The sequence below is a fragment of the Stenotrophomonas testudinis genome, assembly GCF_024499815.1.
GTDB lineage: Bacteria > Pseudomonadota > Gammaproteobacteria > Xanthomonadales > Xanthomonadaceae > Stenotrophomonas.
In genome coordinates this window covers 1-56861 of sequence record NZ_JAMOKY010000001.1, presented here as the reverse complement: position 1 = coordinate 56861, position 56861 = coordinate 1, and the positions used below count along the sequence as shown (strand labels likewise).

At 66.8% G+C, this 56861-nt stretch carries 48 protein-coding genes, 1 tRNA gene and 1 pseudogene; 33 read left to right on the top strand and 17 right to left on the bottom strand.

The features are described 5' to 3' along the window. Positions 1-125 precede the first annotated feature (125 nt). The 8 genes from gap (at position 126) to NQ204_RS00215 (ending at position 11690) form a co-directional block, all read left to right on the top strand. Positions 126-1130, top strand: a complete 1005-nt coding sequence (gene gap, locus NQ204_RS00250) for a type I glyceraldehyde-3-phosphate dehydrogenase (protein ID WP_079222994.1) — start codon at positions 126-128, stop codon at positions 1128-1130. A 124-nt stretch (positions 1131-1254) separates the two neighbouring features. After that, positions 1255-3909 (top strand): DUF2339 domain-containing protein, encoded by a 2655-nt coding sequence (locus tag NQ204_RS00245; RefSeq protein ID WP_256642750.1) that lies wholly within the window; start codon positions 1255-1257, stop codon positions 3907-3909. Further along, on the top strand, positions 3906-5282 hold the full coding sequence (locus NQ204_RS00240) for a DUF3999 domain-containing protein (protein ID WP_256642749.1): 1377 nt from the start codon (positions 3906-3908) through the stop codon (positions 5280-5282). The genes NQ204_RS00245 and NQ204_RS00240 overlap by 4 nt, the downstream gene beginning before the upstream one ends. Before the next feature lie 530 nt (positions 5283-5812). After that, positions 5813-6988 (top strand): phosphoglycerate kinase, encoded by a 1176-nt coding sequence (locus NQ204_RS00235; RefSeq protein ID WP_116863708.1) that lies wholly within the window; start codon positions 5813-5815, stop codon positions 6986-6988. Between the two features lie 8 nt (positions 6989-6996). Further along, a complete protein-coding gene (locus NQ204_RS00230; RefSeq protein WP_256642748.1) occupies positions 6997-7653 on the top strand; it encodes an HAD hydrolase-like protein in 657 nt (218 codons plus the stop codon). Positions 7654-7864: 211 nt separating this feature from the next. Then, on the top strand, positions 7865-9331 hold the full coding sequence (gene pyk / locus NQ204_RS00225) for a pyruvate kinase (RefSeq protein WP_116863706.1): 1467 nt from the start codon (positions 7865-7867) through the stop codon (positions 9329-9331). A 184-nt stretch (positions 9332-9515) separates the two neighbouring features. Continuing rightward, the gene (locus NQ204_RS00220) at positions 9516-10520 is read left to right on the top strand and encodes a class I fructose-bisphosphate aldolase (protein WP_116863705.1); all 1005 of its coding nucleotides are present in this window, start codon (positions 9516-9518) and stop codon (positions 10518-10520) included. Between the two features lie 135 nt (positions 10521-10655). After that, on the top strand, positions 10656-11690 hold the full coding sequence (locus NQ204_RS00215; RefSeq protein WP_256642747.1) for an ABC transporter substrate-binding protein: 1035 nt from the start codon (positions 10656-10658) through the stop codon (positions 11688-11690). A gap of 48 nt (positions 11691-11738) precedes the next feature. On the opposite strand, the gene NQ204_RS00210 is transcribed toward NQ204_RS00215, so the two are convergent. Together NQ204_RS00210 and cysK are read right to left on the bottom strand one after the other, a co-directional pair. Then, on the bottom strand, positions 11739-12335 hold the full coding sequence (locus NQ204_RS00210) for an O-acetyl-ADP-ribose deacetylase (RefSeq protein WP_108769820.1): 597 nt from the start codon (positions 12333-12335) through the stop codon (positions 11739-11741). Positions 12336-12565: 230 nt separating this feature from the next. Next, positions 12566-13525 (bottom strand): cysteine synthase A, encoded by a 960-nt coding sequence (cysK, locus tag NQ204_RS00205; RefSeq protein WP_108769819.1) that lies wholly within the window; start codon positions 13523-13525, stop codon positions 12566-12568. 208 nt (positions 13526-13733) lie between these two features. Between cysK and NQ204_RS00200 the strand changes: the two genes are divergently transcribed. From NQ204_RS00200 to NQ204_RS00175, 6 genes are all read left to right on the top strand, one after another. Then, the gene (locus NQ204_RS00200; protein WP_116863703.1) at positions 13734-14717 is read left to right on the top strand and encodes a LysR family transcriptional regulator; all 984 of its coding nucleotides are present in this window, start codon (positions 13734-13736) and stop codon (positions 14715-14717) included. A 799-nt stretch (positions 14718-15516) separates the two neighbouring features. After that, positions 15517-16629 (top strand): efflux RND transporter periplasmic adaptor subunit, encoded by a 1113-nt coding sequence (locus NQ204_RS00195; protein WP_256642746.1) that lies wholly within the window; start codon positions 15517-15519, stop codon positions 16627-16629. After that, positions 16626-19751 carry an efflux RND transporter permease subunit gene (locus tag NQ204_RS00190; protein ID WP_116862709.1) on the top strand — a complete coding sequence of 1042 codons (3126 nt, stop codon included), beginning with the start codon at positions 16626-16628 and terminating at the stop codon, positions 19749-19751. The genes NQ204_RS00195 and NQ204_RS00190 overlap by 4 nt, the downstream gene beginning before the upstream one ends. After that, on the top strand, positions 19744-20328 hold the full coding sequence (locus tag NQ204_RS00185) for a GNAT family N-acetyltransferase (protein WP_256642745.1): 585 nt from the start codon (positions 19744-19746) through the stop codon (positions 20326-20328). Before NQ204_RS00190 ends, NQ204_RS00185 begins: the two co-directional genes overlap by 8 nt. A gap of 181 nt (positions 20329-20509) precedes the next feature. After that, positions 20510-22018, top strand: coding sequence for an alanine/glycine:cation symporter family protein (locus NQ204_RS00180; protein ID WP_256642744.1), 1509 nt, complete (start codon positions 20510-20512; stop codon positions 22016-22018). Further along, positions 22019-22858 (top strand): TrmH family RNA methyltransferase, encoded by an 840-nt coding sequence (locus NQ204_RS00175; RefSeq protein WP_256642743.1) that lies wholly within the window; start codon positions 22019-22021, stop codon positions 22856-22858. It begins immediately after the preceding gene. Positions 22859-22922: 64 nt separating this feature from the next. On the opposite strand, the gene NQ204_RS00170 is transcribed toward NQ204_RS00175, so the two are convergent. From NQ204_RS00170 to NQ204_RS00155, 4 genes are all read right to left on the bottom strand, one after another. After that, the gene (locus tag NQ204_RS00170; RefSeq protein ID WP_256642742.1) at positions 22923-24344 is read right to left on the bottom strand and encodes a M28 family peptidase; all 1422 of its coding nucleotides are present in this window, start codon (positions 24342-24344) and stop codon (positions 22923-22925) included. Between the two features lie 247 nt (positions 24345-24591). Beyond that, positions 24592-24996 carry a large-conductance mechanosensitive channel protein MscL gene (mscL, locus tag NQ204_RS00165; RefSeq protein WP_116863548.1) on the bottom strand — a complete coding sequence of 135 codons (405 nt, stop codon included), beginning with the start codon at positions 24994-24996 and terminating at the stop codon, positions 24592-24594. 53 nt (positions 24997-25049) lie between these two features. Beyond that, positions 25050-25772, bottom strand: coding sequence for a fumarylacetoacetate hydrolase family protein (locus NQ204_RS00160; protein ID WP_116863549.1), 723 nt, complete (start codon positions 25770-25772; stop codon positions 25050-25052). 70 nt (positions 25773-25842) lie between these two features. Further along, entirely contained in the window at positions 25843-26127 is a 285-nt protein-coding gene (locus tag NQ204_RS00155) for a hypothetical protein (RefSeq protein WP_116863550.1), read from the bottom strand. A gap of 179 nt (positions 26128-26306) precedes the next feature. Between NQ204_RS00155 and NQ204_RS00150 the strand changes: the two genes are divergently transcribed. Further along, positions 26307-26642 (top strand): Rieske (2Fe-2S) protein, encoded by a 336-nt coding sequence (locus NQ204_RS00150; protein WP_079222968.1) that lies wholly within the window; start codon positions 26307-26309, stop codon positions 26640-26642. 305 nt (positions 26643-26947) lie between these two features. Here the strand turns inward: NQ204_RS00150 and NQ204_RS00145 are convergent, their stop codons facing one another. The 4 genes from NQ204_RS00145 to thiS all read right to left on the bottom strand — a co-directional run bounded on the left by NQ204_RS00145 (position 26948) and on the right by thiS (position 30643). Continuing rightward, positions 26948-28795: an SLC13 family permease gene (locus NQ204_RS00145; protein WP_116863551.1), complete on the bottom strand. Its 1848-nt coding sequence runs from the start codon at positions 28793-28795 to the stop codon at positions 26948-26950. A gap of 27 nt (positions 28796-28822) precedes the next feature. Further along, positions 28823-29557, bottom strand: coding sequence for a tRNA (guanosine(46)-N7)-methyltransferase TrmB (gene trmB, locus NQ204_RS00140; protein WP_116863552.1), 735 nt, complete (start codon positions 29555-29557; stop codon positions 28823-28825). Further along, entirely contained in the window at positions 29557-30351 is a 795-nt protein-coding gene (locus tag NQ204_RS00135; RefSeq protein WP_116863553.1) for a thiazole synthase, read from the bottom strand. The genes trmB and NQ204_RS00135 overlap by 1 nt, the downstream gene beginning before the upstream one ends. A 91-nt stretch (positions 30352-30442) precedes the next feature. Next, complete coding sequence (thiS, locus tag NQ204_RS00130; RefSeq protein WP_116863554.1) at positions 30443-30643, bottom strand: sulfur carrier protein ThiS; 201 nt, start codon at positions 30641-30643, stop codon at positions 30443-30445. A gap of 206 nt (positions 30644-30849) precedes the next feature. On the opposite strand from thiS, the gene NQ204_RS00125 reads away from it, so the two are divergent. The 9 genes from NQ204_RS00125 (at position 30850) to NQ204_RS00085 (ending at position 38348) form a co-directional block, all read left to right on the top strand. Further along, positions 30850-32682, top strand: coding sequence for an autotransporter outer membrane beta-barrel domain-containing protein (locus tag NQ204_RS00125; protein ID WP_116863555.1), 1833 nt, complete (start codon positions 30850-30852; stop codon positions 32680-32682). 92 nt (positions 32683-32774) lie between these two features. After that, positions 32775-32848: transfer RNA gene (locus NQ204_RS00120), tRNA-Gly, on the top strand. 133 nt (positions 32849-32981) lie between these two features. Then, a complete protein-coding gene (locus tag NQ204_RS00115) occupies positions 32982-33224 on the top strand; it encodes a hypothetical protein (protein WP_116863556.1) in 243 nt (80 codons plus the stop codon). A gap of 88 nt (positions 33225-33312) precedes the next feature. Further along, positions 33313-34191, top strand: a complete 879-nt coding sequence (rimK, locus tag NQ204_RS00110; RefSeq protein WP_116863557.1) for a 30S ribosomal protein S6--L-glutamate ligase — start codon at positions 33313-33315, stop codon at positions 34189-34191. Positions 34192-34459: 268 nt separating this feature from the next. Next, entirely contained in the window at positions 34460-34939 is a 480-nt protein-coding gene (locus tag NQ204_RS00105; RefSeq protein WP_116863558.1) for a hypothetical protein, read from the top strand. Positions 34940-35045: 106 nt separating this feature from the next. After that, a complete protein-coding gene (locus NQ204_RS00100) occupies positions 35046-35528 on the top strand; it encodes a hypothetical protein (protein WP_243402691.1) in 483 nt (160 codons plus the stop codon). Positions 35529-35655: 127 nt separating this feature from the next. Further along, entirely contained in the window at positions 35656-36333 is a 678-nt protein-coding gene (locus tag NQ204_RS00095) for a response regulator transcription factor (RefSeq protein ID WP_005410804.1), read from the top strand. Next, a complete protein-coding gene (locus NQ204_RS00090) occupies positions 36296-37666 on the top strand; it encodes a sensor histidine kinase (RefSeq protein WP_165835702.1) in 1371 nt (456 codons plus the stop codon). The genes NQ204_RS00095 and NQ204_RS00090 overlap by 38 nt, the downstream gene beginning before the upstream one ends. A 265-nt stretch (positions 37667-37931) precedes the next feature. Next, positions 37932-38348, top strand: a complete 417-nt coding sequence (locus NQ204_RS00085) for a hypothetical protein (protein ID WP_116863561.1) — start codon at positions 37932-37934, stop codon at positions 38346-38348. 116 nt (positions 38349-38464) lie between these two features. Here NQ204_RS00085 and NQ204_RS00080 read toward each other — a convergent pair whose 3' ends face one another. From NQ204_RS00080 to NQ204_RS00065, 4 genes are all read right to left on the bottom strand, one after another. Beyond that, positions 38465-39532: an AI-2E family transporter gene (locus NQ204_RS00080; protein ID WP_116863562.1), complete on the bottom strand. Its 1068-nt coding sequence runs from the start codon at positions 39530-39532 to the stop codon at positions 38465-38467. 103 nt (positions 39533-39635) lie between these two features. Next, positions 39636-40247, bottom strand: coding sequence for a dephospho-CoA kinase (gene coaE / locus NQ204_RS00075; RefSeq protein ID WP_116863563.1), 612 nt, complete (start codon positions 40245-40247; stop codon positions 39636-39638). A gap of 10 nt (positions 40248-40257) precedes the next feature. Further along, positions 40258-41121 (bottom strand): prepilin peptidase, encoded by an 864-nt coding sequence (locus tag NQ204_RS00070; RefSeq protein ID WP_116863564.1) that lies wholly within the window; start codon positions 41119-41121, stop codon positions 40258-40260. 8 nt (positions 41122-41129) lie between these two features. Continuing rightward, entirely contained in the window at positions 41130-42389 is a 1260-nt protein-coding gene (locus tag NQ204_RS00065) for a type II secretion system F family protein (RefSeq protein WP_116863565.1), read from the bottom strand. Positions 42390-42745: 356 nt separating this feature from the next. On the opposite strand from NQ204_RS00065, the gene NQ204_RS00060 reads away from it, so the two are divergent. From NQ204_RS00060 to pilB, 3 genes are all read left to right on the top strand, one after another. Continuing rightward, on the top strand, positions 42746-43192 hold the full coding sequence (locus NQ204_RS00060; RefSeq protein ID WP_116863566.1) for a pilin: 447 nt from the start codon (positions 42746-42748) through the stop codon (positions 43190-43192). Positions 43193-43332: 140 nt separating this feature from the next. Next, positions 43333-43740 carry a pilin gene (locus NQ204_RS00055; protein ID WP_116863567.1) on the top strand — a complete coding sequence of 136 codons (408 nt, stop codon included), beginning with the start codon at positions 43333-43335 and terminating at the stop codon, positions 43738-43740. A gap of 353 nt (positions 43741-44093) precedes the next feature. Then, a complete protein-coding gene (gene pilB / locus NQ204_RS00050; RefSeq protein WP_116863568.1) occupies positions 44094-45824 on the top strand; it encodes a type IV-A pilus assembly ATPase PilB in 1731 nt (576 codons plus the stop codon). Positions 45825-46104: 280 nt separating this feature from the next. Here the strand turns inward: pilB and NQ204_RS00045 are convergent, their stop codons facing one another. Beyond that, positions 46105-47478 carry a sigma-54-dependent transcriptional regulator gene (locus tag NQ204_RS00045; protein ID WP_116863569.1) on the bottom strand — a complete coding sequence of 458 codons (1374 nt, stop codon included), beginning with the start codon at positions 47476-47478 and terminating at the stop codon, positions 46105-46107. A gap of 55 nt (positions 47479-47533) precedes the next feature. Further along, positions 47534-49147, bottom strand: a complete 1614-nt coding sequence (locus NQ204_RS00040) for an ATP-binding protein (protein WP_256642741.1) — start codon at positions 49145-49147, stop codon at positions 47534-47536. Positions 49148-49532: 385 nt separating this feature from the next. Between NQ204_RS00040 and sucC the strand changes: the two genes are divergently transcribed. From sucC to NQ204_RS00025, 3 genes are all read left to right on the top strand, one after another. After that, positions 49533-50702, top strand: coding sequence for an ADP-forming succinate--CoA ligase subunit beta (sucC, locus tag NQ204_RS00035; protein ID WP_079222939.1), 1170 nt, complete (start codon positions 49533-49535; stop codon positions 50700-50702). Between the two features lie 21 nt (positions 50703-50723). Then, a complete protein-coding gene (sucD, locus tag NQ204_RS00030; RefSeq protein ID WP_108760494.1) occupies positions 50724-51599 on the top strand; it encodes a succinate--CoA ligase subunit alpha in 876 nt (291 codons plus the stop codon). A 205-nt stretch (positions 51600-51804) separates the two neighbouring features. Then, entirely contained in the window at positions 51805-53439 is a 1635-nt protein-coding gene (locus NQ204_RS00025) for an NAD+ synthase (protein WP_256642740.1), read from the top strand. 127 nt (positions 53440-53566) lie between these two features. On the opposite strand, the gene NQ204_RS00020 is transcribed toward NQ204_RS00025, so the two are convergent. After that, positions 53567-54451 carry an outer membrane protein assembly factor BamD gene (locus NQ204_RS00020; protein ID WP_116863573.1) on the bottom strand — a complete coding sequence of 295 codons (885 nt, stop codon included), beginning with the start codon at positions 54449-54451 and terminating at the stop codon, positions 53567-53569. 113 nt (positions 54452-54564) lie between these two features. On the opposite strand from NQ204_RS00020, the gene rluD reads away from it, so the two are divergent. The 3 genes and pseudogenes from rluD (at position 54565) to NQ204_RS00005 (ending at position 56738) form a co-directional block, all read left to right on the top strand. Continuing rightward, positions 54565-55554, top strand: coding sequence for a 23S rRNA pseudouridine(1911/1915/1917) synthase RluD (gene rluD, locus NQ204_RS00015; RefSeq protein WP_164073597.1), 990 nt, complete (start codon positions 54565-54567; stop codon positions 55552-55554). Further along, positions 55554-56321: a peptidoglycan editing factor PgeF gene (gene pgeF / locus NQ204_RS00010; protein ID WP_256642739.1), complete on the top strand. Its 768-nt coding sequence runs from the start codon at positions 55554-55556 to the stop codon at positions 56319-56321. The genes rluD and pgeF overlap by 1 nt, the downstream gene beginning before the upstream one ends. After that, positions 56318-56738 (top strand): annotated as a pseudogene (locus NQ204_RS00005) (thiol-disulfide oxidoreductase DCC family protein). Before pgeF ends, NQ204_RS00005 begins: the two are co-directional and overlap by 4 nt. Positions 56739-56861: the final 123 nt, after the last annotated feature.

Genomic DNA, 56861 nt, shown 5'->3' with positions numbered 1-56861 from the left:
GATCAAATCCCCGCGCCGGGGCCTGCCAGCCGGGCATCTGGCCCGCGGTGGTCAGCCCCGGTTTGCTAGACTTGTGGGCCCTATCCATCCCGCCGCACCTGTCGCGGCCGCAGGAGCTTCTGAACATGGCAATCAAGGTTGGTATCAACGGTTTCGGTCGCATCGGACGCAACGTCCTGCGCTCGGCGGTGCTGAACTTCGGCGATGACATCGAAATCGTGGCCATCAACGATCTGCTGGAGCCGGACTACCTGGCGTACATGCTGAAGTACGACTCCGTGCATGGCCGCTTCAAGGCCGACGTGGCCGTGCAGGGCAACGACCTGCTGGTCAACGGCAAGAAGATCCGCCTGACCCAGGAACGCGACCCGGCCAACCTGAAGTGGGACGAAGTCGGCGCCGACGTCGTGCTGGAAGCCACCGGCCTGTTCCTGACCAAGGAAACCGCGCAGAAGCACATCGACGCGGGCGCCAAGAAGGTCATCCTGTCGGCCCCGTCGAAGGACGACACGCCGATGTTCGTGTTCGGCGTGAACGACAAGACCTACGCTGGCCAGGCGATCATCTCCAACGCCTCGTGCACCACCAACTGCCTGGCCCCGCTGGCCAAGGTCATCAACGACAAGTGGGGCATCAAGCGCGGCCTGATGACCACCGTGCACGCGGCCACCGCCACCCAGAAGACCGTCGATGGCCCGTCCAACAAGGATTGGCGGGGCGGCCGTGGCATCCTCGAGAACATCATTCCGTCGTCCACCGGCGCAGCCAAGGCTGTCGGCGTGGTCATCCCGGAACTGAACAAGAAGCTGACCGGCATGAGCTTCCGCGTCCCGACCTCGGACGTGTCAGTGGTCGACCTGACCGTCGAACTGGAAAAGGAAGCCACCTACGCCGAGATCTGCGCCGAAGTGAAGGCACAGAGCGAAGGCGCGCTGAAGGGCATCCTGGGCTACACCGAAGACAAGGTCGTGGCCACCGATTTCGTCGGTGAAACCCATACCTCCGTGTTCGATGCCGACGCCGGTATCGCCCTGGACGGCACCTTCGTCAAGCTCGTGTCGTGGTACGACAACGAGTGGGGCTACTCGAACAAGTGCCTGGAAATGGCCAAGGTCGTCGCGGCCAAGTAAGGCCTGCGAAGATCCGCGCACGAACCCCGGCCTGGCCGGGGTTCGTCGTATATGGGCCCGGCTGACGTAGCATGGGCCACGGACCGCTGCCGCTGGGGCGCGGCTGCGTTGGGGTAGACGAAGAATGGAAGCACTGATCGTCCTGTTGGTTCTGGCCCTGCTGGCGATACCGCTGCTGCTGGTGGTGGCGCTGATGATGATTGCCGGCCTGCGCCGGCGCGTGGCCGCGCTGGAAAGCGCGCTGGCAGAGGGCATTACGGCCGTCGCCGCACCGCTGCGTGAAGCCGAGGCTCCCGTGCCACCGGCTCGGCCGGCCGCCGCCGCTGCCGAGACCAGCGAACCGCCGGTCCTGCGCCCGGCCGCTGCAGCCCCACTACCAGAGTTGTCGCCCGAACCTGCCGTTGCGCGGCCTGTACCCGCCGCACCGCCGCCGGTACCGGCATGGCCGCCATTGCCAGCGGAACCGGCGATGCCCAACGTGATCGAACGCGCCGTGGGCGCGGTCAAGCGCTGGTTCACCGAAGGCAACGTGCCGGTGAAGATCGGCATGCTGGTGCTGCTGGCCGGCGTCGCCGCGCTGCTGAAGTACGTCAGCGACCAGGGCTGGCTGGTACTGCCGATCGAGCTGCGCCTGGCCGCTATCACCGTCGGCGCGCTGGGCCTGCTTGGCTTCGGCTGGCGCCAGCGCGAACGCCGCCGGTTGTTCGCGCTGGCCCTGCAGGGCGGCGCCATCGGCGTGCTGCTGCTGACCATCTTCGCCGCGTTCAAGCGCTTTGAACTCATCAACCCCGGTTTCGCCTTCGCCAGCTCGATCCTGCTGGTGGCGAGCCTGTGCGTGCTGGCCGTGGTGCAGAACTCGCGCACGCTGGCGGTGCTCGGCATCCTCGCCGGCTTCATGGCGCCGCTGTGGCTGTCCACCGGCAGCGGCAACCACGTGGGTCTGTTCAGTTACTACGCGGTGCTCAATGCCGGCATCTTCGCCATCGCCTGGTTCCGTCCGTGGCGCGCGCTCAACCTGCTGGGTTTCGCCTTTACCTTCGGCATCGGCACGTTCTGGGGCGTACTGCAGTACCGCGCCGACAAATTCGCCAGCACCGAGCCGTTCCTGCTGCTGTTCTTTGCCTTCTACCTGCTGCTCCCGCTGCTGTACGCACGCCGCCAGCCGGCCGAGCGTCGCGACCTGGTCGACGGCAGCCTGGTATTCGGCACGCCGCTGATCGCGTTCTCGCTGCAGGCCGGCATGCTGCACGAGCAGCCGATGACGCTGGCGCTGTGCGCGCTGGGCCTGGCCGCGATCTATGCGGTGCTGGCACGGGCATTGATCCATCGCACCTCGTACAGCGTGCTGGCGCAGTCGCACGCGGTGCTGGCGGTGGGCTTTGCCACCCTGGCGGTACCGCTGGCGCTGTCGGCACGCGCCACCGGTGCGGTGTTCGCGCTGGAAGGCGCCGGCCTGGCCTGGCTGGGGCTGCGGCAGCAGCGCTGGCTGCCGCAGGTCGCTGCCGCGTTGCTGCAGCTCGGCGCCGCGTTCGCGTTCGTGGTGGGTGCCGATTACTGGCACGGCGACACACGATTCCTGCTCAACCCCACCGCCATCGGCGCGCTGCTGCTGGCCGTGGCCGGTTTCGCCAGTGCGTGGAGCTACCAGCGCCGCACGCGGCATGACGTGGCCGTGGTCTATTACCTGTGGGGCCTGCTGTGGTGGCTGGGCGGGTTCGTCCACGAGATCGGCCGCTTCATCGAGCACGCGGCGCAGGCCGACGCGCTGCTGGTGCTGGCGGCGGTCACCGCCTGGCTGGCAGCCGAGGTGCAGCGTCGCCAGCCGGCACGCGCGCTGGGCATGACCGCGCTGGTGATGCTGGCCGCCGGCTTCCCGCTGGCCCTGCTGCAGAGCGATGCGCACCAGCAGCCGTTTGCCGGTTACGGCGCGCTGGGCTGGGCGGTGTTCGCCGTGCTGGGCGTGCGCACCCTGCTGTGCCTGCGCCAGGGCGGCGACGGCGTGGCCCGTATCGCCCAGTTCCTGTGGTGGCTGCTGTGGCCGTCGCTGCTGTCCCTGCTTGCGCTGTGGGGCGGTGATACCGCACACCTGGCCCAGGGCTGGAGCGCGCTGCTGGTGACCCTGCCGTGGCTGCTGCTGGCGGCGTTGTCGCTGTGGCGCTGGACGTGGTTGCGCTGGCCGCTGGGTAACGCCTTCGATGCTGCGCGCGTTGCGCTGCAGAGCGTGGTGTTCGGCGTGTTGGCCTGCGCCTGGTGGATCGGCATCAGCCTGGCCGGCGATGCCGCACCGCTGCCGTGGCTGCCGGTGCTGAACCCGGCCGAGCTGGCGCAGTGGTTGAGCCTGCTGCTGGCCGCGCGCTGGCTGTTCGGCAGCCAGGCCCCGGCGCTGTTGCAGCGCCTGCGCGTGCCGCTGCTTGCCCTGGCCGGTTTCATCGCCCTGACCAGCACCGTGCTGCATGGCGTGCACCACTGGGGTGGTGTGCCCTGGGCGCCGTCGATGGCTCGCGAGAGCCTGGCCCAGACCAGCCTGACCGTGCTGTGGAGCGTGCTCGGCGTGATCGCCTGGGTCTGGGGCTCGCGCCGGGGCCAGCGTGTGCTGTGGATGGTGGGCGCCGTGCTGATGGCCGTGGTCCTGGCCAAGCTGGTGCTGATCGACCGCCAGCACCTGGGCAACCTGCTGGGTATCGCATCGTTCATCGCCTACGGCCTGCTGTGCACGGTCGTGGGCTATCTGGCGCCGGCGCCCCCGGGCACCGCGCCGACCGTGGAGAACACGCAATGAAGAAGTGGAGCACGGCACTGCTGCCGATGTTACTGGCGCTGGCCGGCGTCGCATCGGCGCAGGCCACCGATTACCGCGCGCACTACGCCGAACAGTGGCCGTTGAGCCTGTCCAGTGCGCAGTCCGGCGCCTACCGCGTGGTGCTGGAGCCGGCCATCTACCGCCGCGCCGGCAGCGCCGATCTCAGCGATCTGCAGGTATTCAACGCGGCGGGCCAGGCGTTGCCCTCCGCGCTGCTGGCCCCGGACCAGCCGCTGGCGCAGCCACCGGTGCAGCGCGAGCTGCCGTGGTTCGCGCTGCCGCCGTTGGCCGTATCGCAGCGCAATGACCTGCAGCTGCTGACCGAGCGCGACACCGATGGCCGCGTGCGGCGGGTCGAAGCGCGCGTGGGCGGCGGTGCCGTGGCGAACGGGCAGGGCGGTTGGCTGATCGATGCCAGCGTGCTGGGCCAGCAGCCGCTGGCGGCACTGGTGCTGGACTGGGCCGACAGCGGGCAACCGCTGCAGGCGCAGGTGCAGCTGGATGCCAGCGACGACCTGCAGCACTGGCGTGCGGTCGCGCGCGATGTGCCGCTGGTGGACCTGCAGCGCGCCGGCAAGCGCCTGCTGCAGCGTCGCCTGCAGGTGGATGGCAACGCACGCTACCTGCGCGTGCTGCCGCAGGGCGAAGCGCGCTTGCCGGCCCTGCGCAGCGTACTGGCCGAACTGCCGCCGGCGCCGGCGACACTGCCGTGGGAGTGGCTGTCGCTGGAACCCACTGCTGCCGGCAAGGGTGAATTCACCTTCGAGCTCGATGGACGCTTCCCGGTCAGCAAGGCCGACGTGGCCAGCACCGACAACAGCCTGGTGCAGTGGACGCTGTACAGCCGCGACGATGCCGAGGCGGAATGGCAGCGCCGCAGCGCAGCGTGGATCGCCTACCAAGTGCTGCAGGGCGCCGCAGGCCAGCGCCAGCAGTCGGCCGCGCAGTCACTGGGCGGCCCTTGGCGTGACCGCTACTGGAAGCTGGTGGCCAGCCCGGTGGAAACGGCCACGGCACCGACCCTGCGCCTGGGCTACCAGCCGGAAGTGATGGTGTTCCTCAGCCAGGGCGCAGCGCCATATGCGCTGGCCGTGGGCAGCGCCACCGCACGCCGCGCCGAAGCACCGATCGCGGTGCTGATCGAGGAACTGCGCCAGCGCAACGACCCGTCGTGGCAGCCGACGCTGGCGCGGCTGGAAGGCGCCCCGGAGACGCTGGCTGGCGACGCGGCATTGAAGCCGCAGCGTGACTGGAAGGCGTGGTTGTTGTGGGCGCTGCTGGGGTTGGGCGTGCTGGTAGTGGGTGGCCTGGCGGTCAGCCTGCTGCGGCAGAAGCCCGCGCCTTCGGCGTAGGTTTCGGCGAACGGCGCAGCCCCTCGTGGGTGGCGGTTGGTCGCGTAGAGCAGAAGCCGCGCTTGGCCGGGCGGGTGGGTTGGGCAGGGGTGTCCACCCACGTAAAAGAAAAAAGAAAAGCAAAAGCTGCTTGGCTGCGCGCTCTTTGTAGAGCCGAGCCCACGCTCGGCTGCTTTCCGCGAAACCTCCAGCCGAGCATGGGCTCGGCTCTACATTCCTTCTCCATCCGACATCAGAAACCGCTCTTGCCTTCGCCTTTGCCATCCGCTTGCCTCATGAACCTGTCGAGGCCGGGGTGGTGTGGGATGGCAGGGGTGTGAGCCGCATGGATGCGGCGACCAAGCCCCCATGGACGGGTTTACGGCGTCCCCTGCCATCCCACAGCACCCCGGCCCACCCACAGCACCACGAAGCGCCAGCGCTTTGGCTGTTGCTGTCGCTGTCCGCCTCTGCCTGCCGCAGGCATCGCCACCCGATACAATGCCCGTCTGCCGTAACCGGCATCCTGTCCCCGAGCCAAAGAGTTGCCCATGTCCATCGTCCGCATGACCGACCTCGACCTCTCCGGCAAGCGCGTGCTGATCCGCCAGGATCTGAACGTGCCGATCGAGAATGGCCGCATCACCTCCGAACAGCGCATCACCGCTTCGCTGCCGACGCTCAAGCGCGCGCTGGAGCAGGGTGCCGCCGTCATGGTCACCTCGCACCTGGGCCGCCCGAAGGAAGGCGTGTGGAGCGAAGCCGACTCGCTGGCGCCGGTCGCCGCGCGCCTGTCCGAGCTGCTGGGCCGCGAGGTTCCGCTGGTGCGTGACTGGGTCGACGGCGTCGACGTGCAGCCGGGCCAGCTGGTGCTGCTGGAAAACTGCCGCATGAACGTTGGCGAGGGCAAGGATGACGAAGCCCTGTCCAAGCAGTACGCCGCGCTCTGCGACGTGTTCGTGATGGATGCCTTCGGTACCGCGCACCGCGCCCAGGCCTCCACCCACGGCGCCATCCGCTTCGCCCCGGTCGCCGCCGGTGGCCCGCTGCTGATGGCCGAGCTGGATGCGCTGGCCAAGGCGCTGGACGCCCCGGCCAAGCCGCTGCTGGCCATCGTCGCCGGCAGCAAGGTCAGCACCAAGCTGGAACTGCTGGCCAACCTGGTCGGCAAGGTCGACCAGTTGATCGTCGGTGGCGGCATTGCCAACACCTTCATCGCCGCCGCCGGCTACAACGTGGGCAAGTCGCTGTACGAACCGGACCTGCTGGATACCGCGAAGAAGATCGTGGCCGATGCGCAGGCACGTGGCGCGGCCATTCCGCTGCCGGTGGACGTGGTCACCGCCAAGCAGTTCCTGCCCGATGCCGCCGCCGAAGTGAAGGCCGTCGACGCCGTGGCCGAGGATGACCTGATCCTGGACATCGGCCCGCAGACCGCCGCGCAGTACGCGCAGCTGATCGAGAAGGCCGGCACCGTGGTCTGGAACGGCCCGGTCGGCGTGTTCGAGTTCGAAGCCTTCAGCAAGGGCACCGAAGCGCTGGCCCGTGCCATCGCCAGCTCCAGGGCATTCTCCATCGCCGGTGGCGGCGACACCCTGGCGGCTGTCGACAAGTTCGATATCGCCGGTGATGTCAGCTACATCTCCACCGGTGGCGGCGCGTTCCTGGAATTCCTGGAAGGCAAGACCCTGCCGGCCGTGGCTGCGCTGGCCGCACGCGGCGCATGAGCGCCGGGATGCGCGCAGGCGGAGAAGAGCGTGCAACGCTCTTCTTCGACATGGATGGCACCCTGATCGATTCGGAAGTAGGCATCACCACCTGCATCGCCTATGCGCTGCAGAAGATGGGCCACCCGGTGCCGCCGCAGGAAACCCTGCTGGGCTGGATCGGGCCGTCGCTGCGCACCACCTTCGGCCCGCTGTTTGGCGACGACGTGCGGGTGGAGGAGGCCGTGGCCTTCTACCGCGAGCGTTTTGACGTGGAAGGCTGGCGCGAGCACACGATCTACCCGGACATCGAAGCGACCGTGCGCGCGCTGCATGGCCGCGGCCACCGCCTGGCGGTGGTCACCGCCAAGAACGAGCCGCACGCGCGGCGCATCGTCGAGCACCTGCCGTTCGGCAACCTGTTCGATGAGGTCATCGGTTCGACGCCGGATGGCTCGCGCAGCAGCAAGCCGCAGCTGGTCGGCGAGGCGCTGCAGCGCCTGCAGCTGCAGCCGGCGCAGTGCTGGATGATCGGCGACCGCCGCATGGACATCGAAGGCGCGCGCCACCACGGCCTGCGCAACGTGGGCGTGCTGTGGGGTTTCGGCGGCGAAGCCGAGCTGACCGAGGCCGGTGCCGGCCACCTGGCCCGCGAACCGGCGCAGTTGCTGGTCCTGGTGGCCTGACCGATGCCGGGGTCGGATCCCTTTCCCCGGAAAGGGCTCTGACCCCGTTGCTGCCCTGCCCGGCGGGCGCCGCACACCCGCCAGTCAGCCTCTGTCCGGAACATGTCCGTTCGATGTCCCGCAGAGTCAGGCGCCCCAAGGCTGTAACCGTATACATGGGGCGTGAAGGATGTGCTAATTTCCCTCCTTTACCGGGAGAGGCCCAGTCACCATGTTCGAGCGTCAGCGTCGCACCAAGATCCTAGCCACCCTCGGTCCGGCGACCGACCCGCCGGGCGTGCTGGAGGATCTGTTCCGCGCAGGCGTGAACGTGGTTCGCCTCAACTTCAGCCACGGTGACCCGTCCGGCCAGGCCAAGCGCGCCGCCGATGTCCGTGCCGCCGCAGCCCGCGTGGGCGTGGAAGTGGGCATCCTGGCCGACCTGCCGGGCCCGAAGATCCGCATCGAGCGCTTTGCCGAAGGCAAGGTGTACCTGAAGGCCGGTGACCGTTTCGACCTGATCGCCAGCGACAACGCCGGCCCGGGCGATGCCAGCCAGGTGGGCGTGAGCTACCTCGGCCTGCCGCAGGACGTGGGCCCGGGCGATGTCCTGCTGCTTGACGACGGCCTGATGCAGCTGCAGGTGGTCGAGGTGCAGGGCGACCGCATCATCAACACCGTGCTCAACGATGGCGCGCTGTCCGACCGCAAGGGCCTGAACAAGCAGGGCGGCGGCCTGTCGCTGGGCGCGCTGACCGAGCGCGACAAGGAACTGATCGGCATCGTCGCCAAGATCGGCGTCGACTTCATCGCCGTGTCCTTCTGCCGCAACGCGCAGGACATGAACGATGCCCGCGAGATCGCCGAATCGCATGGCTGCTACGCAGCGCTGGTGTCCAAGATCGAGCGCACCGAAGCCATCGAGAACCTGGAAGAGATCGTCGAAGCCAGTGACGTGGTGATGGTGGCCCGTGGCGACCTCGGCGTGGAAATCGGCGATGCCGAACTGCCGGGCCTGCAGAAGAAGATCATCAAAGCCTCGCTGGCGCAGAACAAGGTAGTGATCACCGCCACGCAGATGCTGCAGTCGATGGTGGAAAGCCCGATCCCGACCCGCGCCGAAGTGCTGGACGTGGCCAACTCGGTCATCGACGGTACCGATGCGGTGATGCTGTCGGCCGAAACCGCCGCCGGTGCCTATCCGGTGAAGGCGGTCGAAGCGATGGCCCGCATCTGCCTGGGTGCCGAGCGCCAGTTCCAGACCGAGACCGACTTCAACGCTTCGCCGCGCAACCTGGAACGTGCCGACCAGGCCATCGCCATGGCCACCATGTTCCTGTCGCAGCACGTCGGCGTGCGCGCCATCGTGGCGATGACCGAATCCGGTGGCACCGCCCGTTACCTGTCGCGTTTCCGCGCCAAGGCACCGGTGTTTGCGGTCACCCGCCATGACGGCGCGCGCCGCCAGATGGCGCTGATGCGCGACGTGTACCCGATCAACTTCGACAGCCGCGGCCTGACCCCGCGCGAAGCCGCACGCGGCAGCATCCGCCTGCTGGTGGAATCGGACCTGCTGCAGGCCGGTGACCGCGTCGTGTTCACCAGCGGCGAGCACATGGAAACCCATGGCGCCACCAATACGCTGCGCCTGCTGGAAGTGGGCCAGGACGGCCGCGCCAGTGGCCTGGGCGATCTGTAAGCCCTGACGGTATCGGGTCGGCGCTGCCGATCCGGGGTCGGATCCCCGCAGGGGCTCCGACCCCTACCGCAGGACATCCTTTGTCCTGCACAGACATGGAAGCGTTTCCATCCTGTCCTCCACGGCGAGGCAACGGGCAGCGGGGCTATACTTACGTTTTTCCCGCACCCGCCACAGGAAATACATGAGCATCGAACAGCTGGCTGAAACCGCCCAGGCCATGGTCGCCCCGGGCAAGGGCATCATCGCGATCGACGAATCCACCGCTACCATCGCCAAGCGTTTCGCCGGCGTCGGTATCGAGAACACCGAGGAGAACCGTCGTGCCTACCGCGAGCTGCTGCTGACCACGCCGAAGCTCAACGAGCACATTTCCGGCGCCATCCTGTATGACGAAACCATCCGCCAGTCGACCAAGGACGGCGTGCCGTTCGCCAAGTACATGGCCGACCACGGCATGATTCCGGGTATCAAGGTGGACAAGGGTGCACACCCGCTGGCCGGCTGCCCGGGCGAGCTGGTCACCGAAGGCCTCGACGGCCTGCGTGAGCGCCTGCAGGAGTACTACAAGCTGGGTGCGCGCTTCGCCAAGTGGCGTGCGGTCATCAACATCGGCGACAACACCCCGTCGGGCACCTGCATCGAGTCCAACGCCCACGCGCTGGCCCGTTACGCCGCCCTGTGCCAGGAATGCGGCCTGGTGCCGATGGTCGAGCCGGAAGTGATCATGGACGGCGACCACGACATCGAGACCTGCTACGAAGTCACCGAAGCCACCCTGCGTTCGCTGTTCGACGCGCTGTACCAGCAGAACGTGCTGCTGGAAGGCACCATCCTGAAGGCTTCGATGGTCATCTCCGGCAAGGGCTGCGATGAGCAGGCCGACGCCGAGGAAGTGGCCGAATCGACCGTGATGTGCCTGAAGAGCACCGTGCCGGCGATCCTGCCGGGCGTGGTGTTCCTGTCCGGTGGCCAGACCGACGAGCAGTCGACCGAGCACCTGAACGCGATGAACCAGATGGGCAACCTGCCGTGGCCGCTGAGCTTCTCCTACGGCCGCGCCATGCAGCAGGCCGCGCTGAAGCTGTGGGCCAAGGACATGAAGGGTAACTACGCCGCTGCCCAGAAGACCGTGTACGAGCGCGCCAAGGACAACGGCCTGGCCGCGCTGGGCAAGTGGAACGGCTGAGCCGCCCGCTTCCCCGCATGACGTGACACCGCAGACGCCGGCATCATGCCGGCGTCTGCTTTTGTGGGTATCGTTGCTGCTCCCTCGCGCAGGCCTGTGCGCGCGGGATAACCGCGTAGGCCAGGGAGAGGTTCAATGCGTACCACCGCGATCGCGCTGTCCATCGTCACGGTGCTGTCCGTGGCAGGCTGCAACCGCATCGGCCCGGCCGAGCCGGCGGGCAGGGTGCCCGTGCTGCAGTTCGACAGGCCGGTGTCCGGCGAGATCACCTCGCGCAGCGGCATGAACTTCAACAACGGCAGCCGCCATCAGCTCTACCAGATCACCGTGCAGGACAAGCAGCGCGTCGGCATCACGTTGACCGGCACCCTCCGCGGCGCGATGACCGTCTTCCATGACGGCAAGGTGGTGGCCCGCAGCCGCACCCACTACGAGGGCAGTGACGTTGCTGTCGCGTTCCGTGCCGACGGTGGCGGCAGTTACCAGGTGGCGGTGAACGCCAATGCGCCGGAGACCTACGGTCCGTTCCGGCTGCGCGCGGAAGTGCTGAAGCCCCATGACGGCACGCCGATCATCAACGCGGGCCATGTGTCCGACCTGCTGCTGGAGTCGTCGCAGGCGTACACGCTGCAGGTGGACACGGCCGGCCTCTACACCATCGACCTGCGTTCGGACGTGTTCGACACCCTGCTGACGCTGGAGGGCGAGGGCCAGGATGCCGAGAACGACGATGGCGGCGAAGGCACCGATTCGCGCATCAGCCTGCTGCTGCAGCCGGGCCGCTACACGCTCAACGTCAGCAGCCTGGATGACGAGGAGAACGGCGCGTTCACCCTGGATGTCAAGCGTAGCAACTCGCCGGCCACCTTGGTCGAGCAGGACGGCACGACACTCCCCGTCTCGGGCAGCGTGTTCACCACGCTTGATGATGAAGGCGGCCGGCGTTTCCTGCTGCGCCTGGACGCGCCGAAGCAGGTGCAGCTGGATGCGGTGTCCAGCCAGGTCGATACGGTGCTGCACCTGGTCGGCGGCGATATCGACATCGAGGACGATGATGGTGGCAACGGCACGGACGCGCGCCTGCAGGAGACGTTGCCGGCCGGCCACTACACGGTGGAGGTGTCCAGCGTGAGCGGCGATTCCGGCGTGGTGGAGCTGCGCGTCCAGTAGATCCACGCCATGCGTGGATGGCCTTTCATCCACCTGCGTCGCTGCGCCTCAATGCGCGGCGACGTATCCGGCATCACCCAGCGGCGGCAGCGGCAGGATGCGTTCGGCCTCTACCGCCTGGCCGGCCGCACTGAGCGCCTGCTGGTAGGCCTTCGCGGTGGCGGTATTGAACGCCACCAGCACGATGCGCATCGGCTGCGCATGGCTGCGCTGCCACGCCAGCGTCTCGGTCACCGCCACCTGTGCGGCCTGGTACAGCGGGTAGCCGTAGACGCCGCAGCTGATGGCCGGGAACGCGATCGACTGCACGCCCAGCGATTCGGCCAGCTGCAGCGATTTCCAGTAGCAATTCGCCAGCAGGGCGGGTTCGTCGCGTTGGCCGTCATGCCAGACCGGGCCGACCGTATGCAGCACGTGCCGCGCGGGCAATGCATAGGCGTCGGTGGCGCGGACTTCGCCGGTCGGGCAGCGCACACCCGGGCGCAGTTCCGGCAGACGCTCGCACTCGGCCAGCAATCCTGGGCCGGCTGCACGATGGATGGCACCGTCCACACCGCCACCGCCGAGCAGGGTTTCGTTGGCCGCGTTGACGATCGCATCCACCGCCAGGGTCGTGATGTCGCCCTGCCACACTTCGATCTTCATGCGTCCGTCTCCTGCCTGTTGTTGTTGCGCGCCGTGCCCGCGCTGGCTGCACCCACCGTAGTGGAGAGGGCATCCATGCTGCGTCATGACCGTCTCACGCGCTGCGATTACGGCCTTCATGCACGATGGGGGCAATAACCTTCACGCAGGCTGAAGCAAAAAGAGGTCAGCCGGAAAAGGAAACGCCGGGCATGGCCCGGCGCTACCTTGGGTGGATGACCCCGTGCCGCTTACGGCAGGCCGGCCAGCCAGTCGTCGTCGGAACCTTCGTTCACATCGGCGAACAGCGGCGTGGAGAAGTAGCGTTCACCAGTGTCCGGCAGCATCGCCAGGATCACCGCGCCCGGTTCGGCGCGGGCGGCCACGTCCAGCGCGCTGGCGAGCGTCGCGCCGGCGGAGATGCCGACGAAGATGCCTTCCTCCGCCGCCAGGCGGCGCGCGGTGGCGATGGCGCGATCGTCCTCGACGGTGAGCAGTTCATCGACCACGTCGCGGTTGAGCACGTCCGGCACGAAGTCCGGGGTCCAGCCTTGGATCTTGTGCGGCTTCCAGTCATCGCCCTTCAGCAGGGCGGCGCCCGCCGGTTCGGTTGCGACAATGCGGGTCTGCGGGCGGGCGACCTTCAATACCTCGCCGACGCCGGTGAGGGTCCCGCCGGTGCCCCAGCCGCTGACGAAGTAGTCCAGGCGCTTGCCGGCGAAGTCGCGCAGGATCTCCGCCGCCGTGGTGTTGCGGTGGTAGGCCGGGTTGGCCGGGTTGGCGAACTGGCTGGCCAGGAACCAGCCGTGCTCTTCGGCCAGCTCGCGCGCCCTGCGCACCATGCCGCTGCCACGCTCGGCGGCCGGGGTCAGGATCACCTTGGCGCCATAGGCGCGCATCAGCTTGCGGCGCTCCACCGAGAAGGTCTCGACCATGGTGGCCACGAACTTGTAGCCGCGCGCGGCGGCGACCATTGCCAGGGCCACGCCGGTGTTGCCCGAAGTGGCCTCTACGATCGTGTCGCCGGGCTTGAGCAGGCCGCGTTCCTCGGCGTCGAGGATGATGGCCAGCGCCAGGCGGTCCTTCACCGAGCCGCCCGGGTTGAACGACTCGACCTTGGCGTACACGGTGACGCCCTGCGGGGCCAGGCGCTGCAGTTTGACGATGGGGGTGTTGCCGATGGTGTCGAGGATGGAGTCGTACAGGGCCATGGAAGCGCTCCGGAAGCGGGCCGCGCCGGGGGCCGGCGGGCGGAAGGGGGGAGGCTGGCCGTTCAGGCCAGCGGCTGCCGGCTGACCGTAGCGCCGGCTTATGACGCCCGGAAATGACCAGATACCTTTCTTAAAAAACGTTTGGTTATAAGCTGGTGATGGCAATAGACCCTAGAGTGGACCTCCGCCCCCCGCGCCCCCGCCCGCCATGACGCTTACCCAGCTGCGCTACCTGGTCGCCATCGCCGACGCTGAGATGAACATCACGCTTGCGGCCTCGCGCGTGCACGCCACCCAGCCTGGCTTGTCCAAGCAGCTCAAGCAGCTGGAGGACGAGCTGGGTTTCCTGCTGTTCGTGCGCAAGGGGCGCAGCCTGGAATCGGTCACCCCGGCCGGTACCGAAGTGATCTCCCGCGCGCGCGCGGTGCTGGCCGAGGCCAACAACATCCGCACCTATGCCGCCAACCAGCGGCGCGAAAGCCAGGGTCAGCTGATCCTGACCACCACCCACACCCAGGCGCGCTTCGTGCTGCCGCCGGCGGTGGCGGCGATCAAGCAGGCCTACCCACAGGTGAGCGTGCACCTGCAGCAGGCCGGTGAGGCCGATGCGCTGGACCGCCTGAACCAGGGGGATGCCGACATCGCGATCATCAGCACGGCCGGTGGCGAACCGACCGATGGCATCGCCGTTCCGCTGTTCCGCTGGCGCCGGCTGGTGGTGGTGCCCAAGGGCCACCCGCTGGACCGTGCCGGCCGCGCGCCGGACCTGGCCGCGCTGTCCCGCCAGCCGCTGATCAGCTACGAATCCTCCACCCGCCCCAATTCCTCGCTGCAGCGCGCCTTCGCGGCCAACGGGCTGGTGCCTGACCTGGCGCTGACGGCGCTGGATGCGGACCTGATCAAGACCTATGTGCGCACCGGCCTCGGCGTGGGCCTGCTGGCCGAGATGGCCGTGAGTGCCAGCGACGAAGACCTGCGCGCGTGGCCGGCGCCGGAGCCGATCACCGAGTGCATTGCGTGGGCGGTGCTGCCGCGCGATCGGGTGCTGCGCGATTACGCGCTGGAGCTGGTGCATGTGCTGGCACCGCAGATTGATCCGCGCGACCTGCGGCGGGTGCTGGATGGCAACCAGGCGGCCGCGTGGCCGGTGCCGCCGACGTGGGAGTCGCTGACCCAGACCATCACGGTTTGAGGGGTGGGTTTTCGGCAGGGCTTGCAGCCCTGCACCTGCTCAATGCAACGTCAGCGTCAACGTCAAAAGCGGGCTATCCGTGGGTTGGCGGGGCGGTGTCGGATTGCGGGGACGCCGCAAGTACGTTCCTGTAGGCTTGGCCGTCGCATCCATGCGGCGGACACCCCGCAATCCGGCACCGCCCCACCTTCGACAGGTTCATGCGGCTGTTGGTAACTGCGACTGTGCGGCTGTTGGTAGGTGCCGACCGTTGGTCGGCACATCTGTCAGATATCGAAATTCATCTGGGGTCAGAGCCCGTTGCGGAGCAACGGGATCCGACCCCGTGCCGTTCCGGCAGATCGCGGAAAACTGTCGAAGGCGGGGTGGGTCCGGTTGAGGGGCGTGAGCCGCATGGATGCGGCGATCGAGCTTACATGGACGTACTTGCAGCGTCCCCCTCAATCGCACCCACCCCGCCAACCCACGGAATGCCGGCTTTTGAAGTTGACGTTGCCTTGGCTCGAAGCAGGTGCAGGGCTGCAAGCCCTGCCGGCAAAAAAAAACAGGGCCGGACCCCGCCAGGGCCGACCCCCGCCTGGCGCCCTCTGCCAAGCAGCCTCGACTGTACGATGACAACGCACGATAAAGTGCGGCCGGATACATCCCGACATACGCCGACATTGCGCCCCCGAGCCTCGCATGGAACGGGTTGACGGCGCCACCGCAGCGCCGGTTCCACGCCGGTAAACGCTTGGCACATACCGCTTTGGCAGGCGCTTGCCTACACTCGGCGGCCATGCAACAACCAGGACCTTTCATGTTGGCTCGTATTGCTTCGACCCTGGCCCTTGGCCTCAGCCTGGCCGTCCTGGCCGGGTGCGCAGGCAAACAGGAGGCCGCCGCGCGTCGGCAGGGCGAAGCGGTGCCGGTCACCGCCCAGGTCGTGCAGCCCTCGCAGTGGAACGACACCCTGCAGGCGCTGGGCACGGCCAAGGCCCGTGAATCCATCAGCGTCACCGCCAAGGTCAGCGAGATCGTCGACCGCGTGCACTTCGAAAGCGGCCAGCAGGTCGCCGCCGGTGCGCCCATCGTGACTCTGCGCGGGCAGGCCCAGGAGGCGGCGCTGGTGCAGGCGCAGGCGACCTTCCACGAAGCCGACCAGTTGTACAAGCGGCAGCGCGAGCTGGCCTCCCAGCGCCTGGTCTCCAGCGCCACCCTCGATACCCAGAAGTCGATCCGCGACGCTGCCGAAGCGCGCGTTGCGCAGATGCAGGCGGACATCGGTGACCGCCGCGTGCGCGCACCGTTCGCCGGCGTGCTCGGCATCCGCCAGATCAGCCCGGGCACGCTGCTGACCCCGACCACGGTCATCGCCACCCTCGATGACATCGAGCGCATGCACGTCGATTTCCAGGTGCCGGAAGTGGAAATGACCGCGCTCTCCAACGGCGACAAGGTCAGCGCGACCAGCGTCGCCTGGCCGGGCCGCACCTTCGAAGGCGAAGTGACCACCATCGATGCACGCGTCGATCCGGCCACGCGTGCGGTGACCGTGCGCGCCGACTTCGCCAACGCCGACCACGCACTGCGCCCGGGCATGCTGCTGGACGTGCGCCTGTTCCGCCCCGAGCGCCCGGCGCTGGTGGTGCCGGAAATTGCCGTGGTGCAGGTCGGCCGCGATACCTTCATCTACCGCATCAAGGCCGACGACACTGTCGAACGCGTTGATGTGACCACCGGCGCGCGTCGTGCCGGCGTAGTCGAGATCCGCCAAGGCCTGCAGGGCGGCGAGCGCATCGTCGTCGACGGCACCGGCAAGCTGCGCGCCGGCCTGAAGGTCGCCGCCACGGATGCTGCACCCGCCAGCGGCACCGCACCGGCCAAGGCGCCGGCTGCGGCACCTGCACCGGCCGAGGGCAACGGCGGATGAAACTGTCGGACATTTCCATCCAGCGGCCGGTGTTTGCCGTGGTGATGAGCCTGCTGCTGGTGGTGCTGGGCATCATGTCCTTCACCCGCCTGACCCTGCGTGAGCTGCCGGCCATCGATCCGCCCATCGTCTCGGTGTCGGTGGACTACACCGGTGCTTCGGCGGCGGTCATCGAAAGCCGCGTCACCCAGGTGCTGGAAGATGCGCTGGCCGGCATCGAGGGCATCGACACGATCAACGCGCGCAGCAGCAACGGGCGCTCGCAGGTCAGCATCGAATTCACCTCCAACCGCGATATCGAAGCAGCCGCCAACGACGTGCGCGACGCGGTCAGCCGCGTGGCCGACCGCATGCCTGAAGAGGCGCGTCCGCCGGAAATCGCCAAGGTCGAAAGCGATGCCGATCCGATCATCTGGTTCAACATGTCCTCCACCACGATGGACACGCTGGAACTGAGCGACTACGCCGACCGCTACGTGGTCGACCGCTTCTCCAGCCTGGACGGCGTGGCCCAGGTCCGCATCGGTGGCCGCCAGCGCTATGCGATGCGCATCTGGCTGGACCGCGACCAGCTGGCCGCGCGCGGCCTGACCACCGGCGACGTGGAAACCGCGCTGCGCAACGAGAACGTGGAACTGCCGGCTGGCCGCATCGAATCGACCGACCGTGACTTCACCCTGCGCGTCGAGCGCAACTACGTGAAGCCCGAGGATTTCGCCACCATCCCGCTCGGCAAGGGCAGCGATGGCTACGTGGTGCGCATGGGCGACGTGGCCAAGATCGAACTGGCGTCGGCCGAACGCCGCGCGTACTTCCGCAGCAACGGTGAACCCGGCGTCGGCCTGGGCATCGTCAAGACCTCCACCGCCAATTCGCTGGACGTGGCCCGCGCCGCGCGCGCTGAAGCAGAAAAGATCGCCGCGACGCTGCCCGAAGGCACGCAGATCGTGGTCACCTTCGACAACACCACCTTCATCGAAGCGGCGGTTGACCGCGTCTACGCAACCCTCGTCGAAGCGATGCTGCTGGTGCTGGCGGTCATCTGGCTGTTCCTGGGCAGCTTCCGCGCGGCACTGATTCCCGCAGTGACCGTGCCGGTCTGCCTGGTCGCAGCCTTCATCGCGCTGTACGCCTTTGGTTTCTCGATCAACCTGCTGACCCTGCTGGCCCTGGTGCTGTGTATCGGCCTGGTGGTGGATGACGCGATCGTGGTCGTGGAAAACGTGCAGCGCCGCATCGACCTGGGCGAACCGCCGCTGGTCGCCTCCAAGCGCGGCACCACCCAGGTCGCCTTTGCGGTCATCGCCACCACCGCCGTGCTGGTGGCGGTGTTCCTGCCGGTCGGTTTCCTGGAAGGCAACACCGGCCGCCTGTTCCGCGAACTGGCCGTGGCGCTGGCCGCAGCGGTGGCGTTGTCGGCGTTCGTCGCGCTGACGCTGACCCCGATGATGGCTTCCAAGCTGCTCAAGCCGCACACCGGGCACGCGCCGCGCGGCCTGTATGGCGTCATCAACCGCAACCTGGAACGCCTGGCGTCCGGCTACGGCCGCGTGCTCGATCATCATGTCGACCGCTTGTGGATCTACCTGGTGGTGATGGCGCTGGCGCTGGCCGCCAGCTGGGGCCTGCTGAAGATCCTGCCGTCCGAGCTGGCCCCGGCCGAGGACCGCGGTTCGTTCCAGATCATGATCGACGGCCCGGAAGGCGCCGGCTACGACTACACCGTGCAGCAGGTGCAGCAGGTCGAAGCGCTGCTGGCCCCGCACGTGGGCGCCGACAAGACCATCGCCCGCGCCAACCCGCGCGTGCCCGGCGGTTTTGGCGCGAGCGAGGAAATGCACACCGGCCGCGTCAGCGTGTTCCTGCAGCCGTGGCGCCAGCGCACCGAAAACACCGTGGACGTGGCCAACGACCTGCAGAAGGAACTGGATACCCTGCGCGGCGTGCGCGTGCGTACCCAGGTCGGTGGCGGCCTGGTGCGCAGCGGCGGCCAGCCGTTCCAGATCGTGCTGGGTGGCCCGGAATATGCCGAGATCGCGCAGTGGCGTGACCGCATCCTGCTGCGCATGGCCGACAATCCGGGCCTGGTCGGCCCCGATTCGGACTACAAGGAAACCCGCCCGCAGATGCGCGTGAACATCGACCGCCAGCGTGCGGCCGACCTCGGCGTGCCGGTCACCGCGATTGGCTCCGCGCTGGAAACCATGATGGGCTCGCGCCGCGTCACCACCTTCGTCGACAACGGCGAGGAGTACGACGTGCTGGTGCAGGCCGGCCGCGATGGCCGCGCCAGCCCGGCCGACCTGGCCGCCATCCGCGTGCGCGCCAACTCCGGCGAACTGGTGCCGCTGTCCAACCTGGTCACCCTCAGCGAAGTGGCCGAGGCTGGCACCCTGAACCGCTTCAACCGCCTGCGCTCGATCACCATCAGCGCCGGCCTGGCCCCCGGCTATCCGCTGGGCGAGGCCATCGCCTGGGCGCAGCAGGTCACCCGCGAGGAGCTGCCGCAGTACGCGCAGATCAACTGGAAGGGCGAGTCGCGCGAGTTCCAGAGCGCGGGCGGCGCGGTGCTGCTGACCTTCGCCATGGCCCTGCTGGTGGTCTACCTGGTGCTGGCCGCGCAGTTCGAAAGCTTCATCCACCCGCTCACCATCATGCTGACCGTGCCGCTGGGCGTGCTCGGCGCGCTGGTCGGCCTGTGGGTGAGCGGCGGCACAGTGAACCTGTTCAGCCAGATCGGCATCGTGATGCTGGTCGGCCTGGCGGCCAAGAACGGCATCCTGATCGTCGAGTTCGCCAACCAGCTGCGCGATGACGGGCGCACCGTACGCGCGGCCATCATCGAATCGGCCGTGGTCCGCCTGCGTCCGATCCTGATGACCTCGATCGCCACCGTGGTCGGCGCCATCCCGCTGGTGGTAGCCGGCGGCCCCGGTTCGGCCAGCCGCGGCACCATCGGCATCGTTATCATCTTCGGCGTCACCCTGTCCACGTTCCTGTCGCTGTTCGTGGTGCCGGCGTTCTACGCGCGCCTGGCGCCGTACACCCGTTCTCCGGAAGCGGTGAAGCGCGAACTGGAGAAGCAGGAAGCCGAATCGCCCTCGGTCGGCGGCCATGCATGACCGGCACGCCGACGGGGTTGGATCCCTTTTCCAAGGGGAAAGGGCTCTGACCCCACGCCTGCAGGGCAAAGGTTTCATTCTGCGCCCCTGGCACGCCGACGACCTCGAATCGCTGCTGCACCACGCCAACGATCCCGCCGTCTCGCGTGGCCTGCGCGACCGCTTCCCATACCCGTACACCCGTGATGACGGCGAGGCCTTCCTGGCCGGCCGCGTACTCGCTCCGGGCACCCTCAACCTGGCCATCGAGATCGACGGCCACGCCTGCGGCAGCATCGGCGCGCAGCCAGGCACGGCCGAGCGCGGCCATACCGCCGAACTGGGCTACTGGCTGGGCCAGGCGCACTGGGGGCAGGGCGTGATGACCCGCGTCGTGTCCCTGTTCGCCCCCTGGGTGATGGACGAGCTGCGCCTGTTCAGGCTGCAGGCCGAGGTGCTGGATTTCAACGAAGGCTCGGCCCGCGTGCTGCTGGCCAATGGGTTTGCCGAAGAGGGCACTGCCCGCTGCGCCGTCTACAAGCGCGGCGCCCTGCACGACCTGCGCCGCTTCGCCCGGGTACGCAGGCAGCTGCCCTGAGCGCGCAGGCTGGTCGCTGTAGAGCCGAGCCCATGCTCGGCTGTCCTCGGGGGCCCAAGCCGAGCACGGGCTCGGCTCTGCAAAACAGCGCTACCGCAGCGACCTTCGATCAGGGAGAATCGGTTCCGTCCCTTCCAGCCGACGGGACGTCCTCACAACCCGCCGACTGGAGAGAGCGCGCGTGGAAGCAACCGTACATTTCATCAACAGCATCATCTGGAGCAAGGCCCTCATCGCCGTGTGCCTGGGCGCCGGCCTGTTCTTCAGCCTGCGTACCCGCTTCATGCAGCTCCGCGGCTTCTTCGAGATGTGCCGCCTCACCGTCAAGGGCGAGAAGTCCGACGCCGGCGTGTCCTCCTTCCAGGCCCTGGCCATGTCGATGGCCGGCCGCATGGGCATCGGCAACATCGCGGGCGTGGCCACCGCCATCGCCTTCGGTGGCCCGGGCGCCATCTTCTGGATGTGGGTGATGGGCTTCCTTGGCGCGTCCACCTCGTACGTGGAATGCACCCTGGCGCAGATCTACAAGACCAAGGATGCCGAAGGCCGCTACCGCGGTGGCCCGGCGTACTACATCGAAAAGGCCATGGGCCTGAAGTGGTACGCGCTGGCCTTCGCCATCGCCACGATCATCGCCGCCGGTTTCCTGATGCCGGGCGTGCAGGCCAATGCCATCGCTGACAGCGTCATCAACGCCTGCCGCGGCACAGCCGTGTGCGGCCCGCTGGACGGCCAGATGCTGGGAATGAGCGCGGTCGAAACGTTGAAGCTGGGCATCGGCATCGCCGTGGCCCTGCTGCTGGGCGTGGTCATCTTCGGTGGCGTCAAGCGCATCGCCAACTTCGCCGAAGTGGTGGTGCCGTTCATGGCGGCCGCCTTCATCCTGATGGCCATCGTCATCATGATCATCAACTACGACCGCGTGCCGGAAATGTTCGGCATCATCTTCGACAGCGCGTTCGGCACCCATGCTGCGTTCGGCGCGATGATGGGCCTGGCGGTGGAGTGGGGCATCAAGCGCGGCATCTACGCCAACGAAGCCGGCCAGGGTTCCGGCCCGCACGCCGCCGCGGCGTCCGAGGTCTCGCACCCGGCCAAGCAGGGCTATGTACAGGCGTTCGCCATCTACTTCGACACCATGATGGTGTGCACTGCCACTGCGTTCCTGATCCTGGCCAGCGGCACCTACAACGTCTATTCGCCGGTGGAAGGCGCCGCCCCGATCTTCCAGGGCCTGGCCGGTATTCCGGAAGGCGCCGGCTATGCGCAGGCGGGCGTGGAAGCGGTGCTGCCGGGCTGGGGCGCAGCGTTCGTCTCGATCGCCATCTTCTTCTTCGCCTTCACCACCATCATGGCCTATTACTACATGGCCGAAACCAACCTGACCTACGTTAACCAGAACAAGAAGCGCCCGCTGACCGTGCTGGTGCTGCGCCTGGGCATCCTGGCCATGGTCGTGTTCGGCGCCTTCCACAACGCCACCCTGGCCTGGGCGCTGGGTGACATCGGCGTGGGCCTGATGGCCTGGCTGAACATCATCGCCATCCTCATCATCCAGAAGCCGGCCATGCTGGCCCTGCGTGACTACGAACGACAGAAGAAGCTGGGCTTGGATCCGACGTTCGACCCTGATGCCCTGGGCATCAAGAACGCGGATTTCTGGCGCCAGCGCAAGCAGGAGAGTGTGTAAGTGAACAACCCTTGGAACAACCGCCGCCCGTCCGCCCGTCCGCCGCGCGCAACGCCGTTGCCGCGTCCGGAGGTGCCGGCAACGGGCGGTGGCGGTGGCGGGCGCGGCGGCAACGATGAGCTGCGCCTGTTCGGCCTGAACGCCGTGCTGGCCGCCTTCGAAGCGCGCCCGCAGGCACTGCGCAAGCTGTACCTGCTGGAGGCGCGCATTCCGCGCCTGCAGCCGTTGCTGAAGTGGTGCGTGGCCAACCGCGTGGGCTACCGCGTGGTGGAGGACGGCGATCTGAACAAGCTGGCCGGCACCACCCACCACGAAGGCGTGGTCGCCGATGTGGTGCGTGCGCCGGTGCTGCCGCTGGCACAGTGGCTGCAGCAGGTGGACGATGGCCCGGCATTGGCGCTGTGGCTGGATGGCGTGGGCAACCCGCACAACCTGGGCGCGATCCTGCGTTCGGCTGCGCACTTTGGCGCGAAGGCCTTGCTGCTGCCGGCCGGCAGCACGCTGGCCCTGTCCGGTGCCGCCGCACGCGTGGCCGAAGGTGGCGCCGAGGCGCTGCCGCTGGTGCAGCTGCCCGATGACGCGACCGCCATGGCGCAGCTGCGCGCGGCGGGCTTCGGCCTGGCCGCGACCCTGGTCGAGGGTGGCCAGGACGTGTTCCGTGCCGAGCTGCCGGCGCGCCTGGTGTATGTGATGGGTGCCGAGAGCGAGGGCATGGACCGCGCGCTGGCCAGCCAGTGCGACCAGCAGGTCTCCATCCCCGGCAGCGGCGCGGTGGAAAGCCTGAACGTCGCCTCGGCGACGGCGGTGCTGCTGGCACAGTGGGCCAGCCGCCGCGGTTGAGTTGCCGGATCGGGGTCAGAGCCCTCGCCAAGGGCGAGGGCTCTGACCCCATCACATCACCGCATCACTCGTTCGGCGGCGTGGTCGCCTTCGCTTCGCTGCCGAAGTTGCCATCAGCCTCGGCGGCCAGGTAGGCGAACACGGTGTAGGCAGCCACGTTCTGCGCCAGCGCCTTCGGGTCGATCTTGTCCAGGGTGTCGTCAGCGGTGTGGTGCAGGTCGAAGTAGTCCGAGCCGTCCTGCGCCAGCCATGCCCACGCGCCGCCCTTGGCTGCCAGCGGGCCGACGTCCGGGCCCGGGCCGCCCTTGTCGGCCATGTACTCGATTCCCAGCGGCTTCATCACTTCAGCAATCTGCGCAGTGGCCTCACGCGAACCTTCCGGGTTCGGCGAGCCGGTGTTGAACGCGTAGATGCGGCCGGCACCGAAATCGCTCTCGGCGGCCAGCTGGTGGCGCGCCACGTCCTTGGCATGGGCTTCGGCATAGGCCTTGCCGCCGTACAGGCCCTGTTCCTCGTTGGCGAAGGCGACCACGCGGATGGTGCGCTTGGGCGCCTGCTTGAGCTGGCCGATCAGGTGGCCGGCGGCCATGGTGATGCCCACGCCCGCGCCGTCATCGATGGCGCCGGTGCCCAGGTCCCAGGAATCGAGGTGACCACCGATCACCACCACTTCCTTCGGCAGGCTGTGCCCGGTGATTTCACCGATGACGTTGTAAGAGGTGGCAGTGCCATCCCAGCCGCAGTCCAGGGTCACCTTCACGGTGGTGCTGCCGCGCGCCACCAGGCGCGCCAGCTGGTCGGCATCGGGTACCGACAGGGCGGCCGACGGCACCGGGGTCAGGCCGTCGTCGTAACGGGTGATGCCAGTGTGCGGCACGCGGTGCGAATCGGTGCCGGCCGAGCGCATCAGAAAGCCGACCGCGCCCTTGCGGATCGCCTCGGACGGGCCCTTGCTGCGGATCGCGCCGCCACGGCCGTAATCACGGCCATCGCGGTACGGCAGCATCTGGTAATCGACGAAGGCGATCTTGCCCTTCAGCGAGCCTTCCGGAGCAGCCTGCAGCGCGGCGAGGTCGGCAAAGCGCACGACTTCGGCTTCGACGCTGCCGCCCGGGCTGCCGCCCAGCGCGGTGATCTGCAGCGGCTGCTGGTGCTTGCCGGTCACGGCGGCGCGTTCACTGCGACGTTCCCACTTGGGAAAGGTCACCGGTTCCTTCCATACCTTGTCGAAGCCGAGTGCCTTGAACTTGGCTTCGGCCCAGGCCACGGCACGGGCATCGGCTTCGCCGCCGGCGATGCGCGGGCCGATCTCGGTCGTCAGCGATTCCACCACCTTCCAGCCGGTGTCATCGGCCAGTGCCTGGTCGCGCAGCTGCGCGGCCGTAGCCAGCGAGGCCGGGGGCAGGGTGGTGGTGCGCGGCGCCGCAAAGGCCGGTGCGGCCAGCAGGGCGAGGGAGGATGCGATGGCAAGGACGCGGCGACGCATGGACAGCTCCGGGAAGGGAATCAGCCTTGGAGCTTAACAGTCGTTCAGTGCCGCGCATGGGTGGGAGGTCACGGTGGTGGCGAACGCTGTTTTCCGGCCATGACCGGCAAAGCGCACGTACCTGTAGAGTCGAGCCATGCTCGACTGCCTTTCGAGAGCAGTCGAGCAAGCTCGACTCTACGGGCCAGCGAAGTCGAGCACGGCTCGACTCTACAGGTACGCGGGGCGCGCGATGGCGCCCGGCGCGTTACTTCTTCAGGCTGTCGCGGATCTCGCGCAGCAGCACCACTTCTTCCTTCGGTGCGGCCGGGGCGGCGTCCTTCTTGCGCGACAGGCGGTTGATCACCTTGATCACCATGAAGATGGCGAACGCCACGATGATGAACTGCACCAGCGTGTTGAGGAAATCACCGTAGCCGATGACCACAGCGGGGATCTCGGTGCCGTCGGCGCCGACACGTGCAGGCGCCAACGTCCAGGCCAGATCGGAGAAATCCACCTTGCCGATCAGCATGCCCATCGGCGGCATGATGATCTTCTCCACCAAGGCGGTGACGATCTTGCCAAAGGCCGCGCCAATGACCACGCCGACGGCGAGGTCGATGACGTTGCCACGCATCGCGAATTCCTTGAACTCGGTGAGCATTCCCATTCTTGTTCTTCTCCTGAGGGCGAGGGTTCGAGCGCAGGTTAACGCAGCCGATGTCAGCCTGCGATGACGCCGTGGCGTTCGGCCACGTTTTCCAGTCGAGCACTGAAACGGTCGCCCGGCTTCAATGCGGCCACGCCCGACGGGGTGCCCATGAAGACCAGGTCGCCGGCGCGCAGCTGCCATAGCTTGGACAGCTCATGCAGGATTTCCGGTACGTTCCAGATCATCTGGTCGAGCAGCGACTGCTGGCGCACTTCGCCGTTCACTTCCAGCGACAGGTTCAACGCGGCCAGGTCGCCCACTTCGCCGGCATGCACGATTTCGCTGATCGGCGCGGAGGCATCGAAGCCCTTCGCCGAATCCCACGGGTGGCCCTTTTCCTTGGCGGCGGCCTGCAGGTCGCGGCGGGTCAGGTCCAGGCCCACGGCATAGCCATAGATCAGCGCGTCGGCATCAGCCACGGCCAGTTCGCCGGCCGGCGCGTCAACGCCGATGGCCACCACCAGCTCCACTTCGTGGTGCAGGTTGCTGGTGGTGGGCGGGTAGGGGATCACATCGTCGTGGCCGACGACGATGGCATCGGCCGGCTTGCAGAAGAACATCGGGCGGCCGCGGTCATCGGCGGCCGGCACCGCAGCGCCCATCTCACGCGCATGGTCGGCGAAGTTGCGGCCGACGCAGTAGATGCGGTGGACCGGGAACGTGCCACCACCTACCACCGGCACACGCGGCACGACGGGGGCGGGGATGACATCGGAAACAGCGGCAGTGGACATGCGGGGGGTTCCAGTCGGAAGGCCCATGCAGTCTAGAACGGTGTGGCGCCCACGTCAGCGGGCGACCGCATCAGCGCGACATCGGCAAAGCTGACTTGCGCACCACGCGGTATTCGCCTTCGACGACGTTGGCATCGGCTGCACGGCGAGCGCCGACAGTCTTGCGCGAGGCCAGCAGCTTCCACGCCAGGCCGATCAGGATCATCGCCGCACCCACGAACACGCCGATGAACACCATCGCTGCCAGGATCGCCAGGCCGAGCAGGCCCACGGCAACGCGCACCAGCGGGTGGCGCGGCTTGCGCGGCGCGAACAGGGTGCGGAACTGTTTGAAGGCGGAAGCGCGAGTAAACATGGCGGCTCGATAGGGCTGGGATCAGCGAAACCAGAGTATCGGGATGCGCCACTGCCATTGAGTGAAAAACTCGTTAAATATAGCCTCTGCTTATTACTAATCAATGACTTGTATTCATGTCGCAGCCAGTCATATGAGCGGGCATGCGACAATCCGGTTTTCCGCAAGAGCCTCCCGCCATGACTGCTGCCGCTGCCCTGATCGCCCTTGATGCCCTTGCCGATGGGGCGTTTGCCGAGGTCGAAGCGGTGGTCGAGGGCGATGCCGAATCGCTGGTGCTGTACCGCGACGGCGCGCAGGTGCGTGCGTTCCTGAACATCTGTCCGCACGCCGGCCGCCGCCTGGACTGGGCACCGGGCCAGTTCCTGAAGAGCCGCGAGGGCCATCTGGTGTGTGCCGCCCACGGTGCCTCGTTTGCCCTGGACAGCGGCGACTGCATCGCCGGCCCCTGCAAGGGCGACCGCCTGCGCGCGGTACCGGTCGACATCCGCGACGGCCAGGTCTACCTGGCCTGAGGCCAGAAGCAGTCGAGCACGGCTCGACTCTACAAAAGCCGTGTCGACCAAGGTCGACAGCTACCAGAGCGAGATCCTTGCCGACCAACGGTCGGCACCCACCATCAGCAGCGGGAACCTGTCGAAGGCGGGGCACTGTGGGTTTGCGGGGTGTGAGCGGCATGGATGCCGCGACCAAGCCCCCATGGACGGGTTGACGGCGTCCCCGCAAACCCACAGTGCCCCGCCATCCCACGGAATGCAGGCGGTTGACGTTGACGTGGCTTCTGCAGGTGCAGGGCGCAGCCCTGCCACACACCCCAACCTCAGAACATCAGGTTGATCATCACCACCACGACCAGCGTGTAGATCAGCGACAGCGGTCCGCCGACCCGCCACATCTCGCGCGGGGTGTAGTTGGCCGGGCCGGTGATCATCGAAATCACCGGATTGGAGGCCGTCATCAGGTTGTTGGACGCCGACAGCGCCACGATCAGCGCGAACGCCGTCGGGTTGCCGCCCGCCGCCAGCGCCAGGTTCACCGCGATGGGTACCATCACGATCGTCGCGCCCACATGGCTGATCACCAGCGAGAACGCGGTGGTCAGCAGCGCCAATGCCACCTCCAGTACCCACAGTGGAATACCGGTCGGCAGCTTGTCGATCGTGTGGCCGGCCACCCATGCCGCCGCACCACTGGAATCCATCGCCCAGCCGAGCGGAATCAGCCCGGCCATCATGAACACCGTTTTCCAGTTGATCGAGGCATAGGCCTCGTCCATGCGCAGCACGCCGGTCAGCAGCATGCCGGCCACGCCGGTCATCAGGGTCAGCGCCACCGGCAGCTTGCTGGTCAGCGCGATGAGGATGGTCAGGGCGAAGATCGACATCGCGATCTTGAACTTGTGCGGGCGCTGCTCGCCGGTCGGGTAGTCGGTCACCACCACGAAGTCGCGGCTCTTGGCGGCCTGCGCCAGGTCGGTCCAGATGCTGTGGAAGACCAGCATGTCGCCGGCGCGCAGCTGCACGTCGCGCACGTCCTCGCGGATCACCTGTTTGTCGCGGTTGATCGCCAGCAGGCTGATGCCGCGCTCCTTGCGCAGGCGCAGGTCGGCCGCGCTCTTGCCGATGACGTTGGAGGTCGGTGGCACCACCGCCTCGGAGATGCCGGCGCGGCTGGGGTTGAACAGGTCGCCCAGATGCTTCAGCCGCGAAGACATGCGCAGGAACTGGTTCTGTGCGAAATCGTGCACTTCCTGGCGCGGCCCCATCACGCCCAGTACGCTGCCCACCCAGATGCGCATCTCCGCCGGTGGCGCCAGGCGGGTGTCGTTGCCGGTCTTCAGCGCCAGCAGCAGCGGCGCATCGTGCAGGGTCTCGGCCTCGCCCAGGGTCATGCCCACCAGCGGGCTTTCAGCGGTCACCACCAGTTCGAACACATCGCCTTCGATGCCGTAGGTCTTGGCGAAGTAGCTCTCGGTGCGCGCCGGGGTCACCCCGTCGTTGACCAGGCTTTCCTCTTCGATCAGCTTGCGGTCGCCGTAGTAGCGGAAGTACAGCAGCGATGCGATCAGCAGAGCCACGCCGATCGGCAGCGGCGCGAACATGCGCAGCGGCTCGATGGTGGCCAGGCCCGAGGGCAGGTTGTTGTTGGCCGAGGCCAGCAGATCGTTCAGCAGGATCAGCGGCGAGTTGCCGACCATGGTCAGCGCGCCGCCCATCACGATCGCCGCCGAGATCGGCAGCAGCAGCCGCTGCAGGGTCAGGCCGGTCCGCGCGACCAGGCGCGAGGCCACCGGCAGGTACAGCGCCATCACCGAGGGGTTCTGCATGAAGGACGAGTTCAGGCCGGCGATGGCCGTGGTCATCATCAGCAGCCGCTGCTCCACGCCGTGGCCGCGCCGCAGCAGCCACGCCGCCAGCCGGTTCAGCGCCCCGGTGCGGTCCAGGCCCGCACCGAGGATGGTGGTGGCGATGATGCTCATCACCGCGTTACCCGAGAAGCCACCGAAGATTTCTTCCGGGGCGATCAGGCCGGTGACACCGAGCACCACCAGCACCACCAGCGCGACCACGTCGGCGCGGATGCGCTCGAACAGGAACATCGCCATCGTGAAGCCGACCAGCCCGAGCACGAGCTTCATGTCGTTGGTCAGCGTCAGCGCGGTATCCATGTGGGGCGCAGCGTCCTCGTGCGTGGGTCAGGTGCGGTCGTACAGCAGGTCCCAGACGCCGTGGCCCAGGTTCTGGCCGCGGGTCTCGAAGTGCGTCTGCGGGCGCCAGTCCGGACGCGGCACGCTGCCACGCGGGCCGGCACGGTTGACCAGGCCGGCGGTGGCGTCGAGCACGTCCCACATCTGCTCGGCGTAGTCTTCCCAGTCGGTGGCGCAGTGCAGGCGGCCGCCCGGGCGCAGTTTGCGCACGATCAGCGCGGCGAACGCCGGCTGCAGCAGGCGGCGCTTGTTGTGGCGCTTCTTGTGCCACGGGTCCGGGAAGTAGATGCGTACTTCATCCAGCGCACCGTCGGCGATCTCGTTCTGCAGCACTTCCACGGCATCGTGGTGGTACAGGCGCACGTGGTCGGCGTTGTCATCGGCCAGCGCGTTCAGCAGGCGGCCCACGCCCGGGGCGTGGACTTCGATGCCGATGTAGTCGCGCGACGGATCGTGCTGCGCGGCGAAGCGCATGGCCGCACCATTGCCGAAGCCGATTTCCAGCACCTTGTGCGCCGGACGGCCGAAGGTGGCGTCCAGGTCGCGCGGCTGGCCGTTGTAGTCGATGCCGAAGCGCGGCCAGCGTTCGTCGAACGCGCGCTGCTGGGCGGGGGTGAAGCGGCCCTGGCGCAGCACGAAGCTGCGCACTTCGCGGCGGCCCTCGCTCACGGTGAAGGGCTTGGGCGGGGCCTTGGAGCCGGCGCTGTCAAAAGGATTGGTCATCAGCCGATCAGCCCATCAATCGGGGAGGAGGCGCTGGCGTAGCGCTTGCGCGGGATGCGGCCGGCCAGGAAGGCCTCGCGCCCGGCTTCGACGGCCTTGCGCATGGCGCTGGCCATCAGCACCGGATGGCGCGCACCGGCAATGGCGGTGTTCATCAGCACGCCGTCGCAGCCCAGTTCCATCGCGATGGCGGCATCGGAAGCGGTGCCCACGCCGGCGTCGACGATGATCGGCACCTTGGAGTCTTCGATGATCTGCAGCAGGTTGTACTTGTTCTGGATGCCCAGGCCCGAGCCGATCGGCGCGGCCAGCGGCATCACCGCGGCGCAGCCGATCTCTTCCAGGCGCTTGGCCAGGATCGGGTCGTCGGAGGTGTAGACCATCACCTCGAAGCCGTCCTTGACCAGCTGCTCGGCGGCCTTGAGCGTCTGCACCACGTCCGGGTACAGCGACTTCTGGTCGCCCAGCACTTCCAGCTTGGTCAGGTTGTGGCCGTCCAGCAGCTCACGGGCCAGGCGGCAGGTGCGCACGGCGTCTTCGGCGGTGTAGCAGCCGGCGGTGTTGGGCAGGATGGTGTAGCGTTCCGGCGGCAGCACGTCCAGCAGGTTCGGTTCGCCCGGGTTCTGGCCGATGTTGGTGCGGCGGATGGCCACGGTGACGATCTGGGCGCCAGCGGCCTCGGTGGCCAGGCGGGTTTCTTCCAGATCCTTGAACTTGCCGGTGCCGGTAAGCAGCCGCGAGCCGTAGGTCTTGCCGGCGATCACCAGCGAATCGGGGGAGACAGGGAGGTTCATGACGCGATTATCGCTTATCCGCCTGAAGATGGGGTCACCTTGCGAGGCCGCCGGGCATGGCCCGGCGAGAGCGAAGCGCGGGGGCCTTGACTCAACCACCGCCCAACGCGTGCACGATCTCCACCACATCACCTTCGGCCAGCACATGCTCGCCATGGCGGCTGCGGCTGACGATCTCGCCATTCACTTCCACCGCCACCCGGCGCTGCAGCAACTGCTCGGCGGCGAGCAGGTCGTGGAGGGTCGCCGAAGCGGGCAGGGTGCGGGGTTCGCCATTGAGATGGATGTTCATCGGGGCATTGTCGCCGATGGCCCGCCGGGATCGGAACAGTTGCATTCTGGCCCGCACGCCACCCCCAGCACACCCCGTACGCGCAGGTTCAGGCGACAATTCATGCGGCGGCGCAGCGTGAGCAATCGGCGGCACGGTGAAACCATTCACCGTGCGTCGGCGTACGTGTGCGCTGGATCCCCAACATTTCCCCCAGGAGTTTCTACATGCTGCTCAGCAAACGCCCGATCCGCTCCCTGATGGCGGCCGCGATCGCGCTCGCCGCGCTGCCGGCCATGGCAGGCGAATCCCCGTTCACCCGCACCGTGTTCTTCGGCGACAGCCTGACCGACAGCGGTTACTACCGCCCGCTGCTGCCGGCCGACGTGCGTCCGGTCACCGGCCAGTTCACCACCAACCCGGGCTGGGAGTGGTCGCAGTTCGTCGCCGACTACTACGGCACCAACGCCAGCCCCAACGGCAACGGCCAGACCGGTGACAACTACGCCGTCGGTGGCGCCCGCGTGGGCGTCGACCTGACCCAGCCGGCGTTCGGCAACGTGCCGGTGCCGTCGCTGAAGACCCAGTATGCCAACTACCTGGCCGCCAACGGTGGCAAGGCCGACCCGAACGCGCTGTACACCGTGTGGGGCGGCGCCAACGATCTGTTCTCGATCACCGCCCCGGCCCAGGCGCCGGCCGTGATCGGCGCAGCGGTCACCACCCAGATCGGCATCGTGACCAGCCTGAAGCAGGCCGGCGCGCAGTACGTGATGGTGCCCAACCTGCCCGACGTCGGTATCACCCCGGGGTTCATCGACCGCGGCGCCGCCGGCCAGGCACAGGGCACCGCCCTGTCCACCGCCTACAACAACGCCCTGTACGGTGGCCTGAAGCAGGCCGGCATCGAGTTCATCCCGCTCGATACCTACACCCTGCTGCGCGAAATCACCGCCAACCCGGGCATGTACGGCTTCAGCAACGTCACCGGCCGCGCCTGCCTGGTCGCCTCGTCGCTGACCTGCAGTCCGCTGGCCTATGTGCGTCCGGATGCGGCCAGCAGCTACCTGTTCGCCGATGACGTACACCCGACCTCGGCCGCCCATGAAATGCTCGGCCAGTACGCCATCTCGATCCTGGAAGGCCCGCGCCTGCAGCAGATCCTGACCCATTCGGCACAGACCATCGGCCGTTCGCGTGCCGACCAGGTCAGCCTGCACCAGGTCGGCCGTCCGGCCGACGGCATGTCCTGGTGGGGGGGCGTGCGTGGCGACATGCAGCGCTACGACCACGCCGATGTGTACGACGGCCTCGCGCCGGCCGGCCTGTTCGGTGTCGACTGGGCGCGTGACGGCATGGTCGTCGGCGGCTTCGCCGGCTTCGGCCGGATGAATGCCGACTTCGGCAACAACCGTGGCGACTTCACCCAGAAGGACACCACCGCCGGTCTGTTCGCGGGCTGGTACGGCGACCGCATCTGGGTCAACGGCCAGGTCAGCTACACCTGGCTGTCCTATGACGTGAACCGCAAGGTCCAGCTCGGCCCGGCCACCCGCGAACACGGCGGCTCGCCGGACGGCAGCAACCTGACCGCGGCCCTGAACGCCGGTTACGAGTTCGGCACCGAAGGCGGCTTCCGCCACGGCCCGATCGCCTCGGTGATCTGGCAGAAGGTGAAGATCGACGGCTACACCGAAACCGCCGATGCCAACACCCTGGCTACCGCGCTGGGCTACGGCAAGCAGGATGTCGATTCCACCGTCGGCCGCATCGGCTGGCAGGCCCGCTTCGATGGCGGCGCCGTCAAGCCGTACGTGCAGGTGACCTACGACCACGAGTTCGAGGACACCAAGCAGGCCAGCGCCTGGGTGCAGAGCCTGCCGGACGTGGGCATGTACCGCGTGCCGGGCATGGACTTCGACAAGAACTATGCAACCGCCATCTTCGGCGCGCGCATGCAGCTGTTCGGCCTGCAGAGCAACATCGGCCTGAGCGCCACCACCCTGCAGAAGCGTGCGCAGGACGCGACGCTGTTCGCCAACTTCAGCGGCAGCTTCTGATCCAGGTCGGGGTCGGATCCCTTTCCGCCAGGAAAGGGCTCTGACCCCATTGCCCAACACCGTCCGCTCCGCATAGACTTTCACCCTGCAATGCGGGCGTAGCTCAATGGTAGAGCTGTAGCTTCCCAAGCTACTGACGAGGGTTCGATTCCCTTCGCCCGCTCCAGCTTCCAACCCCGGTAACGGCTGCGCCGTTGCCGGTTTTTTTTATCGGCCGAGGGTGAGGGTTTCAACAATCCTCATGGCGGGCGGGGCCAGCGGCCCGCTAGCGTTCTTCATCGTCAAGGGAAACCCGAAGCATGAAGAACCACAAGGACGTCGTCGCCCTGCTGCATGAGATCTTCCTGTCGGCCGGCACCGGCTCAAACAAGCAGCTCGAAGCGGTGCGCGCGCTGGGTCGGGCCGGTGGCCCGCGTGCTGCGCAGCTGATCGAACAGATCTACCGCGAAGCCTTCAGTGGTTCGACCCTGCAGATGGCCTGCGTGGCAGCGCTGGGTGAAGCCGCGCGGGGCTGCGCCGCAGGTGCGGAGGACAGCGACTGAAGGCGCGTCGACAGGCCTGTGTGGGCAGCATCATCCCGCCGCAACGCCGCCGCGCTATGCTGCGCGCCTGCCGTCCACTGCCACCGCGATGAAGCTCGCCATCCTGTCCCGCAACAGCTCGCTGTACTCCACCCGTCGGCTGGTCGAGGCGGCCCGTGCACGTGGCCACACCGTCCGCATCCTCGACCCGCTGCGCTGCTACATGCGCATCGCCGCCGATGGCTTTTCCATGCACTACAAGGGTCGGCCGATGACCGGCGTGGACGTGGTCATCCCGCGCATCGGTGCCTCCATCACCCGCTACGGCACCGCCGTGCTGCGCCAGTTCGAACTGATGGGCGCGCGCACCCCCAATCCGTCCGACGCGATCCTGCGCTCGCGCGACAAGCTGCGCGCGCACCAGCTGCTGGCGGCCAAGGGCATCGACATGCCGGTGACGGTGTTCGGCGACAACCCGGACGATACGGTCGACCTGCTGTCGATGCTCGGCCCGCCGCCGCACGTGGTGAAACTCAACGAGGGCACCCAGGGCCGCGGCGTCATCCTGACCGAGAAGGCCAGCGCCTCGCGCGGCATCGTCGAGGCCCTGCGCGGCCTGTACGCCAACTTCCTCATGCAGGAGTTCATCGGCGAGGCCAAGGGCGCGGACCTGCGCTGCTTCGTGGTGGGCGACCAGGTGGTGGCCTCCATGCAGCGGCAGGCACCGGAAGGGGACTTCCGCTCCAACCTGCATGCCGGTGGCACCGCAGTGCCGGCCAAGGCCAGCCGGGCTGAACAGCAGATGGCGGTGCGCTCGGCCAAGGCGCTGGGCCTGTCGGTGTGCGGGGTCGATCTGATCCGCTCCGAGCGCGGCCCGCTGGTGCTGGAGGTCAACTCCACGCCGGGCCTGGAAGGCATCGAAGCGGCCTGCCAGGTGGACGTGGCGTCGCGCATCATTGCCCACGTCGAGAAGATTAAAAAGCATTGATTATCAAGGGTTTGAAATTTTCCTGAAGGATCGCCGCCGGATTTAACACGCCTTTAATCGGGCCCGGCGTACGCTTCAGCCAACCGCAGCTCTGCCTCTCAGCAGGATCGGTAATCGGGATACGACTTCAGGCCCAGGCGGGTAGACCGCCTGGGCCATTTTTATGTCCGGCCCGGCCGTGGTGGACCCCGGTCAAAGGTCCCTTGTGGCGGGGCGGGGCGACTCGTAGAGTTGGGCCTTCGTTCCGGGATGGATCGGGAGGTTGGCGATGTACCGCATCACCATGGTTGCGATGTTGCTGGGCCTGTCTGCGGCCGCCCAGGCCGCATCGGAAAAACCCGTGGTCCAGATGGATCGGCAGGCCCCGGTGGCCGAGCAGGTGCGCCAGATCGAAAAGGCGCTGGACAACGGCGAGTACGCCGAGATTTCAGCCGATGACCGTGCCCAGGTCCGGCAGTCGCTGGAGCGCATCACCCTTCGCATGGGCGACCGGCAGACGGCGCAGGAACTGCCGCCGACGGTGCAGAACGAGGTCTTCAACGACCAGGAGCGGATCAACACCATCCTTATCCGCGCCCATGCGGACAGCCGCCTGGTCTGCCAGCACACCCGCACCACCGGCAGCAACATGCCCAAGAGCCGCTGCCTGAGCGTGGCCGAACGCCGCAGGATCGAGGAAAAAGGCAAGGCGCTGCTCAACGACCAGCGCAGCTACAGGACGCTCTCGCCGCCGCCCGCAGGGCGCTGACCGACGGCTATTGGTGATCCTGCCGGTGGTCCCTTGTGGGCTTGCCTGCCGGGCCGTAGAGTCGGGGATTCTTCATGGACGACAGGAGGCAAGCACGATGCATAGCATGACCACGCTTGGCCTGGCCTTGAGCCTGGCAATGACCTTGGCGTTTACGGCACATGCCCGCGTCGACAAGGACGCCGAGGTCAAACTTGACTCAACCGCGCCGGTGGCCGAGCAGATCGCCGCTATCGAAAAAGCGATGAGTTCAGACAATTACTCTGAGATCAGCATGGAGCAGAAGAGCACCGTGCAGCAGGCGCTGGGGCGCATTCGGCTCAAGATGGGGGACCATCAGCGGGTGGAAGAACTGAGCCCGCAAGCGCGTGTCGAGATCTTCAACGATCAGGACAGGGTCAATACGATCCTCACACAGGCCCACGCCGACAGCCGCATGGTGTGCCGTCGCGAGCGCTCTACGGGCAGCAACATGGCGCAGCGGGTATGCATGACGGTGGCGCAGCGGCGCGAGGCCCTGGAAGCTGCCCGCAAGACGATGCGCGACAGCCAGTCTCTCAACAATCTGAATCCGTCAGGGGGGCTGTAAGTGGCGCGCACGAAATGTTAAGACTGCAACCTGTATCGTTCAGCGGGTAGACGTCGCGTCCACCCGCTCGAGAGCATCCTGAGCGCGTTGGCATCCCCCGACGACCCTTAATGAATCAGAGGTCCCAGTGCGTATTCTCGTAATCGAAGACAACAGCGACATCGCAGCCAACCTTGGCGATTACCTCGAGGACCGGGGCCACACGGTGGACTTCGCTGCCGACGGCGTGACCGGGTTGCACCTGGCCGTGGTGCACGAATTCGACGCGATCGTGCTGGATCTCAACCTGCCGGGCATGGACGGCATCGAAGTCTGCCGCAAGCTTCGCAATGAAGCGCGCAAGCAGACCCCGGTGCTGATGCTGACCGCGCGCGATTCGCTGGACAACAAGCTGGCGGGTTTTGATTCGGGTGCAGATGACTACCTGATCAAGCCGTTCGCCCTGCAGGAAGTGGAAGTCCGCCTCAATGCCCTGTCGCGCCGCGGCAAGGGCGTGCAGACCCGCGTGCTGGAAACCGGCGACCTGGAGTACAACCTCGACACGCTGGAAGTGCGCCGCCAGGGCAAGCTGCTGCAGCTCAACCCGACTGCGTTGAAGATCCTGCAGGCGCTGATGGAGGCCGCTCCGGCGGTGGTGACCCGCCAGGAACTGGAAACCCGCGTCTGGGGCGAAGAACTGCCGGATTCGGACTCCCTGCGCGTACACATCCACGGCCTGCGTGCGGTGGTCGACAAGCCGTTCGAAGTGCCGCTGATCCAGACCCGCCATGGCATCGGATACCGCATCGCCACCCCGGAAGCCTGATTCGGTGGCAACCAAGGGGGAGCGTCGGCGCACGCCCTATCGGCGGCGCCTGCGCAGTCGCATCATCGTCTCGTTCGTGTTGTTGGGCTTCTGCCTGACGACACTGTTCGCGTTCGCCACCAACTGGGCCCGCATGCGCGTGGAAAACCAGCTGGTGGAAGACGTCATGAACCGCAACATCAACGAGTACGCGCGGCGCTTCTACGAGCACCCTGGACGCAACCCCGAAGTACCGGTGCAGCAGATCCGGGCATACGCGTATTCGAGCGACAAGTTCGACCGCGTGCGCGAGAACCAGCCGGATTGGGCGGCGTTGCCCAATGGCAATTACAACCTCAGCGGCATCGACGAACAGAACCAGCCATATGCCTACAAGCTGGCCGTGCGCAAGGCGGACGACGCCTGGTTCTTCCTCGCCTATGACATGACTGACAGCGTGCGCGGCGGGCAGCAGCTCAACCGCGCGCTGGTGCTGTCGGTGCTGGTGTTCAGCCTGCTGTCGCTGGTGCTGGGCTGGTGGTCGGCGTCGAAGGTGATGAAGCCGGTGTCCGACCTGGCCGCGCGGCTGCGCGCCTACCGCGGCGGCACCAGTGATCCCGAGCCGTTGGCGCCGCGCTTCCCCGACGACGAAGTGGGGCAGCTGGCGCAGGCGCTGGATGACTATTCCTCGCGCCTGACCGAAGTCGTGCAGCGCGACCGTGAGTTCAATGCCGACGTCAGCCACGAACTGCGCACGCCACTGGCGGTGATCCGCGGCGCGACCGAGCTGCTGCTGACCCGTCCCGGCCTGGACGAGAAAGTGCTGCAGCGCCTGCAGCGCATCCAGCGTGCCGAACAGCAGTGCAGCGATCTCATCGGCGCCTTGTTGCTGCTGTCGCGCAACGAGCGCGGGCAGGGCACCAGCAACGTGGCGCGGGTGGCCGAGCAGCTGCTGGATGCGCACCGCGCGCAGCTTGGCGGCAAGCCGCTGGAGTTGGTTCTGGAAGGCGAGCGCGGCCTGGTGATCGATGCACCGGAAGCGGCCTTGTCGGTGGCGCTGGGCAACCTCATCGGCAATGCCGTGAAGTATTCGCAGGATGGCAGCGTGCGCGTGCACGTCAGCAGCAATGCGGTGTCGGTGACCGACAGTGGCCCCGGCCTGAGCGAAGAAGACGCCGCCAAGCTGTTCCAGCGCGGTTATCGCGGCACCCATGCCGGCCACTCGCAGGGCGGTGGCATCGGCCTGTCGATCGTCAGCCGCCTGTGCGATCTGTACGGGTGGCAGGTGAGCGTGCGGCCCGGTGGCGATCGCGGCGTGATCGCGACGCTGACGTTCTCGCCGAAGCCGCTCTGACGATGAGTGGTGGGTGCGGACCGTTGGTCCGCACTGGTAGATGCCAACCTTGGTTGGCAGCAATGCAGTCGAGCATGGCTCGACTCTACAGTTGTCCTCATCCACGCATGGCATGGGTCCATTGTCGTAACCGGCGTTCATGGGCCCGGCTTCCGCCGGTGGACGCCCATGCTTTCCCGTGCCACGCAGTGCTGTGACGCATTTGCCTCCTGACATCCGCCCGCGCGGATGGCCAGATGCCATGTCAACTGCGAGGAACTTGGCCATGTCACACCGTACCCGTTACCCCAACCTGCACCAGCTGGTCGGCGATTCCATCGACGTGCTTTCCGCCGATGTCGCTGCACGCATCGAAGCCGTGCTGAAGGATCCTGGTGACCTGATGTCCATCCTGCAGGAAAGGATGGAGGCCGACGATGCCACCGACCACGCGGCGACGCGTGCCGGGCTGACCGACCAGCAGAGCGGTACGGTGGCCGGTCTCAGGCGCACCGTGTCCGGTATCAGTACGCTGACCAGGCTCATGCATGCCGCGCACATCGCGCGCACGCATGGCGGTCCGCTGCAGGCCGTGCCGCCGCAGACGATGGAGGGCCTGATGGTGGCCGCACGCGAGCTGACCCGCCATGTGCAGCAGCAACTGCAGGCCGAGCGCATGCGCGGTGCGGCGACGCTGCAGTAATGTAGAGCCGAGTCCGCGCTCGGCTGCCTTGGCGGCTGCAGGGCCTCCACTGTAGAGCCGAGCCCACGCTCGGCTGCTTATGCGGCTGCGCCGCCGCCCGAGCATCGGCTCGGGCGCTACGCCTGCGATGTCTCAGCTGCTTTGCTGGAAGCGGTGTCGCCGGGAATGGGTGTCGGCGTGCCCAACATCTCCACCACATACAGGCGCTTGACCAGTACGAACAACACCACGGTCAATGGTGCAGCCAGCAGTATCCCGGCCGGCCCCAGCAGTGCACCGATGCCGAACAGCGAGAAAAGCAGCAGGGCAGGGGGCAGGTCGACGGCACGCTGCTGGATGAGCGGCTGCAGCAGATGCCCCTCCACCTGCTGCACCACCACGAACAGCGCCACCGTGGCCAGGGCGATTTCCGGGCTGACCGTAAACGCCAGCAGGATGGCCGGTACTGCGGCCAGGATCGGGCCGACGATCGGCACGAAGTCCAGCAGCGCGGTGATGATGCCGAGCCCGAACGCCACCGGCACACCCAGCGCCCACAGCCCCAACCCGGTGAGCAGCCCGACCACGGCCATGGCCAGCAACTGCCCGCCCAGCCAGGCCTTCAGTGCATTGCCGCTGGCATGAAGCGCGTCTGCCACGGCCGGGCGCTGACGCGTGGGCAGCAGCTTGAGCAGGCCCGTGCGGTACAGATCCGGTTGCGCCGCCAGATAGATGCCGCCAATCAGTACCAGGAACAGGTCCGCGATCCCGCCGGTGGCCGACATTGCCAGCGACCCGGCGCGGGCCGCCATCGTCGATACGCTGGATTGCGCGTTCTGGGTCAGCTCATGCACGGTGGAGCCGACCGGACTGTCCGCCAGCCAGGTCTGGAAATTTTCCCAGGCGGCCGGCAACGTCTGCCGCAGCGTCGCCATCTGTGCCCCCAGTTGCGAACCGAACAACCACATGGCCGCAGTGAACAGCACCACCAGCAGCAGCACGGTCAGGCCCAGCGCCCAACCCTCCGAGAGCGGCGTGTAGCGCAGCACCGCGCCGACAATCGTCCGCAACAGTGCCGCCACCACCACCGCCCCGAAGATCAGCAGGACCAGTTGCGACAGCTGCCACAGCAGGAGGCCGAGGGCGACCAGCGCCAGGGTCACCACCACGCGGGCGGTATAGGAACGGAGGGAGGCGGTGGGCACGGTCGATCTCACAGGCAGGCGCAATACAGGCGCAGGACCATAGCGGGGCGCGTGAGAAGACGGTGTGTGTCTGCGGGGTTACAGCGGGGTGGTTGCCAACGCCTCAGGTCGAGGCGAGTTGCAGATACCGCGCATGCAGCGCTTCCACCTGCGCCTGCAGGTCATCGGGATGGCCATCGTTGACCACCACGTCATCGGCCAGTGCCTGGCGCTTTGTGCGGCTGGCCTGGGCGGCAATCATCCGGTCAGCCAAGGCGGCATCGATGCCGTCGCGCCGCATCAACCGCGCGTGCTGCACGGCCTCGGGCGCATCGACCAGCAGAATCCGGTCCAGCCACGGGTACGCCTGGCGGCCGCCAACCTCGGTCAACAGCGGAATCGCCGCCAGCGCGTAGGGGCTGGCGGCCTGCTCGCACTGCTGCTGCATCACGCGCCGGATGGCCGGATGGGTGACTGCCTCCAAGGCGACCCGTTCGGCGGGGTCGGCGAACACATGGGCCCGCAGGCGGGCCCGGTCCAGGCTGCCATCGGCCAGCAGCATCTCCGCACCGAAGCGTTCGGCGATGGTGGCGAGGGCCGGGCTACCGGCCGCAACGACCTCGCGCGCGGCCAGGTCCGCGTCGGCCACGACGATCCCCAGCGCCTCGAAGCGCCGGGTCACCTCGCTCTTGCCGGCGGCGATGCCGCCGGTCAGGCCTACCACATAGCGGCTCATGGCGACAGCGTCAGCGCAGCCCGCTCATGACCAGGTACTGGTTCACCACCGGCTCGCCCCACATGAAGTACACCCAGCCAGCCAGCGCCAGGTAAGGGCCGAACGGAATCGGCGTTGCCTTGTCGCGGCCGCGGGTATACAGCCAGATCGAGCCGATGACGGCGCCCAGCACCGACGACAGCAGGATGATGGGCAGGATGCCCTTCAGCCCGCACCAGGCGCCCAGCGCAGCCAGCAGCTTGGCGTCGCCGCCGCCCATGCCGTCGCGGTTGGTCACCAGCTTGTAGGCCCTGGCCACGATCCACAGCACAAGGAAGCCCGCCGCGGCACCGATCAGGGCCGGTTTGGCCGGCATGTACAGGTTGTCCATGCTCCCGACCAGGCCCAGCCACATGAGTGGCAGAGTGATCTGGTCCGGCAGGTACTGTGTGCGCAGGTCAATGCCCGACAGGGCGATCAGGAAACAGGTCAGCACGATCGCGCCGAAGCCCTGCCAGCCGAAACCGAACTGCCAGACGCAGCCCAGCACCATCACCGCAGTCAGCGCTTCCACCAGCGGGTACTGGATGGAGATGGGCGCCTTGCAATGGCGGCACTTGCCGCCCTGGACGATCCAGCTGAACAGCGGGATGTTCTCGTACCAGGACAGCTTGTGCTTGCAGTGCGGACAGTGCGACGGCTCGACCACGATGCCTGGTGGTGGCGGGTCGTAGATGTCCGGCTGCTCCAGGACCTCGCGCGCCTCGCGCTTCCACTCCCACATCATCCGCTTGGGCAGGCGCAGGATGACCACGTTGAGGAAACTGCCCAGTAGCAGCCCCAGGGCGGCCGCGGCGGGGTAGCCGAGGCCGGGATGCTGGTCGAGAAATGCCATTGTTACCTTTAGCCGACGACGGCGCCGAGTTTGAAGATGGGCAGGTACATCGCGATGACCATACCGCCTACGACCACGCCGATGAAGACCATGATCATCGGTTCCAGCAGGCTGCTCAGCGCATCGACCGCATTGTTGACTTCCAGCTCATAGTACTCGGCCACCTTGAAAAGCATGGCATCAAGTGCACCGGCCTCTTCGCCGATGCCAGTCATCTGGATGACCATGTGAGGGAACAAGTTTTGCTGTTTCATCGCGACATTGACGGGGTAGCCCACCGAAACGTCATCTCGCATACGGAGCACCGCTTCTTCGTAGATCTTGTTGCCTGTCGCGCCTGCCACGATGCTCAGTGCCTCCACGAGCGGTACGCCTGCCTTGAACGTCACGGCCGTGGTGCGGGCAAATCGAGCGATGGCGCTGTTATGCATGATCTGGCCGATAACAGGAACTTTCAGGATGAATCGATCCATGGCGTGCTGCATTTTGGGTGAGCGCTTGTACGCCATGGTCGCTGCAACCACAGAGCCAATCACCACCGCGAGGATTAGCCACCACCAAGAGACCATGAATTTGGACAGATTGACGACCAGCATGGTGAATGCTGGCAGGTCGGCGCCAAATCCTTTGAAGACGTCCTCAAATTGCGGCACCACCCAGATCAGCATGATGGAGCTAACCAGCATTGCGACAACAACCACCATCGCGGGGTAGAACAGCGCTTTTTTGATTTTGCCCTTCAGGGCTTCGATATTCTCTTTATAGGTCGCGACCGTATCAAGCACGGTCTCCAGCACACCGGCACCTTCGCCGGCTCGGACTAGGTTTCGATAGAGTTCGTCGAACTGGACGGGATGCTTGCTTACGGCCTCATAGAGAGACGAGCCGCCTTCGATGTCCGTCCGGATGGTGTCGACCATCTTTTTCATTCGCGGATTTTTATGTCCGCTTCCAATAATCTCCAGTGCAGATACAATCGGGACGCCGGACTTCATCATCGTGGCCATCTGGCGACTGAAGAAGGCTACGTCTTTCGGCCCGACCGGCTTGCCCGCGGATCCAAACAGCGGCTTTGGCTTCACCTTCACTTGGCCTGGGTTGATCCCCTGGCGACGTAGCTCGGCGCGAAGCAGGTTGGCGTTCTTGGCGAGCTGTTCGCCTTTCATCTTCACGCCACGCTTGTCGGTCCCCTCCCAGACAAACGGCTGTAGCTCCATGGTGCTTCGCGCCACGGGCTGCTTCTTGATTGCACTGCGACTGACTGACATGTTGTCTCCCCAAGGCCCGCCATCCCCAGGCGGGCATCATGACCGAGGATGTTAGCGGGTTCGGAGCTGTTCGGGGAGCCTGCCAGCGTGACGTGCCGCAGCATTTCAGTCGTTTCGGGGCGAAAGGTGACGCTGCGCGTCACACTGGCGGGTCCGTCGCATTTTTTGCCCGGGATGCTTCACATACAACAAATTGCTGCCATCATTGGTGCCGGGGAAATCTAGAGGGGCGCGTGCCGGGGTTGGCACGCAACCTGCGTTGATACACCCGCAGGGCGCAAGATCCGCTCAACCGGCAATCGGCCGGGTCTATCCTGCGCACTGACTCAACCACTACTTATCTTGGGGATGTACACATGAAGAACCAGAAGGGCTTCACCCTCATCGAACTGATGATCGTCGTCGCGATCATCGCCATCCTGGCCGCCATCGCACTGCCGGCTTATCAGGACTACGTGTCGAAGTCGAAGGTCACCGCTGCCCTTGCCGACATCTCGTCGCATAAGACTCAGTTCGAGATGGAAGTCAGTGAGGGCCGGACTCCGACTCTTGCTTCGTCCGGCTTCCAGGCAAACAACACCGGTGCATGTTCCACCATCGCTGTTGCCGGCACTGGTATCACGTGCACGATCCGTGATCCGGGTACCCGCATTGGCGCTGGTGCTCAGATTGCGCTGAACTATAGCAACTCGACTGTGGCTTCTGGTGTTGTTACTGCAGCTGGTGGCTTTGTCTGCGTCGGTACCGGAATTGACGCCAAGTTCCTGCCGAAGGGCTGCACTGCAGGTTCGACTGGCAGCTAATGGAGTGGCTGGCATACGCCAGTCTCTGTTGCTTGACACAAGGCCCGCTTAACGCGGGCCTTGTGCTAAATGGGCTCGATGTCGGGTCGGTGTTCTTGGGGTGCGTCAAGTGAGAAATCTAGGGTGTGGAGAGACTCACTATGAAGATTTCGAAAGGCTTTACGCTTATTGAGTTGATGATCGTCGTAGCGATCATCTCCTTACTCGCGTTGATCGCGATGACTGCTTTTCCGCCTTACATTGCACGAACGCAGCTTGCTGCTGCCTTGGCTGATGTGACGCCTGGCAAGACCATCATAGAAACAACAATCTATGAAGGTAGTTCGCCAGCGAACGTAACGGCGGAGTCGGTCGGAGGAAGTCAGAACGCGCATTGTTCTTCCGTCACAGTTGAATTGAGTAGTGCTGGCGAGGGCTTCATACGTTGCACGCTCAAAGGCATTGCGGCAGTTGAGGGGCGAAATCTCTATCTCCGTCGTTCAAGCGCAGGGGGCTGGAGTTGTGACGCAAGTGAGTTCGACGTGAATTTTCGACCTTCGGGTTGCTAGGGCGTGGGGATTATCTCAATTCAGAAGACGGTGGTCGTCGCCGCGCTCTAGAGGTACTGGACTACAGGCCTTTGTGAGCTGTCCTATCGCTGGCAAGTTGACTTGCATAGTCGTCTGCCGAGGATCCCTGGTCTCTTTGACAAGTTGATTCTCAGTCGCTGAGCGCCAAGCGGATCGGGGCTTGATGTGGTGATGATCCAACGCCGACACTGGCCTGACGCACTGTCCAACGATTTTTGGGGCCACATTTGGGTCAGGCAGCCGCTCCAACGGGGTCCGCGCGGTTACCATATCTGCCAATTGCTTACATTCCGTGGCGGCATACAGTCGCAGGGCGCAGTGAGAGGATCCCAATGAACGCCGTAACCACCGCCAATCTCGTCGGCATCACCGGCCTTGCTCGCCGCCTCGTCCAAGACGGCGCTCTAGACGAAGCCGCTGCCCGCGATGCGATGGCCAAGGCTGCAGCCGCACGGCTGCCCCTCCCGACCTGGTTCGCCCAGAACAAGCTGGTCAGCTCTGCACAGCTGGCAGCTGCCAACTCGGTCGAATTCGGCATGCCGCTGTTCGACGTGTCCACGTTCGACGCCAGCCTGAACGCCATGTCGCTGGTCAGCGAGGAGCTGCTGCGCAAGCACAACGTGCTGCCGCTGTTCAAGCGCGGCGGCCGGCTGTTCGTCGGTACCAGCAACCCGACCCATTCGCTGGATGAGATCAAGTTCCACACCAATCTGGTGGTGGAGCCGATCCTCGTCGATGAGGACCAGATCCGGCGCACGCTGGAGCAGTGGCACGCCAGCCACGACACCATGGGCGACGCGCTCGGTGGCGATGACGAGGGCATGGCGAACCTGGAGTCGTCCGGCGGCGACGATGACCTGTCCGCCAGCGGCGACACGGGCATCGACGCCAAGGGCGATGACACCCCGGTGGTCAAGTTCGTCAACAAGGTGCTGGTCGACGCGATCCGCAAGGGCGCCTCGGACATCCATTTCGAGCCCTACGAAGACGATTACCGCGTGCGCCTGCGCATCGATGGCCTGCTGAAGATGGTCGCGCGCGCGCCGGTCAAGTTGAACCAGCGCATCGCCGCGCGCCTGAAGGTGATGGCGCAGCTGGATATCGCTGAAAAGCGCGTGCCGCAGGACGGACGCATCAAGCTGAACCTGTCCAAGACCAAGCAGATCGACTTCCGCGTCAGCACCTTGCCGACGCTGTTCGGCGAGAAGGTGGTGCTGCGTATCCTGGATGGCAGCGCAGCCAAGCTGGGCATCGACAAGCTGGGTTACGAGCCGGACCAGCAGAAGCTGTTCCTGGATGCGATTCACAAGCCCTACGGCATGGTGCTGGTGACTGGCCCGACCGGTTCGGGCAAGACCGTGTCGCTGTATACGGCGCTGGGCATCCTCAACGACGAGACCCGCAACATCTCCACCGCGGAAGACCCAGTGGAAATCCGTCTGCCCGGTGTCAACCAGGTGCAGCAGAACAACAAGCGCGGCATGACCTTCGCGGCCGCGCTGCGCTCTTTCCTGCGACAGGATCCGGACATCATCATGGTCGGCGAAATCCGCGACCTGGAAACGGCCGAGATTGCGATCAAGGCGGCGCAGACCGGCCACATGGTGCTGTCCACCCTGCATACCAACGACGCGCCGCAGACCATCGCGCGCCTGATGAACATGGGCATCGCGCCGTACAACATCACCAGCTCGGTGACCCTGGTGATCGCCCAGCGCCTGGCGCGGCGCCTGTGCAACAACTGCAAGCGGCCGGCCAATCTGCCGGCCCATGCGCTGCTGGCCGAGGGCTTCACCCAGGAGCAGCTCGATGCCGGCATCCAGCTGTACGAAGCGGTGGGCTGCGACGAGTGCACCGAGGGCTACAAGGGCCGTACCGGCATCTACCAGGTGATGCCGATGACCGACGAGATCTCGACCATCATCCTGGCCGGCGGCAATGCGCTGCAGATTGCCGAGGCGGCACAGGCGATCAAGGTGAATGACCTGCGCCAGTCCGCGCTGAAGAAGGCGGCGGCGGGTGTGACCAGCCTGGCCGAGATCAACCGCGTGACTAAGGATTGACGGGGTTGTAGCGCCCGAGCCGATGCTCGGGCGGCGGCGCAGCCGCCAAGGCAGCCGAGCGTGGGCTCGGCTCTACACATGCATGGCCGGGTTCAGTAGATCCACGCCATGCGTGGCCGAGATCAACCGCGTGACCAAGGATTGACGGGGTTGTAGCGCCCGAGCCGATGCTCGGGCGGCGGCGCAGCCGCCAGAGCAGCCGAGCGTGGGCTCGGCTCTACAAATGCATGGCCGGGTTCAGTAGATCCACGCCACGCGTGGATGGCGCGGCCCCTGGCTCTCACTCCATCCCCAGCTTCTTCAGCTTGTAGCGCAGCGCCCGGAAGGTGATGCCCAGCTGTGCGGCCGTGCGGGTCTTGTTCCAGCGGTTTTCCTCCAGCGCACGCTGGATCGCGCTGCGCTCGAGCTGCTCGATGTAGGAGGGCAGGGCGGCGCTGCCGGGGGGCAGGTCGACCACGGCTTCGGGTGCGGCAGGGCCGCCGACGGTGCGCGGGGCGTGCTGCGGCAGGCGCAGGTCGTCGGCGCCGATGCGGTCTTCCTCGGCCAGGGCCAGGGCGCGCTCAAGGATGTTCTCCAGTTCGCGCACATTGCCCGGGAAGCCGTAATGAGCCAGCGCATCCAGCGCCGAGGGCGCCAGCAGCGGAGTGGCGCGGCCGTGGCTGCGGGCCAGCCGGGCGAGGATCGAACCGGCGAGGTCCGGCAGGTCCTGGCGGCGCTCGCGCAGCGGCGGGACCCGCAGCTCGATGACGTTGATGCGGTAGTACAGGTCGTGGCGGAAGCGGCCGTCCTCGACCAGCTCGGCGAGATCCTTGTGGGTGGCCGAGAGGATGCGCACATCCACCGGTTCTTCGTTGGCTGCGCCCAATGCGCGCACCGACTTTTCCTGGATGGCGCGCAGCAGCTTGACCTGCATCTGCAGGGGCAGCTCGGCCACTTCATCCAGGAACAGGGTGCCGCCGTGCGCGGCCTGGAACAGGCCGGGCTTGTCGGCGTGGGCGCCGGTGAAGCTGCCCTTGCGATGGCCGAAGAACTCGCTCTCCATCAGCTCGGTCGGAATGGCACCGCAGTTGACCGGAATGAACGGGCCCGAGGCGCGTGCGCCCTGCGCGTGGATGGTGCGTGCGACCAGCTCCTTGCCCACCCCGGATTCGCCGAGGATGTAGACCGGCGCCTGGCTGCGGGCGACCTTGCCGATGGTGGCGCGCAGCACGTCCATGGCGGGGGAAACCCCGAGCAGGCGGGCGGCCTGTTCGGTGGCAGCCGTCGGCACCTGGCGCTCGCTGCTGTTGAGTTCCAGCGCGTGCTTCACCAGGCCACGCAGCACGCTGATGTCCACCGGCTTGCTGACGAAGTCGAAGGCGCCGGCCTTCAGCGCCTCCACGGCCAGGTCCATGCTGCCGAAGGCGGTGATCATCGCCACCGGCGTACGCGGGTAGTGGTGGGCGATCTCACTGACCAGTTCGATGCCGTTGCCGTCCGGCAGCCGCATGTCGGTGATGCACAGGTCATACGGGTTGCTGGCCAGCAGTTCGCGGGCTTCGGCGAGGTTGGCGGCGGTGCTGATGCGAAGGCCCATGCGGCCAAGGGTCAACACCAGCAGTTCGCGGATGTCGCGTTCATCGTCGACGACGAGGGCGCTGCGGGTTTCGTTCATGGACAGGGAAGATAAACGAGGGGGGCTGGAAGCGACAAATGTTTGACGCGGCGGATCAATGCGGAAGCAGGGTGTGCGGGCCGGGCAGAACCAAGCGGAAGCAGGAGCCGCCGGCCGGCACGGGGATGTAATCCAGGCGCGCCTGGTTGGCCCGGCACAGCTCGCGGGCGATATACAGCCCCAGACCGGTGCCGTGCTCGGAGGTGGTGAAGAAGGGGCGGAACAGCTGCGCAGCCACGGCCTCGGGGATGCCGGGGCCGCGGTCCATCACATCGATCACCGCGCTGCGCTCGTGCTGGGCCACGCGCAGGCGCACGCGCGCCGGCTGCTCGCCGATGCGGCCGTACTTCAGCGCGTTGTGGACCAGTACGGTCAGCACCTGGTAGAGGTGGCGGCTGTCTACCAGCGCGGGCACCGAGGTGTCGTTGATGATCGGCTCAATGCTGTCCGTTTCCAGGGTCTGGCCCTGCTTGTACTCCAGCACGAAGCGGCGCACGAAGGCGGCCAGGTCGACGTTTTCGGGGTTGGCGCGCTCGCGGCGGGCCAGGCCCAGTACGCTCTCGACGATGCCGTTGGTACGCTGGCACTGCTGGTGGATGATCTGCAGCAGGCGGCGGTCGCTCTCGTTGAAACCGGTGCCTTCTTCCAGCAGCTGCACGGCGTAGTTGATGGCCGCCAGCGGGTTGCGGATCTCGTGCGCCAGGCTGGCCGAGAAGCGGCCCATGGCCGAGAGGGTGAGCGACTCGGCACGGCGCGAGACCACGCTGGAGTCGTCCAGGAAGACCAGGGCCAGCTCGCTGCCGGCCAGCAGGCGGGCAAACCGGGGCTGTACCTCGGGCTGGTCGGGGTTGAGCTGCAGCGGCAGTTCGTCCTGGGCCCAGCCGTTGCGCCAGCGGGTCAGGCGCCGGGCCAGTTCGGGGGCGATGCTGGCCAGGTCCAGCTGGCCGGTCTCGCCGACCCCGTCGTTGTCGCCCAGCAGCTGGGAGGCTGCTTCGTTGGCCAGGGTGATGCGGTTGTCGCCATCAACGACGATCACCCCGGTGCGCATGCGGCGGATGATCAGCTCGTTGATCTGGAACAGGTTGGCCACTTCATCGCCGCGCTGGTTGGCCAGCTGCTGGTTGCGGCGCGCGCGGTTGCCGACCTGGTAGCTGATGAAGGCCAGGGCCAGGTAGCTGGTGGCAAACATCGCCAGTTCGGCCAGGGTGCGGGTGGGGTCACCGCCCTCCAGCACCTTCCACAGGTACTCGGCGGCGGTGGCGACGCTGGCGGCCAGGGCCAGCACCAGCCCCCAGCTGAGGGGCAGCAGGGTGGCCGCGGCGGCGATGTTGAACAGCAGCGACATCGAGATGCCGGCGCTGGCACCGGGCAGGGCGTGGGCCAGCAGGCTGGCGGCGATGATGTCCAGCAGCACGCCGGTGACCACGATCGGCAACAGCCAGCGCTCGCTGCGGCCCACCACCAGCAGCAGCAGGGACAGCGCCAGATAGGTGGCCCCGACCAGGTAGGCCAGGCGCGGGTGGTGCGCTTCGCCGACCATGGCCGACAGCGGGCTGTACAGCAGCGCGGCGATGACCGAGGCGATCAGCACGCGGTACAGCGCGAAGAAATACAGCTCGCGCCGGGGAATCGATTCGATGCGGTCGATCAATGAAGCACTGGGTGACACGCCGGAACTCCCCTTCTGGCTGCCTGGAACTGGATCTGACGGCGTTGGCACTGCAGCGTACCCGATGTTCCCCCGACCACCGGACGCATGCTTTGTAGAGTCGAGCCATGCTCGACTCTACCTCGACGCCACGCCTCCCAGTATAGGCCTGTGGAAGCGGTTTCCTGCGCAATCGGACCGGGCCGGGCCCACGGGGCCGCCCCGCCAGGGCGGCGCAACTGCCTGAATGACGGTGGAAATCTGGCCGGGTCTGGCCTTTTGTCCATACTTCTTTGCGCCCCGGCGCCGGCTCGGCCACAATAGTGGGCCCGCCGCGGTCCATGCCGGCGCCCCGCCGGGGCCCCTGAGGAATTGCGTGCGGTCGTTCCTATTCCCACGGTGACGCATGAATTTCCACGAATACCAGTCAAAACAGCTGCTTGCCGAGTACGGCATCCCGGTCCCGGCCGGCAAGGTCGCGGCGACCCCGGACGAAGCAGTCGAAGCTGCCAACTCCCTGGGCCAGGGCCCCTGGATGGTCAAGGCGCAGATCCACGCTGGCGGCCGCGGCAAGGCTGGCGGCGTCAAGTTCTGCAAGACCACTGACGACGTGAAGGCCGCTGCGGCCAAGATGCTCGGCACCAAGATGGCTACCTACCAGACCGCAGGCGTTGAACTGCCGGTCAACCTGGTGCTGGTGACCACCGCCGGCGAGATCGTCAAGGAACTGTACCTGTCGGTGCTGGTTGACCGTGGCACCAAGACCATCACCTACATCGCTTCTTCGGAAGGCGGCGTGGAGATCGAGCAGGTTGCTGCTGAAACCCCGGAGCTGATCCACTCGCTGAACGTCGACTTCGTCGAAGGCGTGCAGGGTTACCACGGCCGTGATTTCGGCTTCAAGCTGGGCCTGACCGCCAAGCAGGCCGGCCAGTTCGCCAGCATCATGGTGAACCTGTACCGCCTGTTCAACGAAAAGGACCTGGCCCTGGTTGAAATCAACCCGCTGGCCATCCTGGACGACGGCAACCTGTACGCGCTGGACGGCAAGTTCGACAGCGACGACAACGCCGCCTTCCGCCAGAAGGCCCTGGTAGCCATGCGCGACAAGACCCAGGAAGATCCGACCGAAGTGATCGCTTCGGAACTGGACATCAACTACGTCACCATGGACGGCAACATCGGCTGCATGGTGAACGGCGCCGGCCTGGCCATGGCCACCATGGACGTCATTAAGCTCAACGGCGGCGAGCCGGCGAACTTCCTGGACGTGGGCGGCGGTGCCAACAAGCAGCGCGTCATCGAAGCCTTCAAGCTGATCCTGTCCTCGGACAAGGTCGAAGGCATCTTCGTCAACATCTTCGGCGGCATCGTCCGCTGCGACATGATTGCCGAAGGCATCATCGCCGCCGTGAAGGAAGTGGGCGTCAAGGTTCCGGTCGTGGTCCGCCTGGAAGGCACCAACGTGGAAGAAGGCAAGCAGCTGCTGCGTGACAGCGGCATGGCCATCATCCCGGCTGACAACATCAACGATGGCGCCAAGAAGATCGTTGAAGCTGTCAAGAACGCTGCCTGATACCGACACCAAGGAATTCCAATGTCTGTTTTGATCAACAAGAACACCAAGGTGATCGTGCAGGGCTTCACCGGCCAGCAGGGCACCTTCCACGCCACTCAGATGATCGAGTACGGCACCCAGGTCGTCGGCGGCGTGACCCCGGGCAAGGGTGGCACCACCCATATCGACCTGCCGGTCTTCAACACCGTTGCCGACGCCGTGCAGAGCACCGGCGCCAACGCTTCGGTCATCTACGTGCCGCCGCCGTACGCGGCTGACGCGATCCTGGAAGCCGCTGCTGCCGGTATCTCGGTCATCGTCTGCATCACCGAAGGCATCCCGGTGCTGGACATGCTGCGCGTCAAGAACGTGCTGACCCGTGCCCACCCGGACACCGTGCTGATCGGGCCGAACTGCCCGGGCGTGATCACCCCGGGCGAGTGCAAGATCGGCATCATGCCGGGCCACATCCACAAGCCGGGCAAGATCGGCATCGTGTCGCGTTCGGGCACCCTGACCTATGAAGCGGTCAAGCAGACCACCGAAGTCGGCCTGGGCCAGTCCACCTGCATCGGCATCGGTGGTGACCCGATCAACGGCCTGAACTTCGTCGACTGCCTGAAGCTGTTCAACGAAGATCCGCAGACCGAAGGCATCATCATGGTCGGCGAAATCGGCGGTGACGCTGAAGAAGCCGGTGCCGAGTACATCAAGAACCACGTGAAGAAGCCGGTCGTCGGCTTCATCGCCGGTGCGTCGGCTCCGGCCGGCAAGCGCATGGGCCACGCCGGTGCGATCGCCTCGGGCGGCAAGGGCACTGCCGAAGGCAAGTTCGCCGCCATGGAAGCTGCCGGTGTCGTCACCGTCCGCTCGCCGGGCGACCTGGGCGCTGCCATCGCCAAGCTGGTGAAATAAGATCGACTGCCTCTGGCAGACGCTCTTGTAGAGTCGAGCCATGCTCGACTTGCTTGAAACAGAAGAGCCGCCTCCGGGCGGCTTTTCTGCGTCTGGCGGTATGCCGGCCGGCCCATCCACGCATGGCGTGGATCTACTGGGGATGGTCAGGCGGGCGCACGGTGCGGCGTTACAATGGGTCATTGCAACCACAGGCTGGATTTCCATGGCTTCGATCCGCATCGCGATGGCGCAGTTCGACTTTCCCGTCGGCGATGTCGCCGGCAACACCGAGCGCATCATCGAGATGATCGGCCAGGCGCGCGAGGAGTACGGCGCCGAGCTGGTGATGTTCCCCGAGCTGGCAGTGAGCGGCTACCCGCCGGAGGACCTGCTGCTGCGTCCGGGTTTTCTGTACGAGTGCGAACAGGCGCTGGGCCGCATCGCCGCTGCCTGCCGTGGCATCACCGCCGTGGTCGGCTGGCCGCAGGCCGCCGGTGCGGTGGTCTACAACGCTGCCAGCGTGCTGCGTGATGGCCTGGTCGAGCGCACCTACCGCAAGCGCGAGCTGCCCAACTATGCCGTATTCGACGAGCGCCGCTACTTCGACGTGGACCCGGACGGCGGCAGCTGCGTGTTCGAGGTCAACGGCGTGCCGGTCGGCCTGCTGATCTGCGAGGACCTGTGGTTCGCCGAGCCGCTGGCCGACACCGTGCGTGAGGGTGCGCAGCTGGTGGTGGTGCCCAACGCCTCGCCGTATGAGCGCGGCAAGCATGCTCAACGCGATGCGGTGCTGGCCGCGCGCACCCGCGAGAGCGGGGCGGCGATTGCCTACCTCAACGTGGTCGGTGGCCAGGATGCGCTGGTGTTCGACGGTGCCTCGGTGGTTGCCGACGGCGACGGCACCGTGCACCCGGCGGCGGCGGCCTTCGTCGACCAGTGGCTGGTGGTGGACTACGACGGCGAAACCCGCCGCTTCCTGCCGCACGTGTGGATGGACGATGGCGACGAGAGCATGGACGCGCTGGCCTGGCGTGCGGTGACCCGCGGCATCCAGGACTACTGCCGCAAGAACGGCTTCAAGAAGGTGTGGCTGGGCCTGTCCGGCGGCATCGACTCGGCGCTGGTGCTGGCCCTGGCGGTCGACGCGCTGGGCGCGGAGAACGTCACCGCCGTGCGCCTGCCGTCGCGCTATACCGCCGGCATGTCCAACGACCTGGCCGCCGAACAGTGCGAAGCGCTGGGCGTGAAGCTGGAAGCGGTGTCGATCGAGCCGGCCTTCAAGGGCCTGATGGAAGCGCTGGCGCCGATGTTCGAAGGCACCACGCCGGACGTGACCGAGGAGAACCTGCAGTCGCGCAGCCGTGGGGTGATCCTGATGGCGCTGGCCAACAAGTTCGGCGGCCTGCTGCTGACCACCGGCAACAAGAGCGAGTACGCGGTGGGCTACGCCACCATCTACGGCGACATGTGCGGTGGCTACGCGCCGCTGAAGGACCTGTACAAGACGGAGGTGTTCGGCCTGTCCAAGTGGCGCAACACCGTGGGCGGCGCGCCGGTGATCCCGCCGGCGGTGATCAGCCGCCCGCCGTCGGCCGAGCTGCGCGACAACCAGCTGGACCAGGATTCGCTGCCGGCCTACGACGTGCTGGACGGCATCCTGTACCGCTACGTGGACCAGGAGCAGTCGCGCACGGAGATCGTGGCCGCCGGCTACGATGCGGCCGTGGTCGATCGCGTGCTGCGCCTGGTGCGCATCAGCGAGTGGAAGCGGCACCAGGCCGCGCCGGGCCCGAAGGTCTCGCGCCGGGCGTTCGGCCGCGAGCGTCGGTACCCGATCAGCAATGGGTTCAAGGGGTGAGGTAACGGCCATCCACGCATGGCGTGGATCTGTTGTAGAGCCGAGCCCATGCTCGGCTTGAAGCCGGAAGCAGTCGAGCATGGCTCGACTCTACAAAAGGAAAGGGCCCCTTGCGGGGCCCTTTTCTTTATTTCTTTTCCAGCCGCGCGTTGCGCTGGCCGGTGCTGGCCGATTTCTCGCCGGCAAACGGGTTCAGCTTGCGGATCATCCACGGGTACTTCGGCCACTTGCCTTCCAGCCACGGGTGCTGCGGCTGGTTCAGCGTCAGCACGCGACGGGCGTCGTCGGCCAGGGTCTTGTTGCCCAGGTGGGTGTAGGACTCGCCAAGCACCGCCACGGCGTCGTACTGGAAGGCGCTCTGCGGGTAGGTTTCCAGCAGGTAGTTGGCGCGGCCGGCGGCCGAGACGTAGGCGCCGCGACGCAGGTAGTACAGGGCGTTGTCCAGCTCGTGCTGGGCGAACACGTCACGCAGCTCGATCATGCGCTGGCGCGCATCGGCGGCGTAGCGGCTGTTCGGGTAGCGGTCGACCACGATGTTGAAGTCAGAATACGCCTGGTGCGGCGTGGACAGATCGCGGCGGCTCGGGTCCAGGGACCATACTCGACGTAGGAAAACCGTATTGCGGTTGGAGTTGGCCAGGCCGCGCAGGTAGTACAGGTACGCGATGTTGCGGTGGGTCGGGTAGGTACGGATGAAGCGGTCGATGCTCGACACGGCGTCATCGTGCTTGCCGGCCTTGTACTGGGCGTAGGCGGTTTCGATCATCGCCTGCTCGGTGTACGGGCCGTACGGGTACTGGGCCACCAGGCGGCGGAAGCTGGCTTCGGCGCCACTCCAGTTGCCACCCTGCATCAGCTTGTGGCTCTTGTCGTACAGTTGTTCGACCGGCGTTCCTTCATCGGGGCGATCACCCTTGGCGCCGCGATGGCAACCAGTGGCGGCGATGACCAGCACCAGCAGCAGGGCGGTGAGGCGGACGGGCGCAGAGAGCATGGAGGAGCGTCGGATCATGGGGTCAAGGCGGGACGCGTCTGGAATACGAAGGGTCGATGATAGCCTAGTGTCCTGTCCAGCGACTGAAACCGGTCGGCCGGACCCCAAAATTTCGAAGATACCCCCCTGCCATGTCTGAACAATCCTCCGAATCGGCCCGCCAGGCCATCGTCCCCGACACCTCCGCCGGCCGTCGTTTCGACGCGGTCGTGGCCGAGCTGTTCCCCGAATACTCGCGCTCGCGCCTGACTGAATGGATCAAATCCGGCGATGTGCTGCTGGACGGCGCCCAGGCCCGCCCGCGCGATCCGCTGCGCGGCGGTGAAGTCGTCACCCTGACCGTGGTGATGGAAACCCAGACCGACGCCCAGCCGGAGGACATCCCGCTGGACGTGCTGTTCGAGGACGAGCACCTGCTGGTGATCAACAAGCCGGTCGGCCTGGTGGTCCACCCGGGCGCCGGCAACCACAGCGGCACCCTGGTCAACGCGCTGCTGTACCGCGATCCGTCGGTGGCAGTGCTGCCGCGCGCGGGCATCGTGCACCGCCTGGACAAGGACACCAGCGGCGTGATGGTCGTGGCGCGCACCCTGGAAGCGCAGACCGCGCTGGTCGAGCAGCTGGCCGCCCGTGACGTGCACCGCCAGTACCTGGCCATCGTGATGGGCGCCCTGGTCGCCGGCGGTACCGCCGATGCCCCGATCGACCGCCACCCGCGCGACCGCCTGAAGATGGGCGTGCGCGAGGACGGCAAGGAAGCGATCACCCATTACCGCCTGCGCGAGCGCTTCCGTGCGCACACCGCGCTGGAATGCCGCCTGGAAACCGGCCGCACCCACCAGATCCGCGTGCACATGGCGCATATCCGCCACCCGATCGTGGGTGACCCGCTGTACGGTGGCGCGCTGAAGCTGCCCAAGGGTGCCAGCGACGAGCTTGTTGCCGCCCTGCGCGGTTTCAAGCGCCAGGCCCTGCACGCCGAGACGCTGGAGTTCGTGCACCCGATCACCGGCGAGCAGGTGCGCAACACCGCACCGGTGCCGGCCGACATGCTGCACCTGATGAAGGTGCTGCGCGAAGACAGCGCGGCCTTCGCCGAGCGCGAGCGGGACCGCTGGTGATGGATGCCGCGCTGCCGCTGCTGCAGGCCGACTGGCCGGCGCCCCCGGGCGTGCGCGCGCTGACCACGCGTCGGCATGGCGCGGGCATCTCGCCGGCGCCGTTCGCGCAGTTCAACCTGGGCAACCGGCACGCGGCCGATGGTGATACCCCGGCCAACGTCCAGCACAACCGGCAGCTGCTGCAGCAGGGCCTGTCCCTGCCGTCGGCACCGCACTGGCTGCGCCAGGTGCATGGCACCACCGTGCTGCGTTTCGATGCAGCCCCGGTGGCCGGCGCCAGCGAGCCGGTGGCCGATGCCGCGGTGACCTCGGTGCGGGGCGTGGTGCTGGCCATCCTCACCGCCGACTGCCTGCCGGTGGTGTTCACCGCCGTCGACGGCAGCGAGATCGGTGCAGCGCATGCCGGCTGGCGTGGCCTGGCCGACGGCATCCTGGAAGACACCGTGTCCGCCATGAACACTCCGGCGGCGCAGCTGCGGGCGTGGCTGGGCCCGGCGGCCGGCCCGCAGGACTATGAGATCGGGGAAGAGGTCTACCACGCCTTCGTCGGCCACGGCCCGGGCGCGGAAGAGGCCTTCGTCGCCACCCGCGAAGGGCACTGGAAAGTGGATCTGTTCGCCCTGGCCCGGCAGCGGTTGCAGGCGGCAGGGCTGGACCCGCTCAACATCCATGGCGGCACGGTTTCGACCATGACCGACCCGGATCTGTACTCGCACCGTCGCGACCGCCGTACCGGGCGCATGGCGACCCTGGCGTGGATGGAATGAGGCCCGTTGGCGGTCCCAACCAGACGGCGGTGATCGTCTTCGACGGCGTCTGTGCGCTGTGCAGCCGCTGGGTGCGCTTCCTGCTGCGGTTCGACCGGCAGGGGCGTTACCGCTTCGCGGCGATGCAGGGCGCGCAGGGCAGTGCCTTGCTGCGCGCTCACGGCCTGGACCCCAACGACCCCACTGTCGTTCCTGCTGGTGGACGCGCAGGGTGCCTGGACCGATACCGACGCGATCCTGCGCGTGCTGACGGGACTGGGTGGCCTGTGGCGCGTGGCAGGCGTTCTGCGCCTGCTGCCGCGGGCCTGGCGCGACGTAGCCTACCGCGCGCTGGCGCGCAACCGCTACCGCTGGTTCGGCCGCCACGACACCTGCTACCTGCCCACTCCCGGACAGGCCACGCGCTTCCTCGATTGACCGACGCCGTCTGCTCTTTTGTAGAGTCGAGCCATGCTCTGCCGTATTTGTAGAGTCGGGGGGGGGGGGGGGGGGGGGGGGGGGGGGGGGGGGGGGGGGGGGGGGGGGGGGGGGGGGGGGGGG

What these genes read in the sequence shown, in the direction of transcription:
- gap (WP_079222994.1), top strand. Translation starts at nt 126, where the DNA reads ATGGCAATCAAGGTTGGTATCAACGGTTTCGGTCGCATCGGACGCAAC.
- NQ204_RS00245 (WP_256642750.1), top strand. Translation starts at nt 1,255, where the DNA reads ATGGAAGCACTGATCGTCCTGTTGGTTCTGGCCCTGCTGGCGATACCG.
- NQ204_RS00240 (WP_256642749.1), top strand. Translation starts at nt 3,906, where the DNA reads ATGAAGAAGTGGAGCACGGCACTGCTGCCGATGTTACTGGCGCTGGCC.
- NQ204_RS00235 (WP_116863708.1), top strand. Translation starts at nt 5,813, where the DNA reads ATGTCCATCGTCCGCATGACCGACCTCGACCTCTCCGGCAAGCGCGTG.
- NQ204_RS00230 (WP_256642748.1), top strand. Translation starts at nt 6,997, where the DNA reads ATGCGCGCAGGCGGAGAAGAGCGTGCAACGCTCTTCTTCGACATGGAT.
- pyk (WP_116863706.1), top strand. Translation starts at nt 7,865, where the DNA reads ATGTTCGAGCGTCAGCGTCGCACCAAGATCCTAGCCACCCTCGGTCCG.
- NQ204_RS00220 (WP_116863705.1), top strand. Translation starts at nt 9,516, where the DNA reads ATGAGCATCGAACAGCTGGCTGAAACCGCCCAGGCCATGGTCGCCCCG.
- NQ204_RS00215 (WP_256642747.1), top strand. Translation starts at nt 10,656, where the DNA reads ATGCGTACCACCGCGATCGCGCTGTCCATCGTCACGGTGCTGTCCGTG.
- NQ204_RS00210 (WP_108769820.1), bottom strand. Translation starts at nt 12,335, where the DNA reads ATGAAGATCGAAGTGTGGCAGGGCGACATCACGACCCTGGCGGTGGAT.
- cysK (WP_108769819.1), bottom strand. Translation starts at nt 13,525, where the DNA reads ATGGCCCTGTACGACTCCATCCTCGACACCATCGGCAACACCCCCATC.
- NQ204_RS00200 (WP_116863703.1), top strand. Translation starts at nt 13,734, where the DNA reads ATGACGCTTACCCAGCTGCGCTACCTGGTCGCCATCGCCGACGCTGAG.
- NQ204_RS00195 (WP_256642746.1), top strand. Translation starts at nt 15,517, where the DNA reads ATGTTGGCTCGTATTGCTTCGACCCTGGCCCTTGGCCTCAGCCTGGCC.
- NQ204_RS00190 (WP_116862709.1), top strand. Translation starts at nt 16,626, where the DNA reads ATGAAACTGTCGGACATTTCCATCCAGCGGCCGGTGTTTGCCGTGGTG.
- NQ204_RS00185 (WP_256642745.1), top strand. Translation starts at nt 19,744, where the DNA reads ATGCATGACCGGCACGCCGACGGGGTTGGATCCCTTTTCCAAGGGGAA.
- NQ204_RS00170 (WP_256642742.1), bottom strand. Translation starts at nt 24,344, where the DNA reads ATGCGTCGCCGCGTCCTTGCCATCGCATCCTCCCTCGCCCTGCTGGCC.
- mscL (WP_116863548.1), bottom strand. Translation starts at nt 24,996, where the DNA reads ATGGGAATGCTCACCGAGTTCAAGGAATTCGCGATGCGTGGCAACGTC.
- NQ204_RS00160 (WP_116863549.1), bottom strand. Translation starts at nt 25,772, where the DNA reads ATGTCCACTGCCGCTGTTTCCGATGTCATCCCCGCCCCCGTCGTGCCG.
- NQ204_RS00155 (WP_116863550.1), bottom strand. Translation starts at nt 26,127, where the DNA reads ATGTTTACTCGCGCTTCCGCCTTCAAACAGTTCCGCACCCTGTTCGCG.
- NQ204_RS00150 (WP_079222968.1), top strand. Translation starts at nt 26,307, where the DNA reads ATGACTGCTGCCGCTGCCCTGATCGCCCTTGATGCCCTTGCCGATGGG.
- NQ204_RS00145 (WP_116863551.1), bottom strand. Translation starts at nt 28,795, where the DNA reads ATGGATACCGCGCTGACGCTGACCAACGACATGAAGCTCGTGCTCGGG.
- trmB (WP_116863552.1), bottom strand. Translation starts at nt 29,557, where the DNA reads ATGACCAATCCTTTTGACAGCGCCGGCTCCAAGGCCCCGCCCAAGCCC.
- NQ204_RS00135 (WP_116863553.1), bottom strand. Translation starts at nt 30,351, where the DNA reads ATGAACCTCCCTGTCTCCCCCGATTCGCTGGTGATCGCCGGCAAGACC.
- thiS (WP_116863554.1), bottom strand. Translation starts at nt 30,643, where the DNA reads ATGAACATCCATCTCAATGGCGAACCCCGCACCCTGCCCGCTTCGGCG.
- NQ204_RS00125 (WP_116863555.1), top strand. Translation starts at nt 30,850, where the DNA reads ATGCTGCTCAGCAAACGCCCGATCCGCTCCCTGATGGCGGCCGCGATC.
- NQ204_RS00115 (WP_116863556.1), top strand. Translation starts at nt 32,982, where the DNA reads ATGAAGAACCACAAGGACGTCGTCGCCCTGCTGCATGAGATCTTCCTG.
- rimK (WP_116863557.1), top strand. Translation starts at nt 33,313, where the DNA reads ATGAAGCTCGCCATCCTGTCCCGCAACAGCTCGCTGTACTCCACCCGT.
- NQ204_RS00105 (WP_116863558.1), top strand. Translation starts at nt 34,460, where the DNA reads ATGTACCGCATCACCATGGTTGCGATGTTGCTGGGCCTGTCTGCGGCC.
- NQ204_RS00100 (WP_243402691.1), top strand. Translation starts at nt 35,046, where the DNA reads ATGACCACGCTTGGCCTGGCCTTGAGCCTGGCAATGACCTTGGCGTTT.
- NQ204_RS00090 (WP_165835702.1), top strand. Translation starts at nt 36,296, where the DNA reads ATGGCATCGGATACCGCATCGCCACCCCGGAAGCCTGATTCGGTGGCA.
- NQ204_RS00085 (WP_116863561.1), top strand. Translation starts at nt 37,932, where the DNA reads ATGTCACACCGTACCCGTTACCCCAACCTGCACCAGCTGGTCGGCGAT.
- coaE (WP_116863563.1), bottom strand. Translation starts at nt 40,247, where the DNA reads ATGAGCCGCTATGTGGTAGGCCTGACCGGCGGCATCGCCGCCGGCAAG.
- NQ204_RS00070 (WP_116863564.1), bottom strand. Translation starts at nt 41,121, where the DNA reads ATGGCATTTCTCGACCAGCATCCCGGCCTCGGCTACCCCGCCGCGGCC.
- NQ204_RS00065 (WP_116863565.1), bottom strand. Translation starts at nt 42,389, where the DNA reads ATGTCAGTCAGTCGCAGTGCAATCAAGAAGCAGCCCGTGGCGCGAAGC.
- NQ204_RS00060 (WP_116863566.1), top strand. Translation starts at nt 42,746, where the DNA reads ATGAAGAACCAGAAGGGCTTCACCCTCATCGAACTGATGATCGTCGTC.
- NQ204_RS00055 (WP_116863567.1), top strand. Translation starts at nt 43,333, where the DNA reads ATGAAGATTTCGAAAGGCTTTACGCTTATTGAGTTGATGATCGTCGTA.
- pilB (WP_116863568.1), top strand. Translation starts at nt 44,094, where the DNA reads ATGAACGCCGTAACCACCGCCAATCTCGTCGGCATCACCGGCCTTGCT.
- NQ204_RS00045 (WP_116863569.1), bottom strand. Translation starts at nt 47,478, where the DNA reads ATGAACGAAACCCGCAGCGCCCTCGTCGTCGACGATGAACGCGACATC.
- sucC (WP_079222939.1), top strand. Translation starts at nt 49,533, where the DNA reads ATGAATTTCCACGAATACCAGTCAAAACAGCTGCTTGCCGAGTACGGC.
- sucD (WP_108760494.1), top strand. Translation starts at nt 50,724, where the DNA reads ATGTCTGTTTTGATCAACAAGAACACCAAGGTGATCGTGCAGGGCTTC.
- NQ204_RS00025 (WP_256642740.1), top strand. Translation starts at nt 51,805, where the DNA reads ATGGCTTCGATCCGCATCGCGATGGCGCAGTTCGACTTTCCCGTCGGC.
- NQ204_RS00020 (WP_116863573.1), bottom strand. Translation starts at nt 54,451, where the DNA reads ATGATCCGACGCTCCTCCATGCTCTCTGCGCCCGTCCGCCTCACCGCC.
- rluD (WP_164073597.1), top strand. Translation starts at nt 54,565, where the DNA reads ATGTCTGAACAATCCTCCGAATCGGCCCGCCAGGCCATCGTCCCCGAC.
- pgeF (WP_256642739.1), top strand. Translation starts at nt 55,554, where the DNA reads ATGGATGCCGCGCTGCCGCTGCTGCAGGCCGACTGGCCGGCGCCCCCG.